51 protein-coding genes (2 of these 51 only partly in view) are annotated in these 56,157 nt (G+C 70.1%); 37 read left to right on the top strand and 14 right to left on the bottom strand.

From position 1 onward, the window contains the following. Positions 1-824, top strand: the 3' portion of a protein-coding gene (locus tag IEY36_RS14090) for an NAD/NADP-dependent octopine/nopaline dehydrogenase family protein (protein WP_188967708.1). The gene continues 208 nt to the left of window position 1, outside the view; only the last 824 of its 1,032 coding nucleotides appear in the window; the start codon falls outside the window, past its left edge; its stop codon occupies positions 822-824. Between the two features lie 123 nt (positions 825-947). Here the strand turns inward: IEY36_RS14090 and IEY36_RS14095 are convergent, their stop codons facing one another. Next, positions 948-1,913, bottom strand: coding sequence for a Bug family tripartite tricarboxylate transporter substrate binding protein (locus tag IEY36_RS14095; protein WP_188967709.1), 966 nt, complete (start codon positions 1,911-1,913; stop codon positions 948-950). Between the two features lie 230 nt (positions 1,914-2,143). Between IEY36_RS14095 and IEY36_RS14100 the strand changes: the two genes are divergently transcribed. The 7 genes from IEY36_RS14100 to IEY36_RS14130 all read left to right on the top strand — a co-directional run bounded on the left by IEY36_RS14100 (position 2,144) and on the right by IEY36_RS14130 (position 9,867). After that, positions 2,144-3,022 (top strand): lysophospholipid acyltransferase family protein, encoded by an 879-nt coding sequence (locus IEY36_RS14100; RefSeq protein ID WP_229681312.1) that lies wholly within the window; start codon positions 2,144-2,146, stop codon positions 3,020-3,022. Positions 3,023-3,467: 445 nt separating this feature from the next. After that, positions 3,468-4,847 carry a tRNA (N6-isopentenyl adenosine(37)-C2)-methylthiotransferase MiaB gene (gene miaB, locus IEY36_RS14105; RefSeq protein WP_188967710.1) on the top strand — a complete coding sequence of 460 codons (1,380 nt, stop codon included), beginning with the start codon at positions 3,468-3,470 and terminating at the stop codon, positions 4,845-4,847. After that, complete coding sequence (locus IEY36_RS14110) at positions 4,844-5,893, top strand: PhoH family protein (RefSeq protein ID WP_188967711.1); 1,050 nt, start codon at positions 4,844-4,846, stop codon at positions 5,891-5,893. Before miaB ends, IEY36_RS14110 begins: the two co-directional genes overlap by 4 nt. Positions 5,894-5,954: 61 nt before the next feature. Continuing rightward, complete coding sequence (gene ybeY, locus IEY36_RS14115; protein ID WP_188967712.1) at positions 5,955-6,404, top strand: rRNA maturation RNase YbeY; 450 nt, start codon at positions 5,955-5,957, stop codon at positions 6,402-6,404. Beyond that, complete coding sequence (locus IEY36_RS14120) at positions 6,401-7,294, top strand: hemolysin family protein (RefSeq protein WP_188967713.1); 894 nt, start codon at positions 6,401-6,403, stop codon at positions 7,292-7,294. The genes ybeY and IEY36_RS14120 overlap by 4 nt, the downstream gene beginning before the upstream one ends. 415 nt (positions 7,295-7,709) lie before the next feature. Beyond that, positions 7,710-9,233 (top strand): apolipoprotein N-acyltransferase, encoded by a 1,524-nt coding sequence (gene lnt, locus IEY36_RS14125; protein ID WP_188967714.1) that lies wholly within the window; start codon positions 7,710-7,712, stop codon positions 9,231-9,233. A gap of 178 nt (positions 9,234-9,411) precedes the next feature. Then, positions 9,412-9,867 carry a helix-turn-helix domain-containing protein gene (locus IEY36_RS14130; protein ID WP_188967788.1) on the top strand — a complete coding sequence of 152 codons (456 nt, stop codon included), beginning with the start codon at positions 9,412-9,414 and terminating at the stop codon, positions 9,865-9,867. A 188-nt stretch (positions 9,868-10,055) separates the two neighbouring features. On the opposite strand, the gene IEY36_RS14135 is transcribed toward IEY36_RS14130, so the two are convergent. Then, the gene (locus tag IEY36_RS14135; RefSeq protein WP_188967715.1) at positions 10,056-10,961 is read right to left on the bottom strand and encodes a PfkB family carbohydrate kinase; all 906 of its coding nucleotides are present in this window, start codon (positions 10,959-10,961) and stop codon (positions 10,056-10,058) included. Between IEY36_RS14135 and IEY36_RS14140 the strand changes: the two genes are divergently transcribed. Next, the gene (locus tag IEY36_RS14140; protein WP_229681313.1) at positions 10,960-11,679 is read left to right on the top strand and encodes an RluA family pseudouridine synthase; all 720 of its coding nucleotides are present in this window, start codon (positions 10,960-10,962) and stop codon (positions 11,677-11,679) included. The two genes, IEY36_RS14135 and IEY36_RS14140, sit on opposite strands and share 2 nt — an antisense overlap. Here IEY36_RS14140 and IEY36_RS14145 read toward each other — a convergent pair. Then, a complete protein-coding gene (locus IEY36_RS14145; protein WP_188967716.1) occupies positions 11,666-12,568 on the bottom strand; it encodes a LysR family transcriptional regulator in 903 nt (300 codons plus the stop codon). The genes IEY36_RS14140 and IEY36_RS14145 overlap by 14 nt on opposite strands. 115 nt (positions 12,569-12,683) lie before the next feature. On the opposite strand from IEY36_RS14145, the gene IEY36_RS14150 reads away from it, so the two are divergent. Next, positions 12,684-13,229, top strand: coding sequence for a carboxymuconolactone decarboxylase family protein (locus IEY36_RS14150; protein WP_188967717.1), 546 nt, complete (start codon positions 12,684-12,686; stop codon positions 13,227-13,229). A 141-nt stretch (positions 13,230-13,370) separates the two neighbouring features. Further along, positions 13,371-13,979 carry a pyridoxamine 5'-phosphate oxidase family protein gene (locus IEY36_RS14155; protein ID WP_188967718.1) on the top strand — a complete coding sequence of 203 codons (609 nt, stop codon included), beginning with the start codon at positions 13,371-13,373 and terminating at the stop codon, positions 13,977-13,979. 494 nt (positions 13,980-14,473) lie between these two features. On the opposite strand, the gene IEY36_RS14160 is transcribed toward IEY36_RS14155, so the two are convergent. Next, positions 14,474-16,927 (bottom strand): mechanosensitive ion channel family protein, encoded by a 2,454-nt coding sequence (locus IEY36_RS14160; RefSeq protein WP_188967719.1) that lies wholly within the window; start codon positions 16,925-16,927, stop codon positions 14,474-14,476. A 102-nt stretch (positions 16,928-17,029) separates the two neighbouring features. On the opposite strand from IEY36_RS14160, the gene IEY36_RS14165 reads away from it, so the two are divergent. From IEY36_RS14165 to IEY36_RS14185, 5 genes are all read left to right on the top strand, one after another. Then, positions 17,030-18,238, top strand: coding sequence for an MFS transporter (locus IEY36_RS14165; RefSeq protein ID WP_188967720.1), 1,209 nt, complete (start codon positions 17,030-17,032; stop codon positions 18,236-18,238). Positions 18,239-18,259: 21 nt separating this feature from the next. Continuing rightward, positions 18,260-18,454, top strand: a complete 195-nt coding sequence (locus IEY36_RS14170; protein WP_188967721.1) for a twin transmembrane helix small protein — start codon at positions 18,260-18,262, stop codon at positions 18,452-18,454. 98 nt (positions 18,455-18,552) lie between these two features. Beyond that, entirely contained in the window at positions 18,553-19,302 is a 750-nt protein-coding gene (locus IEY36_RS14175) for an electron transfer flavoprotein subunit beta/FixA family protein (RefSeq protein WP_188967722.1), read from the top strand. A 2-nt stretch (positions 19,303-19,304) separates the two neighbouring features. Further along, positions 19,305-20,237, top strand: coding sequence for an electron transfer flavoprotein subunit alpha/FixB family protein (locus IEY36_RS14180; protein ID WP_188967723.1), 933 nt, complete (start codon positions 19,305-19,307; stop codon positions 20,235-20,237). A gap of 431 nt (positions 20,238-20,668) precedes the next feature. Beyond that, on the top strand, positions 20,669-21,547 hold the full coding sequence (locus IEY36_RS14185; protein WP_188967724.1) for a 3-hydroxybutyryl-CoA dehydrogenase: 879 nt from the start codon (positions 20,669-20,671) through the stop codon (positions 21,545-21,547). 229 nt (positions 21,548-21,776) lie between these two features. Here IEY36_RS14185 and IEY36_RS14190 read toward each other — a convergent pair whose 3' ends face one another. Beyond that, on the bottom strand, positions 21,777-22,283 hold the full coding sequence (locus IEY36_RS14190) for a DUF992 domain-containing protein (protein WP_188967725.1): 507 nt from the start codon (positions 22,281-22,283) through the stop codon (positions 21,777-21,779). Positions 22,284-22,385: 102 nt separating this feature from the next. Between IEY36_RS14190 and IEY36_RS14195 the strand changes: the two genes are divergently transcribed. Then, positions 22,386-23,285, top strand: coding sequence for an NAD(P)-dependent oxidoreductase (locus IEY36_RS14195; RefSeq protein WP_188967726.1), 900 nt, complete (start codon positions 22,386-22,388; stop codon positions 23,283-23,285). Further along, complete coding sequence (locus IEY36_RS14200) at positions 23,286-24,068, top strand: potassium channel family protein (RefSeq protein ID WP_188967727.1); 783 nt, start codon at positions 23,286-23,288, stop codon at positions 24,066-24,068. On the opposite strand, the gene IEY36_RS14205 is transcribed toward IEY36_RS14200, so the two are convergent. Next, positions 24,069-24,854 carry a helix-turn-helix domain-containing protein gene (locus IEY36_RS14205; protein WP_229681314.1) on the bottom strand — a complete coding sequence of 262 codons (786 nt, stop codon included), beginning with the start codon at positions 24,852-24,854 and terminating at the stop codon, positions 24,069-24,071. A gap of 109 nt (positions 24,855-24,963) precedes the next feature. Here IEY36_RS14205 and IEY36_RS14210 point away from each other — a divergent pair, with 109 nt between their 5' ends. Then, the gene (locus IEY36_RS14210; protein WP_188967729.1) at positions 24,964-25,362 is read left to right on the top strand and encodes a hypothetical protein; all 399 of its coding nucleotides are present in this window, start codon (positions 24,964-24,966) and stop codon (positions 25,360-25,362) included. A gap of 71 nt (positions 25,363-25,433) precedes the next feature. Here the strand turns inward: IEY36_RS14210 and IEY36_RS14215 are convergent, their stop codons facing one another. Beyond that, positions 25,434-26,198, bottom strand: coding sequence for a 3-ketoacyl-ACP reductase (locus IEY36_RS14215; protein ID WP_188967730.1), 765 nt, complete (start codon positions 26,196-26,198; stop codon positions 25,434-25,436). A gap of 208 nt (positions 26,199-26,406) precedes the next feature. Between IEY36_RS14215 and IEY36_RS14220 the strand changes: the two genes are divergently transcribed. The 6 genes from IEY36_RS14220 to IEY36_RS14245 all read left to right on the top strand — a co-directional run bounded on the left by IEY36_RS14220 (position 26,407) and on the right by IEY36_RS14245 (position 33,317). Beyond that, the gene (locus tag IEY36_RS14220) at positions 26,407-27,135 is read left to right on the top strand and encodes an aspartate/glutamate racemase family protein (RefSeq protein WP_188967731.1); all 729 of its coding nucleotides are present in this window, start codon (positions 26,407-26,409) and stop codon (positions 27,133-27,135) included. Between the two features lie 399 nt (positions 27,136-27,534). Beyond that, entirely contained in the window at positions 27,535-27,783 is a 249-nt protein-coding gene (locus tag IEY36_RS14225) for a DUF6111 family protein (protein ID WP_188967732.1), read from the top strand. Next, the gene (locus tag IEY36_RS14230; protein ID WP_229681315.1) at positions 27,780-29,096 is read left to right on the top strand and encodes a CCA tRNA nucleotidyltransferase; all 1,317 of its coding nucleotides are present in this window, start codon (positions 27,780-27,782) and stop codon (positions 29,094-29,096) included. The genes IEY36_RS14225 and IEY36_RS14230 overlap by 4 nt, the downstream gene beginning before the upstream one ends. Positions 29,097-29,429: 333 nt before the next feature. Further along, complete coding sequence (locus tag IEY36_RS14235; RefSeq protein ID WP_188967733.1) at positions 29,430-31,178, top strand: ABC transporter ATP-binding protein; 1,749 nt, start codon at positions 29,430-29,432, stop codon at positions 31,176-31,178. A 346-nt stretch (positions 31,179-31,524) separates the two neighbouring features. Continuing rightward, positions 31,525-32,676 (top strand): MFS transporter, encoded by a 1,152-nt coding sequence (locus IEY36_RS14240; RefSeq protein WP_188967734.1) that lies wholly within the window; start codon positions 31,525-31,527, stop codon positions 32,674-32,676. Then, a complete protein-coding gene (locus IEY36_RS14245) occupies positions 32,673-33,317 on the top strand; it encodes a CatB-related O-acetyltransferase (RefSeq protein WP_188967735.1) in 645 nt (214 codons plus the stop codon). Before IEY36_RS14240 ends, IEY36_RS14245 begins: the two co-directional genes overlap by 4 nt. Here IEY36_RS14245 and IEY36_RS14250 read toward each other — a convergent pair. From IEY36_RS14250 to IEY36_RS14270, 5 genes are all read right to left on the bottom strand, one after another. Further along, complete coding sequence (locus IEY36_RS14250; protein ID WP_188967736.1) at positions 33,304-33,975, bottom strand: tyrosine-protein phosphatase; 672 nt, start codon at positions 33,973-33,975, stop codon at positions 33,304-33,306. The two genes, IEY36_RS14245 and IEY36_RS14250, sit on opposite strands and share 14 nt — an antisense overlap. A 437-nt stretch (positions 33,976-34,412) precedes the next feature. Continuing rightward, a complete protein-coding gene (locus tag IEY36_RS14255; RefSeq protein WP_188967737.1) occupies positions 34,413-35,387 on the bottom strand; it encodes a Bug family tripartite tricarboxylate transporter substrate binding protein in 975 nt (324 codons plus the stop codon). A 223-nt stretch (positions 35,388-35,610) separates the two neighbouring features. After that, a complete protein-coding gene (locus IEY36_RS14260; RefSeq protein WP_188967738.1) occupies positions 35,611-36,117 on the bottom strand; it encodes a hypothetical protein in 507 nt (168 codons plus the stop codon). Positions 36,118-36,675: 558 nt separating this feature from the next. Continuing rightward, the gene (locus IEY36_RS14265) at positions 36,676-37,296 is read right to left on the bottom strand and encodes a CoA pyrophosphatase (RefSeq protein ID WP_229681316.1); all 621 of its coding nucleotides are present in this window, start codon (positions 37,294-37,296) and stop codon (positions 36,676-36,678) included. Between the two features lie 76 nt (positions 37,297-37,372). Then, positions 37,373-37,948 (bottom strand): DUF1285 domain-containing protein, encoded by a 576-nt coding sequence (locus IEY36_RS14270; protein WP_229681317.1) that lies wholly within the window; start codon positions 37,946-37,948, stop codon positions 37,373-37,375. A 194-nt stretch (positions 37,949-38,142) separates the two neighbouring features. Between IEY36_RS14270 and IEY36_RS14275 the strand changes: the two genes are divergently transcribed. The 6 genes from IEY36_RS14275 to IEY36_RS14300 all read left to right on the top strand — a co-directional run bounded on the left by IEY36_RS14275 (position 38,143) and on the right by IEY36_RS14300 (position 47,045). After that, positions 38,143-39,150, top strand: a complete 1,008-nt coding sequence (locus tag IEY36_RS14275; protein ID WP_188967740.1) for an AAA family ATPase — start codon at positions 38,143-38,145, stop codon at positions 39,148-39,150. 307 nt (positions 39,151-39,457) lie between these two features. After that, positions 39,458-40,306 (top strand): DUF58 domain-containing protein, encoded by an 849-nt coding sequence (locus tag IEY36_RS14280; RefSeq protein ID WP_188967741.1) that lies wholly within the window; start codon positions 39,458-39,460, stop codon positions 40,304-40,306. Then, positions 40,306-43,047: a DUF4159 domain-containing protein gene (locus IEY36_RS14285; protein ID WP_188967742.1), complete on the top strand. Its 2,742-nt coding sequence runs from the start codon at positions 40,306-40,308 to the stop codon at positions 43,045-43,047. Before IEY36_RS14280 ends, IEY36_RS14285 begins: the two co-directional genes overlap by 1 nt. An 8-nt stretch (positions 43,048-43,055) precedes the next feature. Next, entirely contained in the window at positions 43,056-44,225 is a 1,170-nt protein-coding gene (locus tag IEY36_RS14290) for a low temperature requirement protein A (RefSeq protein ID WP_188967743.1), read from the top strand. Beyond that, a complete protein-coding gene (locus IEY36_RS14295) occupies positions 44,222-46,306 on the top strand; it encodes a hypothetical protein (protein ID WP_188967744.1) in 2,085 nt (694 codons plus the stop codon). Before IEY36_RS14290 ends, IEY36_RS14295 begins: the two co-directional genes overlap by 4 nt. A 79-nt stretch (positions 46,307-46,385) precedes the next feature. Next, positions 46,386-47,045 carry an ankyrin repeat domain-containing protein gene (locus IEY36_RS14300; protein ID WP_188967745.1) on the top strand — a complete coding sequence of 220 codons (660 nt, stop codon included), beginning with the start codon at positions 46,386-46,388 and terminating at the stop codon, positions 47,043-47,045. A gap of 56 nt (positions 47,046-47,101) precedes the next feature. Here the strand turns inward: IEY36_RS14300 and IEY36_RS14305 are convergent, their stop codons facing one another. Further along, positions 47,102-47,959 carry a prephenate dehydratase gene (locus IEY36_RS14305; protein WP_188967746.1) on the bottom strand — a complete coding sequence of 286 codons (858 nt, stop codon included), beginning with the start codon at positions 47,957-47,959 and terminating at the stop codon, positions 47,102-47,104. 108 nt (positions 47,960-48,067) lie between these two features. Continuing rightward, positions 48,068-48,811, bottom strand: a complete 744-nt coding sequence (locus IEY36_RS14310; protein ID WP_188967747.1) for a 3-deoxy-manno-octulosonate cytidylyltransferase — start codon at positions 48,809-48,811, stop codon at positions 48,068-48,070. Between the two features lie 137 nt (positions 48,812-48,948). Between IEY36_RS14310 and IEY36_RS14315 the strand changes: the two genes are divergently transcribed. The 6 genes from IEY36_RS14315 to IEY36_RS14340 all read left to right on the top strand — a co-directional run. Beyond that, positions 48,949-49,488 (top strand): c-type cytochrome, encoded by a 540-nt coding sequence (locus IEY36_RS14315; protein ID WP_188967748.1) that lies wholly within the window; start codon positions 48,949-48,951, stop codon positions 49,486-49,488. A gap of 181 nt (positions 49,489-49,669) precedes the next feature. Beyond that, positions 49,670-50,452 (top strand): histidinol-phosphatase, encoded by a 783-nt coding sequence (gene hisN, locus IEY36_RS14320; RefSeq protein WP_188967749.1) that lies wholly within the window; start codon positions 49,670-49,672, stop codon positions 50,450-50,452. Between the two features lie 46 nt (positions 50,453-50,498). Further along, positions 50,499-52,355, top strand: a complete 1,857-nt coding sequence (locus tag IEY36_RS14325; protein ID WP_188967750.1) for an extracellular solute-binding protein — start codon at positions 50,499-50,501, stop codon at positions 52,353-52,355. Positions 52,356-52,362: 7 nt separating this feature from the next. Continuing rightward, complete coding sequence (locus tag IEY36_RS14330; protein ID WP_188967751.1) at positions 52,363-53,481, top strand: microcin C ABC transporter permease YejB; 1,119 nt, start codon at positions 52,363-52,365, stop codon at positions 53,479-53,481. A 316-nt stretch (positions 53,482-53,797) separates the two neighbouring features. Next, entirely contained in the window at positions 53,798-54,838 is a 1,041-nt protein-coding gene (locus IEY36_RS14335; RefSeq protein ID WP_188967752.1) for an ABC transporter permease, read from the top strand. Then, a protein-coding gene (locus IEY36_RS14340) for an ABC transporter ATP-binding protein (RefSeq protein WP_188967753.1) crosses the window boundary here: on the top strand, positions 54,835-56,157 show its 5' portion. It continues 312 nt past the right edge of the window; the window shows 1,323 of its 1,635 coding nt (coding positions 1-1,323); the start codon lies at positions 54,835-54,837; the stop codon falls past the right edge of the window. The genes IEY36_RS14335 and IEY36_RS14340 overlap by 4 nt, the downstream gene beginning before the upstream one ends.

Raw genomic sequence — 56,157 nt, forward strand, 5'->3', positions numbered from 1 at the left:
CGGCACTGCTGACAGTGCCGGCCTATGCGCTGCCGGACCTGCTGCCGCGCATCGCCGCCGAGATCCCGACGACGCTGCCGCTGCTGATCGCCCCGGCGGCCTCGCTCGCACCGCTCGCCTTCGCCAGGCTGCGTGGGCCGGGGGCCGCGGTCGGCGCCATGGCGACCACGCCGCTGACCGGCCGGCGGCTCGCCCCGGACCGAGTCCGCATCGCCGCCATCCGGGCCGAGGCCGAGATGGGCGCGCTGCCTGGCCCCGCCGCGCCCGAGATGGCCGCCCTGGCCGAATCCCTGTTCGGCAATCGCTGGCCGACCGTGCCCGACGCGCTGGCGGCCGCCTTCATCAACGGAAACCCGATCGCCCATGCGGCACTCGCCCTGGCCAATGTGACCCGCATCGAGAAGCAGGAATCCTGGGGCCAATACGGGCTGATGACCCCGGCAGTCTGCCGGCTGATCGAAACTCTCGGTGCCGAGCGCGACGCGCTGGCCGCCCGTTTCGGCCACCATCCGCCGAGCCTCGCGGAAGCCCTGCACCGCACCAACGGCGTCCCGCGCGGCCCGTTGCATGAGATGACCGCCGCGATCGAACGCGGCCGCGGCTTCATCGCCGGCCCGACCGAGATGGCCACGCGCTACGTGACGGAAGACGTGCCTTATGGCCTCGCCTTCTACCTCGCCATCGCCCAGGCGATTGGCCAGCCGATGCCAGTCACGGAAGGCACCGTCACGGTGATCGAGACGATGTGGGGGCAGGGGCTGCGCGACAATCCGCTGCTCGCCGGTCTCGACCTTACGGCGCTGCCCGCCGCACTCGGTGCGTGATGCCTGCCACGGCGAAAATCCAGAGCTGATCCCGATCAGGCGGTATCGCCCGAACGGATGAAGATGCTAGCGAAAACAATCACTTAGGGGCGTTGCCGTGAGCCGTGGCGAAGGGAAACGGCTCTAGTCGAGGCTGATGTTCAGCGGCGCGACCACCCGCCGCCAGCGCGCCAGGTCCTGCTGCATCATGGCGCCGAAGGCCACCGGGTCGCTGGCGGCCGATGTGACGCCCAGCCCGTCCAGCCTTTCGCGCAGGCTGGCCTCGGCCATCGCCTTGGTGAAGGCCTGCTGCCAATAGGCAACCGCCGCCGGCGGCGTGCCCGCCCGCACCGACAGCCCGGTCCAGATGCTGGCGGTGAAGCCGGGCACCGCGTCCTCCGTCAGCGTCGGCACATCCGGTAGGGAGGGGAAGCGATGCGCGCCTGTCGTCGCCACCACTTTCAACGCCCCGCCCGAGAACCCCAGCACCGACGGCACCGAGACGAACATCAGCGCGATCCGCCCGGCCAGCAGGTCGTTGAACGCGGCCGCCGCGCCGCGATAGGGCACGTGCTCGACATTCAGGTGCTCGCGCGCCTTGAGGTCCTCCATGATCAGATGCGTGTTGGTGCCGATCCCAGTCGAGGCATAGGGCAGCGGCGTCGGCGTGCTGCGGGCCAGGGCGATCAGCCCTGCGGCATCCGTCACCGGCACGTTCGGCCCGGCGAGCAGCGCCACCGGGCTGTCCAGCAACTGCATCACCGGGGCGAGGTCGGCCTCCGGGTCATAGGGCATGCGCCGGCCGATCGCCTTCGGGATGGTGGTTTGCCCGGCGGTGGCCAACAGCAGGGAGAGCCCGTCGGCCGGCCCGCGCGCCACCGCCTCGCCACCCAGGATGCCGCCGGCGCCGGCACGGTTCTCGACCACCATCTGCTGCCCGGTGCCGGCCTGGATCGCCTGGGCGAACAGCCGGCCCAGCACATCCTGCGACCCGCCCGGCGCGAAGGGGACGACGAGCCGCGCCGGCCGTTCCGGCGTCCAGCCGGCCTGGGCCTGCGCTACGGCGGGAAGGGCAAGGGCCCCGAGCAGCGTACGGCGGAGGATCGGCATGGTCGGAAACTCCTTTTGGCGCGGGAATGCTCTCGCGCCCCGGCGGGAAAGACAATCGCTCCGCGAGGCGAAGCGATATCCGCCTGGCGCCGCGATTTCCGCCTGGCGGAGCGAGATTCATGCCGTTGCCGCGAAGCCTTCATTGCCCCGCCATCATCGGCGCGCTACCTCGACCGCTTATGGAAGCAGTAGCCCGCGCACCGGAAGACGCCCTCAAGCCCCGCCGGCTCATGCGCGGGTCGCCGCTGAATTTCCAGCCGTGGATTCCGGGCGCCGCCTGGGGCGACGTGATGGAACCCCGTCCGCATGGCGGCCGCTTCCGCGCGGTGCGCCGCATCACCACCGCACTGCTCTGGACGCTGATCGCGGTGCCGATCCAGATGGTGCTGATCCGCGTCTCCACTCGGGCCGCCATGTCCTTCGCCCGCACCTATCACAGCGGGCTTTGCCGGGTGATCGGCCTGAAGATCCAGGTGGTCGGGCAGCCCTGCACCGCGCCCTCGGTGCTTTATGTGTCGAACCATTCTTCCTGGCTCGACATCCTGGTGCTCGGCGCCGTGCTGCAGGCTTCCTTCGTCTCCAAGGCCGAGGTCGGCCAATGGCCGGTCGCCGGTACCGTCGCCCGGCTCGGCCGCACCATCTTCGTCAGCCGCAAGCGCAATGGCACCGGCAAGGAAGCCCGCGAGATCCAGGACCGCCTGGCCGGCGGGGACAGCATCATCCTGTTCCCCGAAGGCACCTCGAATGACGGCACGCGGGTGCTGCCCTTCCGCTCCTCCTTTCTGACCGTGGCGCAGGACGCGAAGCAGCTGCAGCCGATCTCGCTGGTCTATGACCGGCTCGGCGGGCTGCCGGCCTGCCGGCGCGACCGGCCCTTCTTCGCCTGGTACGGTGACATGGACCTCGCCACCCATTTCTGGCGCATCGCCCGGCGCTCCGGGGCGCGAGCCACGGTGCTGCTGCATGAACCGGCCGACCCGGCTGCCTTCGCCGACCGCAAGGCCCTGACCGCGGCGGTCAGCGACGTCGTTGCCGACGGCGCCGCGCTGCTGCGGCAGAACCGGGCTGTGGTGCCGCTGCGGCTGCGGGTGCCGACGCCGCGCGGGTGAGAGAAGGTTGGAGGGGCGCTGCCCCCTCCAAGCCACCCCGACACGGGTCCCATTGACGTTTCACGGCAACGTCAATGGGTGCCCATCAGCTTAGGTCCTGTGAATATTTCGAATTGGTGTTGGGGAGGGGGGCAGCTATGGCCCGCGAAGCCCCAGTTGGGCGCGGAGACCGGCCTCTGCGCCGATCCTGGCAACGGCGCACGGCGCCAACAGATGGCATTCCAAAGGGCACAGCCCTTTGGTGGGGTGGTTCGGAGGGGCAAGGCCCCGTCAACCGTGCTGTCATCATCACGACGCTTGACCCGACGCGGACCCGCCGGCCACGCTTCCGTCATGACGATCCGCTTCAGGCTCCTGGTCGCTTGACCCGCGCCGCCGTGGTGCGCATCTCCCCCGCCTGCCTTCGCCGCGACCTGCGCGGCGAGGCCGGCGGAGCCTGACCCGAATGACCGACACGATGCCCCCGCGGAAGCGCCTTCTGATCCGCACCTGGGGCTGCCAGATGAATGTGTATGACAGCGCCCGCATGGCGGATGTGCTGGCCCCGCTCGGCTATGCGCCGACCGAGGTGGCGGAGGAGGCCGACATGGTCATCCTCAACACCTGCCACATCCGCGAGAAGGCGACGGAGAAGGTGTTCTCCGATCTCGGCCGGCTGCGCGAGGCCAAGCAGGCCCGTGGCGGCGACATGGTCATCGCGGTGGCCGGCTGCGTCGCCCAGGCCGAGGGCAAGGAGATCACCGCCCGCGCCCCCTGGGTGGACATCGTGCTCGGTCCGCAATCCTACCATCGCTTGCCGGAGATGGTCGCCCGCGCCTCGCGCGCCGCCGGCGCCGTGATCGAGACCGAGTTCCCGCCCGAGGACAAGTTCGACCACCTGCCCGAGACGACGGCACCGCAGGGCGTGACGGCCTTCCTCACCGTGCAGGAAGGCTGCGACAAATTCTGTTCCTTTTGCGTGGTGCCCTACACGCGCGGCTCGGAGTATTCCCGCCCGGCCGAGGCCGTCATCGCCGAGGCGCGCCGCCTGGTCGCGCTCGGCGCGCGGGAGATCACGCTGCTCGGCCAGAATGTGAATGCCTGGCATGGCGAGGGTCCCGATGGCCGCGCCTGGACGCTCGGCCGCCTGCTGCGCGCCCTGGCCGAAATCCCGGACCTCGCCCGGCTGCGCTACACGACCTCCCATCCGCGCGACATGGATGACGATCTGATCGCCGCCCATGCCGACACGCCGGCGATCATGCCCTTCCTGCATCTGCCGGTGCAGTCGGGCTCCGACCGCATGCTGCGGACGATGAACCGTGGCCATACGGCGGATGACTACCGCCGGCTGGTCGAGCGCCTGCGCGCCGCGCGGCCCGACCTTGCCCTGTCCACCGACATCATCGCCGGCCATCCCGGAGAGACCGATGCCGACCACGACGCCACCATGGCGCTGATCCGCGACACCGGCTTCGCCCAGGCCTTCTCCTTCAAATATTCGGCCCGCCCGGGCACGCCCGCCTCGACCATGGCCGGGCAGGTCGCGGAAAGCCTGAAGGACAGTCGCCTCGCCGAGATCCAGGCCCTGCTGCGCGACCAGCAGGCCGCCTTCAACCGCTCCCGCGCCGGGCTGCTCGTCGAGGTGCTGGTCACCGGCCCGGGGCGTCACCCCGGCCAGATGGCCGGCCGCACCCCGTGGCTCAACCCGGTGCATTTCGATGGCCCCGCCGCCCTCGCGGGGCAGGTGGTCCCGGTGCGAATCCTCGCCGGACACCCCAATTCCCTTACCGGGGCGCTCGAGGCGTCCCACCATGCCGCAACCAGGGAGAGACCAGCCGCTTGACCACAACACCCAGCCTCGACCTCCGCGCCTCGGACCCCCGCAGCCCGATCGACCGACGCTCGATCACGCTGCAATTCGACGACAACGTCCTGCTGCCGCTCCTGCATGGGGAGCATGACCGGCATCTGGCGCGGATCGAGCAGGTGCTCGGCGTGCGCCTGGCGTCACGCGGCAACCGCATCGCCATCTCGGGCGGGTCGGAACGGACGGAAATGGCGGAGGCGGCGCTGCTGGCGCTGTGGAAACGATTGGAACAGGGACATCCCGTGGGCACGGGTGAAGTCGAGGCCGCCCTGCGCCTGGCCGAGGGCGGCGCCGAACAGGGCGAACCCCGCCTGCCGCTGCGCGACCTGCCGGCAATCCGCACCCGCAAGGGCGCCATCGCGCCGCGCTCGCCCGCCCAGGCCGAGTACATCGACCTGCTGGCCAAGCGCGAGATGGTATTCGGCGTCGGCCCGGCCGGCACCGGCAAGACCTACCTCGCCGTGGCGCAGGGGGTGGCGCTGCTGCAGACCGGGCGCGTGGATCGCCTGGTGCTGTCGCGCCCGGCGGTCGAGGCCGGCGAGCGCCTCGGCTTCCTGCCCGGTGACATGAAGGAGAAGGTCGACCCCTATCTCCGCCCGCTCTACGACGCCCTTCACGATATGTTGCCCGGCGAGCAGGTCGCCCGCCGGATCACCGCCGGGGAGATCGAGATCGCCCCGCTCGCCTTCATGCGCGGCCGCACCCTTGCGCATGCCTACTGCATCCTCGACGAGGCGCAGAACACCACGCCTGCGCAGATCAAGATGTTCCTCACCCGTATGGGGGAGGGCTCGCGCATGGTCATCACCGGCGACCCGACGCAGGTGGACCTGCCCGCCGGCCAACCCTCGGGCCTGGCCGAGGCGCTGAAGATCGTCGAGGGGGTGGAGGGCATCGGTGTGGCGAGATTCGCCGAGCGGGATGTGGTAAGGCATCCGCTGGTGGCCCGGATCGTCGCCGCCTATGGGCGGGCCGACGATCAGTCACGGGCAAAGAAGGAGAGATATGGAACCGGGAAGTAGCCGTCCCGGCCGCGGTCACGTTTCAAGTGATCAGGCTGGGCTTCGGAACGGGTCGCAGGAGATGTCCGACATCTCGGTGATTCTGGCGGCGCCGGGCTGGCGCGCCGCCGTCAAACGGCCGGAAGCGCTTGCGCGCCGCGCCGTCGAGGCCGCCTTGCGCGAGGCCGGCGCCCATGGCGCCATCACCGTCCTGCTGACCGACGATACCGCGGTCAAGCGGCTGAACGGGCGGCACCGCGCCAAGGTCAAGCCGACCAACGTCCTTTCCTTCCCGACCGGCATCCCGGGGCAGCTCGGCGATGTTGCGCTCGCGCTCGGCGTGGTGCGGCGGGAAGCGCGCGAGGCCGGGCGCAAGACCTCGGCGCACCTCGCTCATCTGGTCGCCCATGGGGCGCTGCACCTGGCCGGGCATGACCACCTCGAAGCCGGCGAGGCGCGCCGCATGGAACGCGCCGAGGCGCGGGTGATGCGCCGGCTCGGCCTGCCCAACCCCTGGCGGGGCGTGTCATGAGCGACCTGTCAGGCAAACCGGGCCTGTTCTGGAAGCTGCAGGGCCTGCTCCGCCGCAAGGCCGCCGAATCGGTCCGCGACCGGGTCGAGGAACTGATCGAGCGCGGCGAGGACCATCGCGACACCACCGAGCTGGACGAGAGCGACCTCGACACCCACGAGCGCGCCCTGCTGTCCAATGTGCTGCGCCTGCAGGGCACCGCCGCCTGTGACGTGATGGTGCCGCGCGCCGACATCATGGCGATGTCCGAGGACCTCACGCTGGAGGAGGCGATCGGCCTGATCCAGAAGGATGGCCACAGCCGCTATCCGGTCTATCGCGAGAGCCTCGACGACATCGCTGGCATGGTCCACATCAAGGATGTCTTTGCCTCGGTGGGCAGTGACAAGCCCTTCGACATCAAGGCCATCCTGCGCAAGCCGCTGTTTGTCGTGCCCTCGATCCCAGTGCTCGACCTGCTGCTGCAGATGCGCGTCGCGCGCATCCACATGGCGCTGGTGGTCGACGAATATGGCGGCATCGACGGTCTGGTCACCATCGAGGATCTGGTCGAGACCATCGTCGGCGACATCTCAGACGAACATGACGAGGACGTGGCGCCGCAGATCACCGAGCGTCCGGACGGCACGATCGACCTCGACGCCCGAACGCCGATCAAGGTCTTCGAGGCACGGCTCGGCCAGATCCTGACCGAGGAGGAGCGCGCCGCCGACATCGACACGGTGGGCGGGCTGATCTTCACCCTGGCCGGGCGCGTGCCGGCCAAGGGGGAACTCATCTCTCACCCCTCGGGGCTCGAATTCCGGGTCCTCGATGCCGACCCCCGACGCATCAGGCGGCTGCGCGTGCGGCTGCCCGGGGCCGAACCGCAACGCGCGGCGGCCGAATAGGCCTGGTGTCCCGCCAGATGCGTTCGCCGGATCACCGGTGAACGCAGGGGACAAGCTGGTCACTGAGAACAAGGGCTGGTGTCCTGATTCAGAAATGCCGAGGACTTCGGAAGCAGGATACGAGAGCGTGATTGCTTCACCTTCGTTCACCTATCACGCCCTAAATTATTGTTTAATCATGTGATTCCGACATCCGTGCAGTCGCGCCGGCGGCCATCGCGCTCAAGGGGCGCCCTGGTGGCGCGGGGGTCCGGCCGCGGCGGGCGGATGCTGCCCGCTGCCGGACGCACCGGGCCGGTCCGGGGGGCTGCGTCCCATCATTGTCTCGGGCCATCCTGCCCATGCTGAGGCAAAACCCGCCTGCGTCGCAGCGTCGACCATCATTGCCACCCCTCGCCGACTAGGACCGCTTCGCATGTGGGATCGTTTTCTGGGTCATCTCGCGTCGCGGCGGGGGTGGCGGTTCTGGGTCACGGCGATCGGTCTGGGCGCCTTGGCCGCCCTGGCCCTACCGCCGGTGCATGCGGTGCCGGTCCTGCTGGTGGCGATCCCCGGCCTCTTGGCCATGCTGAACGGCGCCGTGAGCTGGAAGCGCGCCTTCTGGGTGGGCTTCGCCTGGGGCTGGGGCTTCTTCGTCGCGGGCCTGTACTGGATCACCGAGGCGATCCTCACCGATGTCGCGCATTTCTGGTGGCTGGTGCCGATCGCGGTGCCGGCGCTAGCCTTGCCGCTCGCGGTCTTCGTGGCCGGGCCGGCCGTGCTGGCCTGGAAGGTGCGGGCCGGCTGTCCGCGCGTGCTGGTCTTCGCTGGCGCCTGGGTGTTGTTCGAGATGCTGCGCGGCTGGGCCTTCACCGGCTTCCCATGGAACCTGCTTGGCACGGTCTGGGCCTTCGGCGCCTTGCCGATCCAGGCGGCGGCCTGGGTCGGCGTGCATGGGCTGTCGCTCGCCACGCTGATCATCGCGGCCACGCCGCTGCTCGGGCGGCGGGCGATGCTGGGGGGCGCGGCGGCACTGGCCGGCTTCGCGCTGTTCGGGCTGGTGCGGCTGTGGCCGGCCGAACCGCCGCCGCAGCCGGTCGGGCTGCTGATCGTGCAGGGCAACATCGCGCAGGAGGTGAAGTGGCGCGAGGACCAGCGCGTCCCGATCCTGCGCCGCTACATCGAGGCAACGCGCGAAGCCGCCCTGGCCGCGCTGCGCGAGCTGCCCGAGGACCAGACGCTGGTGGTGATCTGGCCGGAGACGGCCGTGCCTTTTCTCGTCGCCGATGATCCTGATGTGCGCCAGCTCATAGCGGGCGCCCTGCCTCAGCGTGCCATTCTGCTGACCGGCACGGTACGGGCCGAATACGGACCGGACCGGCGCTTGCGACGCGTGTTCAACAGCCTTGTGGCAATCGACCCGGCCGGTGCGGTGCGGGGGGTCGCCGACAAGGTCCATTTGGTGCCCTTCGGCGAATACATGCCGCTGTCGGGGTTGCTGCCGATCCGGTTGGTGCAGGGCGGAATGGATTTCACGCCCGGTAACGAGTTGCAACCTATGAGGGTAGATGGTGTGCCGCCTTTCGGCACGTTGATTTGTTACGAAGTCATATTTCCCGCTGCGGTTGTTCCGCGTGAGCGGCCGGCATGGCTGGTCAATGTGACCAACGATGCCTGGTTCGGCATCTCGGCCGGCCCCTGGCAGCATTTGGCGGCGGCCCGGATGCGGGCGGTCGAGGAGGGCCTGCCTCTCGCGCGCGCCGCGCAGACCGGCATTTCAGCCGTGTTCGACGCGCGAGGACGTGAGGTGGCCCGCACCGGTCTGGGTGAGACGGGGGTTCTAATGGCGCCGTTACCCGCACCGCGGGAACCGACGCCCTTCGCCCGGCTCGGCCTCCTGGTGGCGGCGATTCTTTCGGCTGGCGCACTCGCGTTCGGGTGGTGGAAGAGACATGGATAGATCAGCAGCGCGATCACAGCGCGTGAGCTGTGCTGCCTTTTGTCGTCTCAATTATTGAGAATAAGAAAAAGAGTTGACGGAAAATGAATCAAGGCCTACTGCTGCGACGGGGCGTGGCTGCATTCACCGCAATCGCGGCGGGAGGAATTTCATGACTGGCGCAGCAGCGGAGGTGTTGATGTCGAGCAATGAGACCGTAGAACGGGTGGAACGCGAACATCGCGCGAGCCCGATCGATGTCCATGTCGGCACTCGCGTACGGTTGCGTCGCACGCTTCTTGGCATGAGCCAGGAAAAGCTCGGCGAGGCCCTTGGTCTGACATTTCAGCAAATCCAGAAATATGAACGCGGTGTGAACCGGATCGGCGCCAGCCGCCTGTTCGACTTGGCCCGCGTGCTGGATGTGCCGATCGGCTTCTTCTTCGACGACATGTCCCCGGAATTGGGGGGCAATGCCGCCAATCGCTCGCGCGGCGGCGCCTTCGGCTTCGCCGAGGGGCAGGAAGGCTTCGAGGACGACACGCTGCATCGCCGCGAGACGCTGGAACTGGTGCGTGCCTATTACCGCATCACCGACCCGTCGATCCGCAAGCGCGTCTTCGACCTGATCAAGACGCTCTCGCCCGGCGAGTAAGGCAGGGGCCGGCACCAGCTGGCCTCTTCCTGCGTTTCAGCTGCCCCGGCGCATGGACCGTCCACGCCGGCTGCCGTCATGTCAGCGGCACGAGGCTCCGACTCGTGCCGAGGCTGCGGCCCGCCGGCAATCCGGCGAAAGCCAAGCAAACCAGAGCCTTGCGCCCGGCGTTCGAGGGTTTGAGAAGGTCATGCCAGCAGCGCCTCCACCATGGCGCGATCCGGTGTCGCGCCATCGCGTGCGCGCAGCGCTCCGGCAGCAGCGGCGAATCGCATCGCCTGGTCCACCGGCATCCTTTCGGCCATCGCCAGCGCATAGGCGCCGTGGAACACATCCCCCGCGCCGGTGGTGTTGGTCGCCTCGACCGGAAAGGCGGGAATGCGCTCAGCTTTGGCGGCGCCGGGCACCAGCCACAACACGCCCTTCTCCCCCTGCGTCACCGCCGCGACCTTCACCGGCCCCGAGGCGATCGCCCGCCGCAGCCCCTCCTCGGGCGAACAGCCCGGCGCGAAATTGGCGAGGCCGGTGACCGAAAAGATCGCGTGATCCACCCGTGGCACCAAGTCGACCAGGATGCGCGTCTCGCTGCGTTCGCCGTCCAGCACCACCGGCACTCCGGCGGCCCGCGCGGCGGCGGCGGCGGCGGCGACGCCCTCCGGCCAGCGCGGGTCGCAGCACAGCGCCCCGGCACCTTTCAATTTATCGAGAGGAAGCCAGCCCGGATCCGTCCCGAGCCCAGACCCGCGGAAGGAAATGATCGTCCGTTCGCCGCGCGGGTCCACCAGTACCGCGCCGACCGGCGTGCGCCCGCCAGGCACGCGCCGCAGGCCGGTGACATCCACCCCCTCGGCGGCCAGCGCCGCGGCCAGCGGCTCGCCATTCAGGTCATCGCCGACCCGCCCCCAGAAGGCGGCCCTGCCGCCCAGCCGCAACGCCGCGATCGCCGCATTGGCGGCCATGCCGCCGGGGCCGATGCTGTAGGACCGGGCGGCGATCTTCGCCGGCGGCTGGGGTATGTCCTCGACCCGAAAGGTGTGGTCGGCCACCACGTTGCCGAGGCAGATGACGAGAGGCTTGCCAAGTGATCCAGTCATGATGCGCGGCAGGCTCCCACGCCCGGCCGCGCCGCGCCAAGCGCCGCCGGCCCCGATCGCCGCGCGCATCATCCTGCTGCGCGACGATGCGATGGTGCTCGACAAGCCCGCCGGGCTGCCGGTGCATCGCGGCCCGCGCGGCGGCGCCTCCATGGAGGATTGGCTGGAACAGCTGCGCATGGGCAGGCGCCACCTGCCGCAGCCGGCCCACCGCCTCGACACCGACACCGCCGGCTGCCTGGTGCTCGGCCGCACCAAACCCGCGCTTGGCGCGCTGGGGCGGATCTTCGCGGCAGGCCAGGCCGACAAGACCTATTGGGCCGTGCTGCGCGGCGGGCCGGCCGAGGATGACGGCGCGATCGACGCCCCGCTGCGCAAGACCAGCAGCGCCGCGCGTGGCTGGCGCATGGAGGTTCACCCCGAGGGCCAGCCTGCCGTCACGCGCTGGCGCGTGCTCGGCCGCGGCACCGGCCTGACTTGGGTGGAATTCCGCCCCGAGACCGGCCGCACCCACCAGCTGCGCGTGCATGCCGCGGCCCAAGGATGGCCTATCCTCGGCGACCCGCTCTATGGCGAGGCCGCCCCGGGCGGGCTGCACCTGTTGGCGCGGGCCATCGCCCTCCCCCTCGACCCGCCGCTGGCCGCCACGGCGCCGGTGCCGCCGCACATGCAGGCGGCGCTGCGGGCCTGCGGATGGGACGCCGCTACAGCGCCGTGAACCGCCAATCCCGCGTGGCGCGCGCCAATTCCACCAGCGCCCGCACCTTGGCCGAGAGCAGCCGGGCGGAGGGATAGACGAACTGGATCGGCTGCGGCGGCGGCTCGAATGCCTCCATCACCGTCACCAGCCGCCCGGCCCGCACCGCCTCCTGTGCCTGGTAGGACAGCGCCATCGTCACCCCGCCGCCCTGCGCCGCGTGCCACAGCGCCGCATCGACACTGTTGGTGACGTAGCGCGGGGTGATGGCCTGCGTCCGCACCGCGCCCTCGCGATGAAAGCGCCACACCCGTTCCACCCCCAGCGCGCTGCAATGAATGACGCGATGTCTGGCGAGGTCCTCCGGCCCCTGCGGCACGCCGGCCTTGGCGAGATACTCCGGTGCGGCGACCCAGACCCGCCGCGTTTCCCCCACCCGCCGCGCCACCAGCGTGCTGTCCTGCAATTCGCCGATGCGCAGCGCGACATCGACGCCATCCTCCAGCAGGTCGACATAGCGGTCCGACAAGGTGAGCTCGCCGGTCACGTCGAGATGCAGGGAGAGGAATTCGCAGACCAGCGGCCCGACATGCAGCCGCCCGAACATCACCGGCGCGGCGACCACGAGATGCCCCGACGGCGCGCTGCGTTCGGCCGCCGCGCTGTCCTCGGCCTCGCGCAGATCGGCCAGGATGCGGCGCGCCCGCACCAGGAACCGCCTGCCCGCATCGGTCAGCGCCACCCGCCTGGTGGTTCGTTGCAACAGCCGCAGCCCGAGCCGTTCCTCCAGCGCCGCGACCGAGCGGGTCACGGCCGAGGGCGACAGCCCCAGCCGCCGTGCCGCCGGGGCGAAGCCCTCGGCATCGGCCACCGCGACGAAGGCCGCCATGGCATCGAAGCGATCGGTCATTGTTGCGTTCTCCGCAGTGATCCTGTTCAGAATGACATGATTATCCCAAACGACGACCGGATGCATCTTCCCGGCACAGGACGGATCACCCGCCCCGTCATTCGGAGAGCACCCCATGTCCCGCATCCCCACCCCGGCGACCATCGACGCCGCCCCCGAAGCCGCCCGCCCGCTGCTGAACGGCGTGAAGGCGCAGCTCGGCTCGGTGCCGAACCTGTTCCGCGTGCTGGCCAACAGCCCCGCCGCGCTCGGCGGCTATCTCGGCCTGAACGGCGCGCTGGCGAAGGGCGCGCTCGACCCGCGCACCCGTGAACGCATCGCGCTCGCCGTCGCCGAGGTGAATGGCTGCGGCTATTGCCTGGCCGCGCATACCTATCTCGGCACCAACCTCGCCAAGCTCGACGCCGCCGAGATCGCCGCCAACCGCGCCGGCCGATCGAACGACGCCAAGGCGGATGCGGCGGTGCGCTTCGCCGTCGCAGTGACCCAGTCGCGCGGTCATGTCGGCGACGAGGCGATCGCCACCATCCGTGCCGCCGGCTGGAGCGATGCCGAGATCCTCGAGATCACCGTGCATGTCGCGCTGAACACACTGACCAACTACGTCAACGAGGTTGCCGGCACCGAGGTGGATTTCCCCGCCGTGGCCCGTGCCGCCTGACCCGGTCGCGGCTGGCGCGCGCCAGCCGCACCCCTCTGCCTTGCCCCGCGGCATGGCCGAGCCTGGTGATTCCCCCGCCCGGCACGGCCATGATCCGCCGGGCATGGCGGCCCCCACCATCCCCGCCCCTGGAGACCGACCATGGACCCGACCCCTTCGAGTGACGTCGCCTTCTCCCCCGCCGTGAAGGCGATCCAGGCCGAGCGCGGTTCGCGTGAGCATTACGCGCGGATGGAACGCCGCGGCGGCTGGCAGGCCGAGATCACCCCGGACCTCGCCGCCTTCATCGCCGCCCAGCGCAGTTTCTACCTCGCGACCGCCAGTGCGGATGGGCAGCCCTATATCCAGCATCGCGGCGGGCCGCCCGGCTTCCTGCGGGTGCTGGACGCGGAAACCCTGGCCTTCGCCGACCTGGCCGGAAACCGGCAATATGTCAGCCTCGGCAACCTCTCCGAGAATCCGCGCGTGCAGCTTTTCCTGATGGACTACACGCAGCGGCGGCGCATCAAGATCTGGGGCACGGCGCGCGTCGTCACCGACGACCCGGCCCTCTTGCAGATGCTGGTGCCCGAAGGCGGCCAGGGGCGCGCCGAACAGGCGATCGTCATCCACGTCACCGCCTGGGACGCGAATTGCCCGCAGCACATCCCGCAACGTTTCGAGGCGGCCGACGTGGCGCGCGCGATCGCCGAGCGGGACGAACGCATCGCGGCGCTGGAGGCGGAGGTGGCGCGGTTGCGGGGGGCGTGAAGGTGCCCAGTTCGTGTTGACCGAGGGTGGAATCGGAGAGGGCTTCGCCCCCTCCGGACCTCCCCCACCAAAGGCCTAAGGGCCTCTGGACACCATTTTTTGGTGTTGGGTTGTGGGGGTTTTTCGGGAACCAAGGTCGCGTTGGGCACCAGAAGGATCTCGGCATCCATCCGTGTCGCGATGCCAAGCGCCAAGGATGATGCCCAAAGGAAATTCTGATTTTGGGAACCGTCTTCTAAACGGCGCGCCAGGGTGGGCGGGCGATCCAGTCCTGTTTCGTTCCAGCATCATCGGCGCTGCCACGCGCAACACTCGGCGAAGCCGATGGAATCCTGAAGCAACAATGCCCGCGGCGCCCCGGTATGGTTGTGCCTTCCTGCGCGGCCCGGCGCCAGATCGAGGTGTCCAGAGGGCCTTAGGCCTTTGGCGGGGAGGTCTGGAGGGGCAGAGCCCCTCCAACGCGCCCTTTTACCCGCCGGCGACCGCCGCTGCCCTCACGCGGTCTCCGGCCCCGCTACCACCTCCGCCGGGTGCCGTTCCTGCGGTCGTTCCATCACCAGCTTCTGGTGCGGGTACGGTATCTCGATGCCGAGTTCGTCGAACCGCCGCTTGATGCGTCGGTTCATCTCGCGCGCCACCGCCCAGCGTTGGGACGGGTCGGTCTTCAGCCGGATGCGCATCACCACGCCGGAATCGCCGAGCCGTTCGACGCCGAGGATGTCGAGGTCGTCGCGGATCACCGGGCGCCACTTCACGTCCTCGCGGATTTCGGCGGCGACGCTGCGCAGCACGTCGGTGACGCGGTCGGTGTCCTCGCCGTAGCCGATCGAGATATCGAGCACGGCGAAGGCGAAGTCGCGCGTCATGTTGGTCACCGTCGTCACTGCGCTGAACGGGATGATATGCAGGCTGCCATCCTGCGCGCGCAGCTTGATCGAGCGGATCGACAATTGCTCGACCACGCCGGACAGGCCGCCGACCTGCACCACGTCGCCCACCGCCACCGCATCCTCGAACAGCAGGAAGATGCCGGTGATGACGTCGCGCACCAGCGTCTGCGAGCCGAAGCCGATGGCGATGCCGACGACACCGGCACCAGCGATCAGCGGTGCGACGTTCACGCCGATCTCGGTGAGGAAGATGAAGGCGACGACGATCAGGATGGTGATCATCAGCGCCGTGCGCAGCATCGGCAGCAGGGTGCGCACGCGGGCGCTGCGCGCCGCCTTGGCGTCGCGCGACAGATGCGCGAGGTGACGCTCGATGGCGGCGTTGGTGGCTTCCCACGCGGCCATGGCGACCAGGATGGTGAAGCTCATCGAGGCGATCGAGCCGATCAGCCGGCTGCCCAGCGACCCCTGGCCGAACCAGGAGAAGGCGTCGAGCCCCCAGACCTCGAGCAGCAGCAACAGGCTGATTCCGCCGATGAAGAAGGAGAAGATGCCCTTCAGCACCGGCAGATAGCGGTTCGCGCGCGCTTCCAGCCCCTGGTAGCGGCGCGCCAGGTCGGGCGTGATGCGGAAGGCGCGGTCGATGGCGCGGCGGATGGCGATGTCCATCAGCCGTGCTCCACCCAGCACCAGCAGGGTCAGCAGCGAGACGCGAATGAGCCGCCAGAAGCCACCCTGGATCTCCAGCGCCCACACGCCCCAGGCCGCGATCAGCCAGGCGATGGCGATGAAGTGCCAGACCTCCGCGGCGCGGTCGCGCGCCACCCGCAGCAGCCGGCGCGTGGCGTCCGGCGTGGCCCCTTCGGGCAGTTCCGGCGCGCGCAGCACATCCGAGACCGCCGTGCGGTTCTGCAGGATGACGATGACGAGGAACATCGTCACCAGCAACGCGCAGACGCGCAGGATCGAATCATAGGCGGTCCAGGGCAGGCCGAATTGCAGCCCGGCCTCGGCCACCGCGTAGCCGACCACCATCACCACGGTGATGCGGCGCAGCCAGATGGTGATGTAGGCCGCCGTCTCGTCGCCCACCGGCAGCAGCCGCAGCATGGGCGAGGCCGGCGACAGCGCCATGCGCGACGCCACCATGACCGCGCGGGAGGCCATGTAGGCGTTGTTGACCGTCAGCAACACGAGTTCGGTGGTGGGCAGTGGCTGCACCGCGCCGATCAGGCCGTAGGAGACCACCGCGAAGGCGGCGATCGGCAGCAAGTCGAGCCCGAGCCGGCCGACCACCAGCGGAATGCGGCGCAGCCGGGAATAGGCGACGCCCTCCTCCGGGGCGCGTGAATCGAGCCTGTCGCGTGCCCGCGCCAGGGCTCGCGCCGCGAACCATTCCGCGAGAAGGCCAAGGCTGAGCACCAGCAGCAGTTTCCAGGCCGCATCGACGACGCGGTACTGCGTCACCGGGTCGCGCGCCATGGAGGACAGCCAGGCGAACAGGGAGGGCAGGTCGGCGATCGTCCGGACGGTCGCGACCAGCTGTTCCGACAGCGCCGTCAGCCGTTGCGAAGCCCCCTGCAGCAACTGGGCGCCGAGCGTGTTGGGGGCGAGCAGCGCCTCGCTGACGGGCGGCGTGGCGGCGGGGGCCTCGGGCGTCGCGGCCGGCGCCGGGGTTGCGGCCGGTACCGGCGCGGTGGCCGGCACGGTCGCGGGCGCGGCGGCCGGCATAGGCGCCGCGGCACCGCCGGTGGCCGCGGAGAGCCCCTGCAGGGTGCGGATCAGCTCTGCCCGGCGGGTGTCGTCCTGCAACAGCCGGAGCAGGCGTTCCGCCTCGCTGCCGGTCGGCACGGCGGTCGCGGCCGTCGCGGGCTGGGCCGCCGGCGCCGGGGTGGCGTTGCGTGGCGCCGTCGGCTGGCGCGGCGGGCGGGGCGCACTGGGGGCTGCGGGGGCTTCGACGGCGGGCAGCGGCTCGGGCGCATCCACCGGCGACTGCGCGGCGAGCCGCCCCGCCGAGGCCAGCAGCAGGAGACACAGGAATGCCAGGAGGGGTCGCATGAGGCCGTTCATGCCGGCAGGGACCCCATACCGGCGCCCAAGGTCAAGTCGGGCCGCCCCCGTTGCGGCATCGTCGCGCTCGGTCCAGCATTGCGGCGCAGCATGAAACACTCCCCATCCGTCTGGACCGTGATGCTTGCCCTGCTTGGCGTGCATCTCGCCGGCATGGGCGTTTTCCTCGCCGTCCCGGTCCTGGCCACGGCCATAGCCGCGGAAGCGGGCATTCCTGCGGCACTGGCCGGCATCCATACCGGGCTGGTCTATGGCGGGGCGCTGGTGTCGGGGCCGCTCGCCGGGGCCTTCATCCATCGCTACGGGGGCATCCGGGTGCTGCAGGCGGGGCTGACCTTCTGCGGCCTGGCGCTGGCCGTCTCGGTGCTGGCGCATCCGGTCGCCCTGGCGGTCTCGGCCTTCGCCTGTGGCGTCGGCCATGGGCCGGTCACGCCGGCGGGCAGCCATCTGCTGGCGCAACGCACGCCGGCCAACCGCCGATCGCTGATCTTCAGCCTCAAGCAATGCGGCGTGCCGGCGGGGTCTATGCTGGTTGCCGCGGTCACGCCGGTGATCGCCGCGGCCTTTGGTTGGCGGGCCGGCATCCTGGCCGTCTCGGCCTTGCTGGTGACGGCGGCGGTCGTGCTGCAGCCCTTGCGCAAGCCACTCGATGCCGAGCGCGACCGCGCCGCGCGGCTGGGCAACCTGCGGTCGATCTGGACCGCGGCGCTCGGCAGCCTGGCGATCCTGCGGCACCTGCCGCTGTTGCGGCGGCTCACGATGATGTCAGCGCTCTATGGCGTTTCGCAGTTCTGCTTCTCCTCCTTCTTCGTCGTCTTCCAGGTCGAGGCGCTCGGCGTGCCGCTCACCGAGGCCGGCTTCCGTCTGGCCCTGGCGCAGGGTGCGGGCGTGGCCGGGCGGGTATGCTGGGGGATCGCGGCGGACCGGGCGGGCGCGCGGCCGGTGCTGGTGGGCCTTGGCCTGGCGACCGCCGCCTCGGGGCTGGCGCTGCTGCTGGCCGGGCCGGCCTGGCCGGGGGTGCTGGTGACGCTGGCGGGCATGGCCATGGGGGCGACGGCGATCGGCTGGAACGGCGTGTTCCTGGCCGAGACCGCCCGACTCGCCCCGCATGGCAAGGTCGGGGCGACCACGGCGGCGGCGGGGTTCGTGTTCGGCGCCTGCATGCTGGTGGGCCCGCCGGCCTTCTCGGCGCTGGTGCAGGCCTCGGGCGGCTATGGGCTCGGCTTCGGCCTGTGCGCGGCCACGGCGCTGCTGGGCGCGGGGCTGATGCTTGGCGGAAGGGCTGTTGCGAAGCCGTGAAACGGGTCTAGGTAGGAAGCCATGATCACGTTCCTCACCATCCTGCTCGGCCTCGCGATGCTGGGCACGCTCGGGGTGCTGCTTGCCGGCGTGCTGGGCATGGCCGGCGGGCGGGGTAATTCCCGCCGTTCCAACCTGCTGATGCGCTGGCGCATCGGGTTGCAGTTCCTGGCGCTCGTCATCTTCGGCATTCTGTTGCTCGCCATGCGGCACTAGCGCCCCGAACCTTGCCCTGACGGGGTCCGCCCCGTATTTTCCGGCCCCTGCGCGCGGCCAGCATGCGCGCCCAATCCAAGAAGGCACACGGTCCAGCGATGAAGGTTCTCGTCCCCGTCAAGCGGGTGGTCGACTACAACGTGAAGGTTCGCGTCAAGGCGGACGGCACGGGCGTCGAGACCGCGAACGTCAAGATGTCCATGAACCCCTTTGATGAGATCGCGGTGGAGGAAGCCGTCCGTCTCAAGGAAAAGGGCGTCGCCAGTGAGATCATCGCGGTCTCCGCCGGCCCGACCGCGGCGCAGGAGCAGATCCGCACCGCGCTCGCCATGGGCGCCGACCGCGGCATCCTGGTCGAACATGACGGCGTGCTGGAGCCTCTCGCGGTAGCCAAGCTGCTCAAGGCGATCGTCGACAAGGAAGGCCCGACGTTGGTCATTCTCGGCAAGCAGGCGATCGACGACGACATGAGCGCGACGGGCCAGATGCTGGCCGCTTTGCTCGGCTGGGGCCAGGGCACCTTCGCCTCCAAGATCGAGAAGGATGGCGAGACGCTGAAGGTCACGCGCGAGGTCGATGGCGGGCTTGAGACCGTCTCGCTCAAGCTGCCGGCGATCATCACCACCGACCTGCGCCTGAACGAGCCCCGCTACGCCTCGCTGCCGAACATCATGAAGGCGCGCAAGAAGCCGATCGAGACGGTGAAGCCGGCCGATCTCGGCGTCGATGTCACGCCGCGCCTGACCGTGCTGAAGGTCGAGGAACCGCCGAAGCGCCAGGCGGGCAAGAAGGTGGCCTCGGTCGCCGAACTCGTCGACAAGCTGCGCACCGAAGCGAAGGTGATCTGACCATGGCCGTGCTCGTTCTCGCCGACCACAAGGATGGCGGCATCACCCAGCCCACGCGCAGCACCGTCGCCGCCGCCGCGACGCTTGGTGAGGTGCATCTGCTGCTCGCCGGTGAAGGCGCCGGGGCTGCCGCCGCGGCCGCAGCGAAGCTGCCGGGCGTCGCCAAGGTGCTGACCGCCGAGGGTGGCGCTGTTGCCCATGGCCTCGCCGAACCGGTCGCCGCGCTGCTGGTGGCAATGGCGCCGGGTTACACGCATCTGCTGGCGCCGGCCTCGGCCGCTGGCAAGAACGTGATGCCGCGCGCCGCCGCCCTGCTCGACGTGCAGATCCTGTCCGACATCTCGGGCGTCATCGATGCCGACACCTTCGTGCGGCCGATCTATGCCGGCAATGCGATGGCGACGGTGAAGTCATCGGACGCGAAGAAGGTGATCACGGTGCGTGCCGCCTCCTTCGACCCGGTGCCGGCCGAGGGCGGGTCCGCCCCGATCGAGGCCGCGCCGGCCGCCGAGGACCCGGGCCTGTCCACCTTCCTGGGCGCGGAGATCGTGAAGTCGGAGCGGCCGGAACTGACCGCCGCGCGGATCGTGATCTCCGGTGGCCGGGCGATGGCCTCGGCCGAGAACTTCGCCATCATCGAGAAGGTGGCGGATTTGCTCGGCGCCGCCGTCGGTGCCTCACGCGCCGCGGTCGATGCCGGCTATGCGCCGAACGACATGCAGGTCGGCCAGACCGGCAAGATCGTCGCCCCCGAGCTGTATATCGCCGTCGGCATCTCGGGTGCCATCCAGCACCTGGCCGGCATGAAGGACAGCAAGGTCATCGTCGCCATCAACAAGGACGAGGAGGCGCCGATCTTCCAGGTCGCCGACTACGGCCTGGTGGCGGATCTGTTCAAGGCCGTTCCGGAACTTGAGGCCGAACTGTCCAAGTGATGTCGGGGGGCGCCCCAGCGGGCGCCTCTCATTTTTTGCTTTTGATCGGTTCGATTTCAGAGGCATCATGATCATTGCGGCGACCACTTTATTGGGCTCGAACGATGGCAAATGCGCCGGAGCATGCTCCATCGGCCGAGGCAATACTTGAGGCTGTTGCACACCAAATTCGACAGCTACTCTTCCTCGAACGTGCGAAGGGTAATCCACTTAAACTTGCATTTCACACAGTCGGGCGGCGTCTCGGAATAAGCGCTCGACGGGTGCGTGCCTACTTTCATGGCGAGGTGGATGCGACAAAAGTTACGGCCATTGAGTTCCTGGCCATCGATAACAGGTCTCAAGACGCATCTTATTCTGGATGGCATCGACGCAGTTCCGCCGGCGAGCTAAGTCGCCAGGGTCACACTGATGCATTGGCGGAGCATGACATGGCTGAAATCGTGAAACTGGGCGTGATCGGCGCCGGCCTGATGGGCAACGGCATCGCGCATGTCGCCGCACTCTCGGGCCTGTCGGTCGTGCTGATGGATGTCAGCCAGGCCGCGCTCGACAAGGCGCTGGCGACGATGGGCGGCAACATGGACCGCCAGGTGAAGAAGGCGATCATCACCGCCGATGACAAGACCGCCGCGCTCGGCCGCATCACCACCGCCACGGGCAACGACGCCTTCGCCGATTGCGACATCGTCATCGAGGCCGCGACCGAGAATGAGGAGATCAAGAAGAAGATCTTCGCCGGCCTGCCTGCGGTGCTGAAGCCGGACGCGATCCTCGCCTCCAACACCTCCTCCATTCCCATCACGCGGCTGGCCGCCGCGACCGACCGGCCGGGCCGTTTCATCGGCATGCATTTCTTCAACCCGGTGCCGATGATGGCGCTGGTCGAGATCATCCGCGGCCTCGCCACCGAGGATGCGACCTATGAGACCGTGAAGGCGCTGGCCGAACGCATGGGCAAGACCCCGGTGCTCGCGCAGGACTGGCCCGGCTTCGTGGTGAACCGCGTGCTCTGCCCGATGATCAACGAGGCGATCCAGGCGCTGATGGAAGGTGTGGGCACCGTCCAGGCGATCGATGAAGGGCTGAAACTCGGCGCCAATCACCCGATGGGGCCGCTGGAACTGGCGGATTTCGTGGGGCTCGACACGCTGCTGAGCGTGATGAAGGTGCTGCATGAAGGTCTCGGCGACCCGAAGTACCGGCCCTCGCCGCTGCTCGCGAAATATGTGGAAGCGGGCTGGCTGGGGCGGAAGTCGGGGCGCGGATTCTACGACTACTCGACGAAGCCGCCGACGCCGACGCGCTGAGACGTAAGGCTGGAGGGGCTTTGCCCCTCCGGACCACCCCACCAAATGACAGTGTCATTTGGAAAGCCATCTGTCGGGATTGGGCAGGGAGGGGCGCCCGCCACCTCTACACGCCTGTTGCGCGCAACGGCGGCTCCCGGCGTCCAGCGCCAAGTATTGGTGTCCAGAGGCCGTTAGGCCTTTGGCGGGGTGAGGTTTGGAGAGGGGCAGAGCCCCTCTCCAAGGAGCCTCAGCGAGCCGCGACCAGCTTCAACTCGCCAACCCCGAGCGCGATGTTCAGCCCGGTATTGCCTTCGACGCTGACCGGCTGCAGCGCGATGCCGCGGTTGCTGCCGCCCACGAGGATATTCGCCGACCCGCCCACGCCGGCCGTCGCCGCCGCCGTCACGCCGGCGAAGGTGCCGGCCAGCGAGCCGGGCCGGATGTCACCCGTGCTCGCCAGCACGCCCCACAGCATCACGCCGGCGCCGGTGAAGCCGATATCGACGCCATAGCGGCTGATCTCGCCAGTGTAGCGTTCGGTCATGCCGCCGCCCGCCGAGGTGTAAACGCACTGCACGTCACGCGTCGAACCGAAGATGAAGCTGGTGCCGGCGGCGACGTCGCAGCGCAGCGTGCCGGTGCGGACGTGGCCCGTCAGGCTGGGGGGCTGGGTGGTGGACTGTGCGAAGGCCGGCGTGGCCGCCAGCAGGCCGAGACCGAGCATGGCGCCGAGCCGTTTGCCGATGTGACGCATGATGTGGTTGCCTCTCTTTGATGCGGGCGAATGCCCTGCCTTGGCGTAACGCCGGTGGCGCGCCAAGGTTTACCCAAGCATAGCCCGGAAGCACCGAGACCCATGACTCCTATCGCACCGCCCACGAGAATTTCATTCATCGGCATGGGCGTGATGGGTGCCGCCATGGCGGCGAACATCATGAAGGCCGGCTTCGCGCTGACCGTCAGCAGCCGCAGCAAGGCCAAGGCGGAAACGCTGCTCGCGGCCGGCGCCGAATGGGCGCCGACAGCGCAGGATGCCGCCGACGGTGCCGCCTGCGTCTGCCTCTGCGTGCCCGATACGCCCGATGTGGAGGCGGTGCTGTTCGGCGAGGACGGGGTGCTGCATGGCGCGGCGCCCGGGACGGTGGTGATCGATTTCTCGACCATCGCCGCTTCCGCTTCCGCCGCCTTCGCCGCACGCATGGCGGAGGCCGGCATCATTCTGCTCGACAGCCCCGTCTCCGGTGGCCCGCAGGGTGCCATCGACGGCACGCTGACCTGCATGGTGGGTGGCGCGGAGGCCGGTTTCGCCGCCGCGCGGGCGGTGTTCGACGCGGTCGGCAAGACCGTCACCCTGCTCGGCCCGGCGGGGTCGGGGCAGATATGCAAATCGGGCAACCAGCTGATCATCGTCGCCGCCATGCAGGCGGTGGCCGAGGCGCTGACCATGGGCCGCAAGGCTGGGCTCGACCCGGCGCTGATGCGCCAGGCGCTGCTGGGCGGCTCGGCACGGTCCTTCGTGCTGGAAAACCATGCCAAGCGCATGCTTGACCGCAACTTCAAGCCGGGCTTCCGGGCCGAGCTGATGCGCAAGGATCTCCGCCTCGCGCTTGGCGCGGTGCGCGACAATGGCGTCTTCGCGCCCTCCACCGCCCTTGCGGCGCAGATGATGGAGGCGGTGGTCAATTCGGGTCGCGGCGGGGATGATTGCGCGTCGCTCGGCGCGCTTGTCGCCGAATTGTCGGGGCTGAAGGACTGAATGCGCCTGCCGGCATCCCCGCTGCGGGCGCGGCTGCACCACCTGTACAACGGTACCACGTCGGAATGCCGGCGCTTCCGTTACGGCGTGCTGGCGCTCGACCTCGCGACCATCGCCTTCGTCATCGTGACCTCCTTCGTTCAACGCAACCTGGCGATTGTCGTGATCGACGTGTTGATCGGAATTGTGCTGGCGGTGGAATTCGCCGCGCGCCTGGCCGCCAGCCGCCGCCCGTGGCGCGAGGCATTGCGGCTCGCCTCGCTCGCGGATGTGGCCGCCATCATTTCCTTCCTCGCGCCGCTGACCGGTGAGGGGTTCGGCTTCCTGCGGGTGATGCGCACGCTGCGGCTGCTGCATTCCTACCGGATGCTCGGCATGCTGCGGGAGGATTTCGCCTTCTTCCGCCGCAACGAGGAAGCGATGCTGGCGGCGACACATTTGGGTGTCTTCATCTTCATCATGACCGCCGTGGTCTATGAGACGCAGCACGCCCACAACCCGCACATCGCGCACTACGCCGATGCGCTGTACTTCACTGTCACGGCGCTGACGACGACCGGCTTCGGCGACATCACCCTGCCGGGCACGGCGGGGCGGCTGATCTCGGTGGTGATCATGCTGGCCGGCGTCACGCTGTTCCTGCGCCTGGCGCAGGCGCTGTTCCGCCCGGCCAAGGTGCGTTTCACCTGCGCCTCATGCGGGCTGCAGCGGCACGAACCCGATGCGGTTCACTGCAAGGCCTGCGGGGCGCTGCTCAACATCCCGGATGCGGGGCTGGACTGATCAAGCCGCCGCCATGGCGCGCAGGGCGGCCGCGGTGTCGACATCGGCGGGGAAGAAGGTCTCAAGGGTCAATTCGGCCAGCGTCACATCGGTGGCCGTGCCGAACACTGTCGTCGTGCTGATGAAGGCGAGTTCCCCAGCAGGCATGCGCAGCCGCAGCGGCGTCGCGATCAGGCCGCGTTCGCGTTCCGCGGCACTCGGCACCGCTTCCGGGCCGCCGGGATAGCGCGCGATCTCGGCCAGCAGCGCCTCGAGGCCAGGATCGGCGGAGGCATCGGCATCGCGTTTCAGCCGGTCCATCAGATGCGTCTTCCAGGCGCGCAGATTGGCGATGCGCGGCGCCAGGCCGCCCGGATGCAGGCTGAGCCGCAGCACATTGACCGGCGGGGTCAGCAAGGTTGCATCGACGCCGTCCATCAGCCGCATGGCGGTGCGGTTGCCCGCCAGCAGGTTCCAGTGCCGGTCGACCGCCAGCGCCGGCCAGGGCTCATGCCCGGAGAGGATCATGCGCACCGCCTCCATCGCCGGCGCGAGGGCGGGGTCCTCGATGCCGCGTTCGGCGTATTCGGGGGCATGGCCGGCAGCGACCAGCAGCGCATTGCGCGCGCGCAGCGGCACGGTCAGCCGTTCGGCGATGCGCAGCACCATCTCGCGGCTCGGCCGCGCCCGTCCCGATTCCACGAAGGAAAGGTGGCGCTGGGAGATCTCGGCCTCCAGCGCGAGGTCGAGCTGGCTGAGGCGCCGGCGCTGGCGCCATTCCTTGAGCAGGGGTCCGATCGTCGTCATGCGCGGCATCCTATCGCGGTGCGGCGCGCATTCGATGACCTGCGAGGTAATCGCTTCGCCGTCGCGCTTCGGCGATCAACCCGGCATCGGACATGAAGGAGACAGACCGATGTCGATGCTTCCCCAGACCCCCTTCCTGCGCCTGGCCCTGTCCGCCGATGCGGCGGCAAGCGGGCTGATGGGCCTCGCCTTCGCCGCCGCGCCGGCGGCGATCGGCGCGCTGACGGCGTTGCCGCCCGGGCTGTTGCGGGCGGCGGGGTTGTTCCTGTTGGCCTATGCGGCGGTGATTGCTTGGCTCGCGATGCGCAGCGCCGTGCCGCGGGCGATGCTGTGGCTGCTGGTCGTGGGCAACCTCGTCTGGGCGGTGGAATGTGCCGCGCTGCCGCTGCTCGGCTTCGTCGCGCCGAATGGCTGGGGCATTGCCCTGCTGGCGGTGCAGGCGGTGGCCGTGGCGGTGTTCGCGGAACTGTACGTCATCGCGTTGCGGCGGGTCGCGCGGGCGGCGTGAGAGGTGGGATTGGAGAGGGGCAGAGCCCCTCTCCACGCCCCGGAGCTGCCGCCCGCGTCCTGCCGCGCCCGTCAGAAGCGCGGCATCAGCATCCCGCCATCGATCGGGAAGGAATGCCCGGTCGAATACGGCATCGCCCCGGCCGCCAGCGTCGCCACCGCGCCGCCGATATCCTCGGCTTCGCCCCAGCGGCGGATTGGTGCCAGCCCGGCCTCGATCTGCGCGCCATACTTGTCCCACACGCCGCGCGTCATGTCGGTGCGAATCACGCCGGGCTGAATATCGTAGGTGTTGATGCCGTGTTCGGCGAGCCGCATGGCGAATAGCTTCGCGACCATCGAGACCCCTGCCTTGGACACGCAGTATTCCGCGCGGTTCAGCGAGGCCATCACCGCATTCACCGAGGAGATGAACACCAGCGAGCGATGCCCGCGCACCGGCGCGCCCTCGGCGAGCATCCGCCTGGCCATCGCCTGGCTGAGGAAGAACACCCCGCGCGTATTGATGTCGAGCAGCCGGTCCCATGACTCGGGCGTCGTCTCCAGCATGTCCTGGCGCGTCTGCACCTGCACGCCGGCGACATTGGCCAGGCACTCCAGCCCGCCATAGGCGCCCCAGGCGGCGTCGAGCAGCGCGGCATGCGCCGCGACATTGCCGACATCGGCCAGGATGAAGGTGAAGCGGCCGCCGGCGGCCTCGACCGCGGCGCGGGTCTCCTCGGCGCCCTCGGGTGAGATGTCGGCACCGACCAGGTCGAACCCCTTCTGCGCCAGGGCGACGCAACTCGCGCGGCCGATCCCGCGCCGCGCGCCGGTGACGAGTGCGGCAGGCTTCATTGCTACGTTTTCCCTTTGATGCGGCGGCATGGGGCGATGCGCACCCCGCTCAACACAAGGCCCGCTCCACCATCTGGCGGAGCGGGCCTGCAACCGTTGACCGGTGCCGTTTCCTGGACGTTGCCCCGAACTGAGCGCAGTCATGACACAGTCCGAACACCCTTCCCGTCAACCAGGTAGGTGTGCGGTGCAACAAGGCGGAGCGTCGATGCGGATCCTCGTCGTCAACTCGAATACCACCCCCTCGGTGACCGAACGCATCGGCGCGGCGGCCCGTGCGATGGCCTCGCCGGGCACGGAAATCCTCGCCGTCAGCGCGCCCTTCGGCCTGCCGCTAATCGTGACGCGGGCGGATTGGCTGGTCGCGGGGCCGGCGACGCTCGCCGCGCTGGCGGACCATCGCGGCAGCTATGACGCAGCTGTGATTGCCTGCTTCGGCGATCCGGGGCTCGACGCGGCAAAGGAGCTGCTCGAGGTGCCGGTGCTTGGCATCAGCGAGGCCGCCTTCCACGCCGCCTGCATGCTGGGCCGGCGCTTCGGCGTGGTCTCCTTCACGGCGGCGCTGCGGCCGATGTTCGAGGAATGCCTGGCCCATCACGGCCTCACCGCGCGTTGCGCCGGCTTCCGCATGGGCCCGGCCTTCAGCGGCGACCCCGGCACAGTGGCGGAGGAACGGCTGGAACTGCTCGCTGGCCTCTGCGCCGACAGCGTCGAGCAGGATGGGGCGGAGGCGATCATCCTCGCCGGCGGGCCGTTGGCGGGTCTCGCGCCGCTGTTGCAGCCCCATGTTGCGGTGCCGCTGATCGACGGCACCCAGGCAGCGGTGCGTCTGGCGGAGGCGATGGCCGGTCTCGTGCCGCGCAGCCCGCGCTCGCATCGCGTCCGCGCACTGACCGGCTTCGGCCCGGCGGTCACCAGCCTGTATGCGGCGCGCTGAGCGACCGTTCGGAACGTGCTTGGCCGGTGGAACCGAAAGGGGCTCTGCCCCTCTCGGACTCACCCCACCAAAGGCCTAAGGGCCATTGGAAACCGATACTTGGCGCCTTGCGCCACGGTCAGGATGGGCGCCGGGATCCGTCCTCGCGCACCAGGCGCGCTCAGGATGCGCTCCACGCACGGTGCCAGAATGCGGCATTCCAAATGCCCCGGGCATTTGGCGGGGTGGCTTGGAGGGGCGGCGCCTCTCCAGCCTTCGCCACCGCCTGTCACCGCGACGGTACCGGCATCGGCTGCCGGGTGGGGCTGGCGCCGGGCGTCTCGAACGCGCGCTGATGCGTCATCCGCGCTATCCTCACAATCCCGGCACGAAAGCCCCGGGGCTGCGCCACGGAGTTACATGCCCTATCTGGTCGAGACCCTGCTGTTCCTGTTGCCCTTCGCCGCCTATGGGCTGTGGCGACGGATGAACCCGCGGACGGAACCGAGCACCATCCTGCTCATCCTCGCGGCGGTGGGCGCCGCGCTGACGATCGGTGGCGGGCTCTGGTACGGCGAATTGCGCAGCCTGCCGCCCGGCGCGACCTATGTGCCCGCGCAACTCGAGGGCGGTCACATCGAGCCCGGCCATGCGGAACGTCCCCGGTGAATGACGCGCCGGGAGTGCCGATCCGCCGCCCCGCCTTCCTGGACGAGCCGGCCGTCGCCGCGGTGCTTGCGGCGCTGCCCGGCGCGCGCGCGGTCGGCGGCTGCGTGCGCGATGCGTTGGCGGCACGGACCTCGGCCGATGTCGATGTCGCCGCACCCTTCACGCCTGAGGAGATCTCCGCCCGTCTGCGCGCCGCCGGGCTCAAGGTGTTCGAGACCGGCCTTGCTCATGGCACCGTGACCGCGGTGAAGGCCCACCAGCCTGTCGAGGTCACCGCACTGCGCCGCGACGTGTTGACCGATGGCCGCCACGCCGTGGTCGAATGGACGACGGATTGGCATGAGGACGCGGCGCGGCGCGATTTCACCATCAACGCCATGTCGCTCACGCCCGAGGGCATGCTGTTCGATTATTTCGGTGGCCGGGCTGACCTCGCGGCGGGGCTCGTGCGCTTCGTCGGCGATGCCGATACGCGCCTGGCCGAGGATTACCTGCGCGCCCTACGATTTTTCCGCTTCCAGGCGCGCTACGGCCGGGGCGCGCCGGATGCGGCGGCGGTGGCGGCGATCGGCCGGGCGGTGCCGGGCCTCGCGCGGCTTTCGGCCGAACGGGTCTGGATGGAGCTGAAGCGTATCCTCGCCGTGCCCGACCCGGTGGCGACGCTGGCGCTGATGGCCGCGACAGGCGTGCTTGGCGCGATGCTGCCGGAGGCGCGGCCGCCGGGGCTGGTGCCGCGTCTTGTGGCGATCGGTGCGCCGGCCGAGGCGATGTTGCGCCTATCCGGGTTGCTGGCGGGCAGCGGCGCGGCGACCGGCCGCCTGTCCCGCCGGCTGCGCTTCTCGGGCAGCGAGGCCGCCCTGCTGGACGCCCTGCTCGGCGGCACCGAGGGCGAGGGATCGAACCTGTTTCGCCTCGCCCCCACCCTGGCGGGCGCAGATCTGCGCCGCGTGCTGACACAGGCCGACCAGCGTTGGCGCGGCGTCGATGCCACGGCGCTGTTGCTGGCGCGGTCCTGGCTGGCGCAGGCCTTGCCGCGCGAGGATTGGGCCATGCCCGGGACCTGGTCCGGTGAGGCTGCCGCGTGGGATGCCCTGCGCGCGCGCATCGCCGCAGAGCCCGTGCCGATGTTCCCGCTGGCGGGGCGGGATGCCTTGGCGCTGGGCCTTGCGGCCGGCCCGGCGATCGGGATTGCGCTCGATGCGGTGCGGCAGTGGTGGGTAGCGCGTGGCTGCGGCGATGACCTCGAGGCCTGCCGCGCAGAGCTGCGCCGGCGCCTGTCGGCGGATGGCGGCGGGGCCGCACTCGGGGGATGAGTGGGGGATCCGGCCCCGCCGCGTTTACCGGAACGAAACAAGAACTAGCATGACGCCACGACAGGTTTCAAGAGGGATGATGTGACAGTTGATGCGATGCCGGTCTGGCGGCGCCCGCTGGTCGGCCATGCGGCGCGCAGGCCGAATACGCCTCCGTGAACCCGGGCGCAGGGTGCAAGGCGTTGCACTTTATGGCGGTCAAGCAAGGCATTCGACACTTCTGCGGAGCGGACATCCTCGCGCGACCGGGTGATTCCCCGCAGGCGCCATTGCTCGGCCCGTCCAGCCAGACCCCGGATACCGTCGCCGCCCATTCCGGGCTATCCCGCGACCATGGCCAAAGCCCTCGACACCTCCGCCCGCGCCTTGCTGCTCCGCCTATGGCACGACCATCTGGCGGGGCATCGGCGCGGCATCCTCATCGCGCTGGCCTGCACGCTTGGCGTGGCGGCCAGCACGGCGCTGTATCCGGTGGTCATCCAGCAATCCTTCGACCGCTACACCGAGGGCCGGCATGACTGGCTGTGGCTGGTGCCGGTCGTCATCATCGCGGTCACCTCGCTGAAGGCGGCGGCGCAGTTCGGCCAGGCGGTAGCGATTCAATCCGTCGTGCTGCGGGTCATCGAAGGGCTGCAGAACGACCTGTTCCGGGCGTTGACGCGCGCCGACCTCGCCGCCGTGGCGCGCGAGGCGCCGGCCCGCCACGCCGCCCGCTTCACCACCGATGCGGCGCTGATCCGCGAGGCGCTCACCAAGTCGATCAACGCCGTCGCCGATGCGCTGACGCTGGTCGGGCTGGTCGCCTCGATGGTGTGGCTCGACTGGCAGATGTCGCTGGTGGGTGGGCTGCTCTACCCGATCGCGGTGCTGCCGATCCTGAAGTTGGGCAAGCGCATCCGGCGCGCCTCGGGCGGCATGCAGGAACGCGTGGGCGAGGCGGCGGCGGCGTTGACGGAATCCTTCGGTGCCGCCCGCGTGGTGCGCGCCTATCGGCTGGAGGCGGCCGAGGAGGCCCGTGCCGCCGGCCTCTTCGCCCGCCTGCGGGAGAGCCTGTATCACATCGCCCGTACCCGCGCTTCGCTCGACCCGATGCTGGAGGCGCTGGGCGGCTTCGCCGTCGCGGCGGTGCTCGTGTTCGTCGGCTGGCGCGTCGCCTCCGGGGCGGGGACGGTCGGTGAATTCACCGGCTTCGTCGCGGCGCTGCTGATTGCCTCGCGCCCGGCGCGCGCGCTGGGCTCGCTCAATTCGGCGCTGCAGGAAGGCCTGGCCGGGCTGTCGCGCGTCTATGGCGTGGTGGATGTGCCGCGGCGGATCACCGACGCGCCGGACGCTGCGCCGCTGCCGCCTGGCCATGGTCGCGTCGAATTCGCCGGCGTCGGCTTCACTTATGAGGGCGTGCCGGATGCGGCGCTGGCGGGGCTGAGTTTCACTGCCGAACCGGGGCAGACCATCGCGCTGGTCGGGCCGTCGGGTGCCGGCAAATCCACCGCCATCGCCCTGGTGCCGCGGCTGTATGACGCGACGGCAGGCGCCGTGCTGGTCGATGGGGCCGACATCCGTGCGGTGACCATCGCCTCGCTGCGCGACGCCATCGCCTATGTCGGCCAGGACGCGACGATCTTCGACGACACCGCGCTGGCCAACATCGCCTGCGGCCGGCCCGACGCGACCCGCGCCGAGGTCGAGGAAGCCGCCCGCGCCGCTGCCGCGCATGACTTCATCGCCGCCCTGGCCAATGGGTATGACACGCCGCTGGGGTCGGGCGGGTCGCGGCTGTCGGGTGGGCAGCGACAGCGCATCGCGCTCGCCCGCGCCCTGCTGCGCAATCCGCGCATCCTGTTGCTGGACGAGGCGACCAGCGCGCTCGATGCCGAGAACGAGGCGCTGGTGCAGCAGGCGTTGGCCCGGCTGCGCGCCGGGCGCACCACGCTGGTGATCGCCCACCGGCTGGCGACGGTGCGGGACGCCGACCGGATCGTCGTGATGGAACAGGGGCGCGCCGTCGAGCAGGGGGACCATGCGGCGCTGATGGCGCAGGACGGGCTCTATGCCCGGCTGGTGCGGACGCAGGCATTTGGGTGAGGGGCAGCCTCAGTCGGGACGAGCCGGAGAGGGGCTTTGCTCCTCTCCGGACCACACCCCACCAAGGGCCTAAGGGCCTTTGGAAACCTCCATCTGGCGCCGGGCGGCAAGGTCAATCCCGGCCCGCATCGGGCAGTTCGGGCGCAGGAGCGGCTTTGGGCACCCATCCCGGTAATGGGGCACGAAGCCAACAGATGGCATTCCAAAGCGCACTGCCCGATGGGTCACCATTGGCGTCGCGTCGCAACGTCAATGGGTTTCACGGCGGGGTGGCTTGGAAGGGCGGCGCCCCACCAATCTCCGCCCCACACCATCGGGCGTCGCCCAACGGAACCCGAACTGACCGATGACCAACCGCTGGGCCGAACTCGCCATCCTCGCCGCCGCGCGCGTCGCCATGGGCGCGCAGTTTCAGGTGGTCGGCGCGCTGGGACCCTTGCTGATCGGCTCCCTCGCGGCGGATTGGGCACAGCTTGGCACGCTGATCGGCGCCTATTCCGCCTCGGGTGTGCTGGTCGCGCTGCCGGCGGGGCTGGTGATGGCGCGCCTTGGCGACCGGGCGGTGCTGCTGCTCGGCGTCGGGCTGATGGCGTTGGGCGGCATCGTGCTGGCCTTGGCCGGCGGCTTCGGGATGGCCATGGCCGGGCGGCTGGTCTCGGGCATCGGCGGAGCGCTGCTGGCGATCGCTTGTGCCAAGATGGTGCTGGACCGTTTCTCCGGCCCCGCGCTGTCGCCCGCGCTGGGGATGATGCTGGTGGCCTGGCCCAGCGGGATCGGCCTTTCGCTGATCATCCTGCCGTTGCTTGGGGCGGATTGGCGCGGCGGGCTGTGGCTCTCGGCAGCGGTCTGTGCAGGCTCCTTCGTGCCGCTGTGGTTCGCCTTACCGAAGGGGGCGGGTGCCGGCGCGGCGCCGGCGCGGCGGGGCGGGCTGTTGCGCAGCGAGTGGGGGCCGCTGCTCTCGGCCGGTGCGATCTGGGGCTTCTACAACGCGGCCTTCGTCGTCGCGCTGGGCTTCACCCCGGCGGTGCTGGTCTCGCGCGGCTGGACCAGCGAGGCGGCCGGTGGCGTCACCTCGCTGATCAGCTTCGGCATCCTGCCCCTGTTGCCGATGGGTGGTGCGCTCGCCGAACGGATGGGGCGGCCCATCCTGGTCACCGTCGGCTGCATGCTGGCGATGGCGGGCTGCCTGGTCGCGGTGGTGGCGGGGCTCGCGCCGTGGCCGTGGCTGCTGGCCTTTGGCGTGCTGGCAGCACCGCCGGCCTCGCTGGTCATGGCCATGGTCGGGCGCGCGCTCTCGGCGCCGAGCCGCGCCTTCGGCATGGGGGTGCATTACACGCTGTTTTATGGCGCGCTCGCCGCGCTGCCGCCGCTGGCGGGGCTGGCGCGCGACGTCACTGGCGCGCCTGCGGCACCGCTATGGGCGGCGGTGGTGTTTCTCGCCATCGCGCTCGCCGCCGTGCCGGTCTATCTGAGGCTGGCATCGAGGAAACCCGCATGAGCGCCCCGCCCGATCCCGACGCGCTGTATCCGGTGCCGGGCGATACCGGGACGGTGCTGCTCAAGCCCCTGCTGGCGCTGTACCCGGATGTCAGAAACGTCACCGCCGGGGACTATTCCTACTATCACGATCATGAGGACCCGCTGCGCTTCCTCGAACGCTGCGTACGGTACAATTTCGGCTTCGGGTCGCTCTCGATCGGGCGGTATTGCGCCATCGCCCATCGCGCGACCTTCCTGATGCCCGGGGCGAACCACGCCATCGCGGGGCCTTCGACCTTTCCCTTCGGTATTCTCGGCGGGTCCTTCGCCGAGGCGCTGCCGCTGGATGACTATCCCTGGCGGGGCGGCGGGCCGACCACGGTCGGGCATGATGTCTGGCTGGGCACGGAATGCATGGTGCTGCCGGGCGTCACCATCGGCCATGGCGCCATCATCGGCGCGCGGGCGGTCGTCACGCGCGACGTGCCGCCCTATGCCGTCGTCGCGGGCAATCCGGCGCAGGTGATGAAGATGCGTTTCTCGGCGTTGGAGATCGACCGCCTGCTCGAGGTCGCCTGGTGGGACTGGCCGGCCGAGCGGGTCGCCCGCGCCATCCCGGCGCTGGCCACCGGGAGCGTCGCCGCGCTCATTCGCGCCTGAGCACGCCATCCACCAGGCGGTCGGCCCAGGGGGTGCTCCGGAAGGAAGCCCGAAGGGCGTCTTCCGAATAATCCTCGCGCAGCCAGTCGAGGAAGGGCTTCGGGCCGTGCGTCGCCTCGAATTCGGCAAAGCTGCGGAAGAAGGCGTCGAGGATGCCGGTCCTGGCCGCCGCTACGTGGCCGTGGCGGAGCGAGAGCTGCGCCATCGCCTGTTCCACCGGCCGGCCCTGGCACAGCAGCCAGATGCCGGCGGCAAGCCCGGTGCGGTCGGCGCCGGATTTGCAGTGCATCAACGCCGGCTCGTCCATGCGGGCAAAGATGCCGGCCAGGCGCAGCACGCGGTCCTTGTGCGGGGCGCCGCGGGATTCCAGCGGTGCGTCGATGTGTTCGAGGCCGAGTTCCGCCGCTGCCTCCCGGCCCAGTACGTCCGAGCCGCAATCCGCCCGATGGCCGCGCAGGTTGATGAGGGTGCGGATGCCGTGGCGGCGCACCGCCTGCTTCAATTGCCACGGCGTCGGGTGGTTCGAGCGGTACAGCCGGCCGCTTTCGACCACGCCCCAGTTGCGCCAGCCCAGGCGCAGCAGCGCATGGTCGACGAACAGGGAATTGAGCCAGGCGGCGCGTCGGCCGTTCGGCGCGGTCAGGTCGGGGGCGGACATCGCGACGGTGTATGGGGCTTCCGATGGCGTTTGTTGAGGGCCGGACTGGCCGATTGGCAGGCGACTGTTACTTTAGGATTTTAAGATTCTAGGACTCTAACGCCCGCGGGCGGCGCATCGGCGCGGGAGTGACGCTGATGCTTGGAACATATCAGGAACGATGGATTCAGTCCAGTGTTGCCTGCAGGCGCGACCTTCGAGAGAGGGTTTGCCCCAGAGGTGTGAACCTGACCGGCGCTTGCGGCCTTGGAGAAGGGCTCTGCCCCATAGGTACGAACCTAGGTGGCGTTTGCGACCGTGGAGAGGGGCGAAGCTCCTCTCCAGTGCAACCTTCGCGCCGATGGCGAAGGCCCTTCCGTTGGCGGCCATCGCCCTCCGGAACGGACCTCCGGCAGGGTAGCGGAACGGCGCAACGCTCCCGCTCCGCCAATTGCCGGCTACTCGACGCGGGCGCCGGAGATGCGCACCGCTTCAACCCAGGCGGGCCGGTCCTGGTCGGCGCGTTCGACCATCTGTTGCGGCGTCGTCCACATTGCCAGGGCGCCGACGCGCAGGAAGCGGTCCTTCACTTCTTGCTGCGCGACGATCTGGCGGAGCGCGCCGCTGATCCGCTCGATCACCGCCGGCGGCGTGCCGGTGGGGAAGACGAAGCCCTGCCAGGAGGTCAGCACGAAGTTCGGCAGCCCAGCCTCGGCCATGGTCGGGATGTCGGTCATGGTCGGCCAGCGTTCGGGCGTGGTCACGCCGAGGGCGCGCATCTGCCCGCCCGTGATGGTCGGCACGTAGGAGGCGAGGTTGTCGAGCGCGAAATCCACATCGCCCGACAGGATGGCCGGCACGGTCTGCGCCGCGCCGCGGAACGGGACATGGGTGCCCTCGATGCCGGTGCGCGCGCAGAACAGCGCGCCCGACAGATGCGGCGTGGTGCCCACCCCCGGCGAGCCATAGGTGATGCCGTTCGGCCGGGCCTTCGCCCAGGTGATGAATCCGGCAAGCGTCTTCGCCGGGTTCTTTTCAGCGGCGACCACCGCGACGTTCGGCAGGTCCCATGCGACGCCGACCGGCATCAGGTCCTTCACCGGGTCGTAGGCGAGGCGGGCGTAGAGCACGGGGTTGATGCACAGGTGCCCGACCGAGGCGATGCCCATGGTGTAGCCGTCGGCGGGCGACTTCGCGACGGCGTCGAGGCCTATATTGCCGCCCGCACCGGCGCGGTTTTCCACCACGAAGGGCTGGCCGAGGATGGGCGCGAGCTGCTCGGCGTACAGGCGCACCAGCACGTCGGTCGAGCCGCCCGGCGGCCAGGGCACGATGACGCGGACGGGACGGTTCGGCCAGGCGCCCTGGGCATGGACGGCCGGGGCGGCGAGCAGGCCGGCGCCAGCAGCCAGAAGGGTACGGCGAGTGGTCATTGGATGATCTTCTCCCGGGAATGGTTGCCCTCCGGATATCGCGCATTGACCCTCAAGGCCAGATGAAGCCCGGCTGTTGCGCGGCCGGTTCCGTCAGCGGCAGAGCATTTTCCGATCGGACGGCACGGCCCGCACCCCCGCCCGGCCACCCATACGGGATACTGTCGTTGGGTGGCCGGGCGGGGGTGCGGGCCGTGCCGCTCCAGCGTCAGCGGAACATGATCTAGCGGTCGCGCTTCGCCTGGGCGTTGCGCACGAATTGCGACACGCGGCCGATCTCGCGCGGGTCGGTGCGCAGGATGCGCTTGCGGCTTGGCTTGGCGTGCATGCCGGTGCCAGGCGTATCGCCGCCGCCCGGGTGCGGCGCGGCAGCGGCGCGCTTGCGGGCCAGGACCTCGCGCAGCGCGGCGGTGTGCCAGGCGCGGCGGGCCTGGCCGTGGAGCACGTCGAGCCGGTGGTTCACCCGCTTGAGCGCGGCGGCGAAGACCTGCTTGCGGCGCGCCAGCGCGACATCGTTGCCGGCGGCGGCGCGAGGTTCGCCCTTGCCGCGGCGGGCACGGCGATTGGCGTGCACCATGCCGCGCAGCCGGTCGCGTTGCTCGCGCAGCGTGCGCGCCAGGGTGAGCACTTCCTCGGCCGGCAATTCGCCCAGGGCAGGGTAGTGGCTCGGCGCGACGGTGGCGAAGTCATCGCGCAGAAGGCGACGCTCGGCGGCGATGCTGGTGGCCATCGGTTCCTCCGGTTTTCTGTTTGTCATGATCTGGTGGCGCGAGATGACGATGCTAGGGCGGTGGGCCGGCCTTGGGACGCCGGGCGCGACGGGGGCACCCGCGGACAATGCCGGTCCGGCGTCGTTCCTATGCCGGTTGCTGAAGGATCGTTGGCGAAGACGGATGGACGGGGCCGCCCCATAGGCGCGAACCTACCGGCACCTGCGGCCTTGGAGTGGGGCTCGGCCTCTCTCCAAACCTCATACCGCCCATGGGAGCCGATCGGCCGAAGGGCCCATGGACACCTCGAATTGGTGCCGGGCGCGGCTGCCTGGCCAGCAAGAAGAAGTCGCAGCGGGCACAACGCCCGGCAAGTCGCTGGGTACCGGGCACGGTCCGCGCTCAGGTCTGAGCAACCTCCGCCTCGCCCGGCGCCAGGTATCGGTTTCCAAAGGCCCCGGGCCTTTGGTGGGGTGAGCACGAGAGGCGCAAGGCCCCTCTCAGTTCCACAGCCCAAGTTTCGGTCCCGCTGGCATGAGGACGCTTTCCGCGTCACGTCCGACAGGCCGGAACGGGCTCTAATCCTGCGCTCGCAGCACCGCCGAGAGCGTCACGAGCATCGAGGCGGTGGCGCCCCAGATGTAATGCCGCTCATGCGGCCAGACCCAGAATTCGCGCATCCGGCCGCGGAATTCCTGGCGGCGCAGCTCGGGGGCCGCGGGGTCGAGCAATTGCGCCAGCGGGTATTCAAAGGCCTCGTCGACCTCCTCGGGCTGGTTGCTCAGCGTGAAGGGCGGGCGCAGCAGCGCCACCACGGGCGTGACCAGGTACCCGGTGCCGGTCAGCAGCGTCGGCAGGCGGCCGAGGATCTCCGGCACGGCGGGGTCGAGGCCGACTTCCTCCTGCGCCTCGCGCAGGGCGGCCTGTTCGGGGCTCTCGCCGGGTTCGGTACGGCCGCCGGGGAAGGAGACCTGGCCGGCATGCGAATTAAGTCTGGCCGAGCGCAAGGTCAGCAGCACGGTCGGGTCGTCATGCATCACCAGCGGCACCAGCACAGCGGCCTCGACGTTGCGGCCGCCGCTGCGCGCGGCGCGGGCGAGGTCCTCCTCCGGGGAGGGGCGGTCGCGCGGGATGCTCGCGGGGTCGGCCAGCCGCGCCCGCAGCAGCGCGGGGTTGAGCCGCAAGGTGGTGGCGCTCACGTCATGGCCCCCGCATCGGTGTGTCGCGCGCCGGATCGCCCGCGGCGGTGCGGGCGATGCACGAAGCGGGCCGCATTCAATCCGCCGCCATGTCGAGCGTCGGCATCTCATCGATCGGGAAGAACGTGCCTTCGCTCCAGACGCCAAGCACCTCGCGCCCTTCCAGCATCTCGGATTCGGCGAGCGCCACCAGCTCGTAGAATACCGGGCGGCTGATGCGGGCCTCGAGGCCGGGGCGGACCGTGATGTAGGGGCGCGGTTCGCGCGTTTTCGGGCAGAGCTGCACGCGGATCGGGTGCCGCGCATCGGCGGTGACCATCTCGTCGAGGTTGGTGCGGAAGGTCAGGCATTGCTGCGGCACGCCGCCGCCGCAGTCGCAATCGCGCCAGAACAGTTCGACGGCGACGAAGGGGGCGTCCTCCACCTCGATCCGGCCGCGTTCGACCGGGGTCTCCAGCCAATAGGCGCCGTCATTGCCTCGCTTGAGGATGGAGGCGAACAGGCAGACCATCGGCTTTCGCTGAATCGCGCTGCCCTTGTAGTACCAGGTGCCGTCGCGGCCGATTCGGATGGCGTAGTCGCCGCATTCCTGCCGCGCCCGGGCGAGCACGGTGCCGGCGGGCGGCACGCAGCCGGCCGGCTGTCGTGGCACGCATCCTGCTCCCATCTCGCCAGCGATCTTCGGGGGGTTGTTCGGTTCCATGCTCTGGACGGTGTTTTCCATGCCGTGGACGGTCATTGCGTTTCGTCGCCCTTGCACTCAGCGTGGCCGATGCGAGCTAATTCCATTCGGGATCGCGTCGGCCGACGCGCCTCCGCCTCTGTCATATAGGGAGCCCAGCCCGCATGAGTGAAGTGGCCGAGACGACACAGGACCCATCCGTCCTCGTGGCGGAGGTTGAAGCGCTCGGGGACCGCCTGGCGCGGGTGCGCGAAGCGATCGGCCGGGTCATCTTCGGCCAGGAGCTGGTGGTCGAGCGCGTGCTGATCACCCTGCTCTCGGGCGGGCACGTGCTGCTGGTGGGCGTGCCGGGGCTGGGCAAGACCAAGCTGGTCGATACGCTCGGCACCGTGCTGGGGCTCGACCCGCGCCGCGTGCAGTTCACGCCCGACCTGATGCCGGCCGACATATTGGGCTCGGAAGTGCTGGAGGAGGGCGCCGACGGCAAGCGTGCCTTCCGCTTCATCAAGGGGCCGATCTTCTGCCAGCTGCTGATGGCCGACGAGATCAACCGCGCCTCGCCGCGCACCCAATCCGCGCTGCTGCAGGCGATGCAGGAACATCGCGTCGCGATCGGCGGCGAGATCCACACCCTGCCGACGCCGTTCCATGTGCTCGCGACGCAGAACCCGATCGAGCAGGAAGGCACCTATCCGCTGCCCGAGGCTCAGCTCGACCGCTTCCTGCTGGAAGTGGAGGTCGGCTACCCGGACGAGGCGGCCGAGCGCGCCATGCTGCTGGCCACCACGGGGGCGCGCGAGGCGCGGCCGGTGCAGGCGATGTCGGGCGCCGAACTGCTTGCCGCGCAGGCACTGATCCGCCGCATTCCGGTCGGCGAGCAGGTGCTCGAGGCCATCCTGAAGCTGGTGCGTGGGGCGCGGCCGGAGACATCGGGGCTCGATACGGTGCGCAAGCATCTCGCCTGGGGGCCCGGGCCGCGCGCGGCGCAGGCGCTGATGCTCGCGACGCGCGCGCGGGCGCTGCTGGACGGGCGGCTGGCGCCGAGCGTGGACGACGTGATCGCGCTCGCCGAGCCGGTGCTGCGGCACCGCATGGCGCTGACCTTCGCGGCGCGGGCGGATGGCGTGCGGATCAGCGACGTGATCGAGGCGCTGAAGGACAGCCTGGGGTGATGGGGGTGGTGGTACCGGGCGCGTTGGAGAGGGGCGCTGCCCCTCTCCAAACCTCACCCCGCCAAAGGCCTAAGGGCCTCTGGACACCATTGTCGGGAGTTGGGCGCGGTGGGTCCGACGGGAATGGAAGGTTGCGTTGCGCCCAGTGCCAGGATCCATGCCTGGTGTCGGGCACATCGTGTGTTCCGCCGCTGCGAAACCCACCTGGCCGCCCAACACCAGGTATTGGTGTCCAGAGGCCTTTAGGCCTTTGGTTGGGGTGGTCCGGAGGGGGCAAAGCCCTCTCCGATCCTACCGGCGCCGACTCATGACCGTCATCCCCATCCCCTGGGCTGAGGCCCTCGGCGCCACGCTCCCGCCGCTCGTCGTGCAGGCCGAGCGCGTGGCCTCGACCGTGATGCAGGGTGTCCATGGCCGGCGCCGGCCGGGGCAGGGCGATGCTTTCTGGCAATTCCGTCCGTATCTGCCTGGAGATTCGGCATCGCAGGTCGATTGGCGGCAATCGGCGAAGTCCGACCGGTTGTTCGTGCGCGAGACGGAATGGGAAGCGGCGCAGACGGTGGCCGTATGGTGCCAAGCCGATGCCGCCATGGATTGGCGCAGCGACGCCATGTTGCCGACCAAGCAGGTGCGGGCGGAATTGCTGGTGCTGGCGCTCTCGGCGTTGCTGTTTCGGGGCGGCGAGCGGGTTCGATTGTTCGGCCTGCCGCGCGCCTTTGCCGGGCGCGGGGCGCTGGCGAGCCTGGCGCAATCGCTCCCGCGACAGGCGGCGCTGGCGGAGGATGCGCGGATTCCGCGCCATGCACGGGCGGTGCTGATCGGGGATTTCCTCGCGCCGCTGGAGGAGACGCGGCGTGTCGTCGCGCAACTGGCGGCGGGCGCGGTGCGGGGCCATCTGTTGCAGGTGCTCGACCCTGCCGAGGAAACCTTGCCCTTTACCGGGCGCGTCCGCTTCCACGCCCTCGATGCGGCCGAGGAGGCGCTGGTGCCGCGCGTCGAGGGCGTGCGCGCGCTGTATGAGGAACGCCTGGCGCGGCATCGGGAAGGGCTGGCGGCGCTGGCCGCGGCCTCGGGCTGGTCCTTCGCCACGCATCGCACCGATCAGCCGCCGGAGACCGCCTTGCTGGCCCTGCATCGACGGTTGGCGCCCGGCTGATGTGGCAGCTTGGTCCCCTCGCTTTCGCGGTGCCTTGGCTGTTGCTGGCGCTGCCGGCGCTGCCGGTGTTGTGGTGGCTGCTGCGGGTCAGCCCGCCGGCGCCGAGGACGCAATCCTTCCCGGCCATCCGCCTGCTGCGCGACCTGCCACCGAATGAGGAGACGCCGCATCGCACGCCGTGGTGGCTGCTGCTGCTGCGCATGGTCGCCGCCGGTCTGCTGATCCTGGGGCTGGCGCGGCCGGTGTGGCAGCCGGGCGGCGGCGGGGGTGGCTCGGGGCCGCTGCTGGTGGTGGTCGACAATGGCTGGGCCGCCGCGCCGGATTGGCCGGCGCGCATGGCCGCGGCCGGGGCGGCGCTGGAGGCTGCGTCGCGCGAGGGGCGGCGCGTCGCGGTGTTGGCGACGGCGGCGCCGGATACCGGGGAGCCGGTCGCCGCGACCGGGCTGATGCCGGCCGAGGAGGCGCGGGCACGGCTCGCCGCGCTGCGGCCGCGCGCCTGGGCGCCGGACCGGGTCGCGGCGCTGGCCGCGCTGGGGGATTTCCGCCGGGCCCATCCGGGCGCCTTCGCCACGCTGTATGTCGCCGATGGGGTGGAGCATGCGGCGGAGGGCGATGCCTTCACCCCGCTGGTGGCAGCGCTGGCGGAGGCGGGGCCGCTGACCCTGGCGCGGGCCGAGGCGCAGCCGGCGCGCATGCTGCCGCCGCCGCGTGCCGAGGCCGACCGGCTGATGGTGCGCGTGTTGCAGGTGCCGGCGACGGTGGCGACCGAGGCGACCGTGTTGGCGCGCACCGGCGATGGGCGGGCGATCGCGTCCGCCACCATTCCGATCCTGGCGGGGGCGAGCAGCGCCGAGGCGGCGCTCGACCTGCCGATCGAGATCCGCAACCAGGTGGTGCGGCTGGATCTGGAGCCCGAGGCGGGGGCGGCCGGCACCGTGCTGCTCGATGAACGGTTCCGGCGCCGGCCGGTGGGGATTTCGGCGGCGGTGGAGACCTCGGCCGAGGCGCCGCTGACCGGGGATCTGTTCTATCTGGAACGCGCGCTGGGGCCCTATGCCGAGATACGGCGCGGGTCGCCGGAGCAGTTGCTGTCGCGACAGCTCGCGGTGCTGATCCTGGCCGATCGGGAGGTGCCCGAGGGGCGCGAGCGTGAGGCGCTGGCGCGCTGGGTCGAGCAGGGCGGCATGCTGATCCGCTTTGCCGGGCCGCGGCTCGCCGAGCGGCCGGACCCGCTGTTACCGGTGGCGCTGCGGGCGGGGGAACGGCAATTGGGTGGCGCGCTGTCGTGGGACCGGCCGCAGGTGCTGGCACCCTTCCCGGAGGGCTCGCCCTTTGCCGGGCTGGCGCCGCCGGCCGAGGTCACGGTGGAACGACAGGTGCTGGCGGAGCCCTCGCCGCAGTTGAGCGAACGGTCCTGGGCGCGGCTGGCCGATGGCACGCCGCTGGTGACCGAGGTGGCGCGCGGGCAGGGGCGCATCGTGCTGTTCCATGTCACCGCCAATGCGGAATGGTCGAACCTGCCGCTGTCGGGGCTGTTCGTGGACATGCTGCGGCGGCTGGTCGCGCTGTCGGCCGGGGTGCGGGGGGCGGAGAGCGACGCGCCGCTGGCGCCGCTCGAGATTCTCGATGGGTTTGGGCGGTTGGGGGCAGCGACGCCGGCCGCGGCGCCGATTCCGGCCAACCAGGTGGAAGCGACTACCGCCTCGCCGCGCCATCCGCCGGGCTGGTACGGCTCGGCCGGGCAGGCGGAGGAGGCCGCCTGGCGGCGCGCGCTGAACCTCTCGGCGCATCTGCCGCCGCCGCGCGCCGCCGCCGCGCCACCTGCCGGCGCGCGGGTCGAGGCGATCGGCGGGGTGCCGGCGGAACGTGACCTCGGGCCGTGGATGCTGGCGGCGGCGCTGTTGCTGCTGGCGGTCGACCTGCTGGTGTCGCTCGGGCAGCGGGGGCTGGTGGGCAGGCATTGGTCGCGCGGGGCGCGGGCGGCAGGGCTTGCTGCGCTGCTGCTGGCCGCTGCGCCGGCGCGGGCGGAGGAGAACGCCGTCGTCGCGTCCAATGCGACGCATCTCGCCTATGTCGTTACGGGCGATGCGCAGGTGGATGAGATTTCCCGCATGGGGTTGGCGGGGCTGTCGGATTTCATGAACCGCCGCACCGCGGCCGCGTTGGCCGAGCCCATCGCGGTGGTGCCGGGGCGCGACGACCTGTCCTTCTATCCGCTGCTGTACTGGCCGGTGCTCGCCGAGGCGCCGCAGCCCGATGCGGCGGCCGTCGCCGCGCTCAACACCTTCATGCGCAATGGCGGGATCATCCTGCTCGACACCCGCGACGAGGGCTCGGGGGAGGGCATGAACCCCGGCGCGCGGGCGGCGCTGCGGCGGGTGACGCGCGACCTCGCCATCCCGCCGCTGGCGCCGGTCGCCGAAGACCATGTGCTGCGGCGCGCCTTCTATCTGCTGCAGGAGCTGCCGGGGCGTTTCAGCGGCGGGCAGGTCTGGGCGGCGCGCGACCAGGACCGCGCCAATGACAGCGTCTCCCCGGTGATCATCGGCGGGCATGACTGGGCGGCGGGCTGGGCGATGGATGCGCGCGGGCAGAACCCCTTCGCCACCATCCCCGGCGGGGCGCGGCAGCGCGTGCTCGCCTATCGCTTCGGGACGAACCTCGTGATGTACGCGCTGACCGGCAACTACAAGGGCGACCAGGTGCATGTGCCGGCGATCCTGGAAAGGCTCGGCAATTGAACGACGCGATGCCTTCGATCTCCCTGCTGCGCGAGCGCCAGCCGCACGGGCATGCGCGCGTTACCTATGTCGAGCTGTTCTTCGACCTGGTCTTCGTCTTCGTCATCACCCAGCTGTCGCACGGGCTGGCGCATCACCTCGACCTGCATACGGCCGTGCAGATGCTGGTGCTGTTCGTCGCGCTGTGGTGCACCTGGATCAACACCAGCTGGGTGACCAACTGGTTCGATCCGGAGCGGCTGCGGACGCGGCTGATGCTGTTCGCGATGATGTTCGTGGGTCTCGTTGCGGCGAGCACCATTCCGGCAGCCTATGGTGCCACTGGCTTGGTCTTCGCCTGCGCCTATGTGGCGCTGGAAGCGGGGCGCTTCGGCTGGGCGCTGTGGATGACCCCCGCGGAGAATCTCGCGCTGCGCCGCAACTTCCAGCGCATCCTGGTGTGGGTGGGCATGGCCGCGCCCTTCTGGATCCTGGGCGGGCTGCTGCCTGGCGATGCGCGGCTGGCCTGCTGGGCCGTCGCGGTGGCGGTCTGGGTGGCCGGGCCGATACTGCGCTTTCCCGTGCCGGGCCTGGGCGCCTCCTCGACCCGGGATTGGGACATCGATGGTGCGCATTTCGCCGAACGTTGCGCGCTGTTCGTCATCATAGCGCTTGGCGAGAGCATCCTGGTCACCGGTGCGACCGCCGCCGAGTTGCCGACCAACCTCGCGAACCTGACCGCCTTCGCGGTCGCCTTCATCGGCAGCATCGCGATGTGGTGGGTGTATTTCCACATCGGCGAATCGCGCGGCACGCGGCTGATCACCCAGAATGACGACCCGGGGCGGATCGCACGCATCGGCTACACCTATCTCCACGCCCCGATCGTCGCGGGCATCGTGCTGACCGCCGTGGCTGACGACGTGCTGCTGAAGCATGCGGGCGACAGGGCGGGTGTGGCAGGGACGGCGGCGCTGCTCGGCGGGCCGGTGCTCTTTCTGCTCGGCCTCGCTCTGTTCAAGCGGCTCAACCTCGGGCACCTGCCGCTGTCGCATCTGGTTGGGCTCGGGCTGCTGGCGGTGCTGGCATTGGTCGGGCGCGAGATGTCGGTGCTCGCACTCGGCACGGCCGCGGCGGCAACGCTGGTGCTGGTCGCGGCGTGGGAGCATGTTTCGCTCGGCCGGGCGCGCGCCGTATGACCCACAGCGTCGCCGGTATCGATTTCGCGCCTGTCCTGCCGCTCTGGCTGCTGGGTGTCGCGCTGGCTTTGGCGTTGCTGGCGCTGGTCCCGGCGGTCTGGCGGCGGGCACGCGGCGTGGTCTGGCGCGCCGTCACCTTCGCGCTGATCCTGCTGGCGTTGGCCAATCCGCGCCTCGTCGAGGAAACGCGCGAATCCCGGCCCGACATCGCGCTGCTGGTGGTGGACCAGAGCGATTCCGCCCGCATCGGCAACCGCGCCGAGCAGATCGAGGCGGCGCGGCGCGAGATCGAGGCCCGGGCGGGCCGGCTGCCCGACCTCGAATTGCGGACGGTCGAGGTGCCGGAGGCCGGCAACCAGGGCACCCGGCTGTTCACCGCGACGGAGCGCGCCCTGGCGGAAATTCCGCGCGCGCGGCTGGCCGGCGTGATCGCGCTGACGGATGGGCAGGCGCATGACATCCCAGCCGCCTCGCCGATCGACGCGCCGTTCCACGCGCTGATGCCGGGCCGCGCCGGGGAGACCGACCGCCGGCTGCGCGTCATCGAGGCGCCGGGCTTCGGCATCGTCGGGCGGGAGGTCGAGATCCGCGTCGCGGTGGATGACCTCGGCGTGGCGAACCCGACCGGGGCGGCGCGGCTGACCATCCGCCGCGATGGCGAGGCGGCGCGTAGCGAATCCGTGCCGGTGGGGCGCGACCATCGCATCACCGTCCCGATCCAGCGCGGCGGGCCGACGGTGGTGGAGATCGAGGCGGAGGCACGGCCGGGCGAGGTGAGCACGCTCAACAATCGCCAGGTTGTGACCATCAACGGCGTGCGGGACCGGCTGCGGGTGCTGCTGGTCTCGGGCGAGCCGCATCCGGGGGAGCGCACTTGGCGGCGGCTGCTCAAGGCCGACCCGAATGTCGACCTGGTGCATTTCACCATCCTGCGGCCGCCGGAGAAGGACGATTTGACGCCGTTGAACGAGCTCGCGCTGATCGCCTTCCCGGTGCGCGAGCTGTTCCAGGTGAAGCTGCGCGACTTCGACCTGATCGTGTTCGACCGGTTCTCCAATCGCGGCATCCTGCCGGCGGCGTATCTGCGCAATATCGCCGATTACGTGCGCGGCGGCGGGGCGTTGCTGATGAGCACCGGGCCGGAATTCAGCGGGCCGACCTCGCTGGCGCTGACGCCGTTGGGCGGCGTGCTGCCCGCGCGGCCCTCGGGGCGGCAGAACATCGTCGGCGAGGGGGAATTCCGCCCGCGCGTCTCCGAGCTTGGCTTCCGCCACCCCGTCACCGAGGGGTTGGCCGGCGCCAATTCCGAGCAGGCGGCGGCGACATGGGGCCGCTGGTATCGCTGGCTGCGCGCCGACCAGCGCAGCGGCAGCACCATTATGGAAGGCCCGGACGGCGCGCCGCTGATGATCCTCGACCGGGTTGGCGAGGGGCGGGTGGCGCTGTTGCTGTCCGACCATATCTGGCTGTGGTCGCGCGGGCATGATGGCGGCGGGCCGCAGCAGGAAGTGCTGCGCCGTGTCGCGCATTGGCTGATGCGCGAGACGGAGCTGGAGGAGGAGGACCTCTCGGCGCGCATCGAGGCCGGGCGGCTGACCGTCACGCGGCGCAGCCTCGATACCGCGGCGCCGCCGGAGATCACGGTCACGGCGCCGGATGGCACGGTGACGCGGGCCATGCCGGAAGCCGCCGGCGGGGGGCGGGCGGTGCTGGGCATGCCGGCTGCCATGCCGGGCGTGTGGCATGCGAGCGACGGGCGGCGGACGGCCTTCGCCGCCTCGGCCGCGACCAATCCGCTGGAAGTGGCCGACCTGCGTTCGGACCCGGCCCGGCTGCGGCCGTTGCTGAGCGGGACGGGCGGGGTGGCGCGGTATATGGGTGATGGCGCGGTGCCGGCGGTGCCGGAATTGCGGCGGGTGGCGCCGGGCCGCGACGTGGCGGGAGCGGGGTGGATCGGCCTACGGCGCAATGGGGACCACACGGTCACCGGCATCAGCGCGATTCCCCTGTTGCCGGCCTGGCTGGCCCTGGCGCTGGTGCTTGGGGCGGCGCTGATGGCCTGGCGGCGGGAGGGGCGGTAGCCGTTCCGCGCCGGCGGGTTTGGCGGCGGCGCACCATCGCGTGATTTCACGCGGCGGCAAACTGTTCTACATGGGCAGCATGCGACGCATCCTTTTCCTGGCGCCCCTCATGGTAACGCTGTTGCCGGGACAGCCCTTCGGGCCGTCGCCGGCCCTCGCGCAATTCGCCGGCCCGGCGCTGGATACGCCACGGCCGGGGGGCGGTTCCCGGCCGCCGCCGGCGCTGCCGGGCCTGGCCGCGCGCCAGGCGCCTCAGCCGATCCCGGGCGACCCCAATGCCAATCTGTCGCCGACGGCGGCGTTGTTCGACGCGATCAACCGCGGCGACCTGCCGGCGGCGCGCGATGCGGTGAGCCGGGGCGCCAGCCTCGAGGAACGCAATGTGCTGGGCCTGACGGCGATCGATGCGGCGGTCGACCAGGGGCGCAACGAGATCATGTTCTTCCTGCTCTCGGCCCGTGGCGCGAACCGGCCGCAGCAGACACCGGACGCTTCGCTGTCCCCGGCGCAGCGTGCCGCGCGCGACCGTGCGGCGGCGGCGGAGGCGGAACGCTCGGCTCGGGCGGCGGCGGCGGCGCTGGGTGGCGGGCGCGGGGCGCCGCGCGGGCCGGCGCCGGTCACCAAGCCGCGACTGTTCGCCAATGATGGTGGCGCGCCTCGGCCGGAGATGGGCTTCCTCGGCTTCGATGCCGGGCGCGAGTCGGGGGCCGGGCAGGCGCGCGGCGGGCGCCGCGGGTAGCAGCGTCAGGGGCGGCGCCGGGAGCCGCCCTTGCGCACGACGCGTGCTCCGCGCCCTCAATCGCCTGAGGCGGCCTGTTCCAGCCGGTAGGGATGCGCCGGATAGGCGCCGAGGATGCGGAATTCCTTGGTGAAGAAGGCCAGTTCCTCGAAGGCGCGCTGCAGCGCGGGGCTGTCGGGGTGGCCGTCCACGTCGCAGAGAAACTGCGTCGCCGAGAAGCGCCCGCCGACCATGTAGGATTCGAGCTTCGTCATATTGACGCCATTCGTGGCGAAGCCGCCGAGCGCCTTGTAGAGCGCGGCGGGCACCGAGCGGACGCGGAAGACGAAAGTGGTGACCGTGTCGGGCGCGCTGATCGGCGGGTAGGTGCGCTCGCGCGACATGACGTAGAAGCGCGTGGTGTTGTGCTCCTCGTCCTCGACATTCCGGCGCAGGATCTCGAGGCCGTAGATCTCGGCGGCGAGTTCGGAGGCGATGGCGGCGTCCTCGATGCCGCCGCGTTCGGCGACCAGGTGGGCGGCGCCGGCGGTGTCGGCCTCGATCACCGCCTGGAGCTTCATGTCCTTGAGCAGGCGCAGCACCTGGCCGAGCGCGACCGGGTGGCTGTGGGCGCGCTTCAGCGTGGCCAGCGTGGCGCCCTTGGGGGCCAGCAGGCAGTGCTCGACGCGCTGGAAATGCTCGCCGACGACGAACAGGCCGGACTCTGGCAGCAGGCGGTGGATGTCGGGGACGCGGCCGGCCAGCGAGTTCTCGCAGGGCAGCATGGCGAGGTCGCAGCGGCCTTCGCGCAGCGCTACCATGGCGGCTTCGAAGGAGGGCGAGGGCAAGGTGGTCCAGCCGGGATAGGCAGCGCGGCAGGCGAGGTCGGAATAGGCGCCGGGCAGCCCCTGGAAGGCGATGGTGTGGGCGGTCATGAAACGTCCTTCAGCCGTGAACGGCGTCAACGAAGTCGGCCTGACGGCCGGGAGCGCAAAGGGCGATCGCGCCCGGACCGCCTGCCGCCCGGCGCATGAGGGGCACGGTCAAGCTTGACCGCGCGACGCCAGGAGACTCTTCGCGCGTTCGAGGTCGTGCGGGGTGTCGACGCCGAAGGGGCCGTGCTCGACGCGGGCGGCGGCGATGCGCATGCCGGCTTCGAGGGCGCGCAGTTGTTCGAGCTTCTCGCGCAGTTCGAGCGGGCTCGCCGGCAGCGCCACAAAGCGGTCGAGCGCGGCGCGGCGGTAGGCATAAACGCCGATATGGTGCCAGCGCGGGCCGTCCCCCCAGGGGATCGGCTGGCGGGAGAAATACAGCGCCGGGGCGACGCGGGCGTCACCCGCGAAGGCGCAGGCGCATTTGACGAAGGAGGCGGTGTTGGCTTCCTCCTCATCCGCGATCGGGCAGACCAGGGTGCCGATGTCGATGGACGGATCGGCCAGCGGTTCCAGCACGGCGCGCAGCGTCTCGGGCGCGATGGTCGGGAAGTCGCCTTGCAGGTTCACCACGATGTCGTAGCGGCCCTCGGGGTCGAGGCTGGCCATGGCGCGCTGGACGCGGTCGGTGCCGGAGGGGACGTCCTCTGTGACCATAACCGCTTCGGCGCCGGCGGCGCGGGCGGCCTCGGCGATCTCGGCCTCCCCGGCGGCGACGGCGACGGGGCCGATGCCGGCCTCGCGCGCGCGGTCGAGCACATGGGCGATCATCGGGCGGCCGAGAATGTCGGCCAGGGGCTTGCCAGGCAGGCGAGTCGCCGCCATGCGGGCCGGAATCACGACAATGGGGCGCAAGAAGGTGGCTCCGGCTGGCTTGTCGGGTGGAATGTCGGGCACTATGGTCCGGCGCGTTTTAGGCAAGGCTGGCGGGGGGCGCAAACGCGCTGCGGCGCGGGCGCTTGCCGGCAGTGACACAAAGGGCCCCGATCGGCATGGCGACCAACCTGGAAGGCAACAAGATCGTCGCGGCGGTGCTTACCGCCGGCATCACCTTTGCTGTTGCAGGGGTGATCGGCCGGCTGTTGGTCCATCCGACCATGCCGCACCATACCGCGATGACCATCCCGGGTCAGGCGACCGAAGGGCCGGCCACCCCGGCCGCGGCGCCGGCGCTCGACCCGATCACCCCGTTGCTGGCCAATGCGGATGTCGCGGCCGGGCAGCAGGTCGCGCAGCGCCAGTGCGCGTCGTGCCATTCCTTCAATGAAGGCGGCCGGGCCGGCGTCGGGCCGAACCTCTATGGCATCGTGGGCAACCACCATGCGCATATGGAAGGCTTCAACTATTCCACGGCAATGCGCGGCATGGCCGACAAGCCCTGGACCTATGAAGACCTGAACGCCTGGATCCACAATCCGCGGTCCTACCTGGCCGGCAACCGGATGTCCTTCGCGGGCCTGTCCAATACGCAGCAGCGCGCGAACCTGATCGCCTATTTGCGGTCGATCTCGCCGAGCGCGCCGGCGCCCTGAGTTTGCGGACCATGCATGGTCCGCCTGAGTCTTTTTTAACCCCAAGCGCCGGCGCCCGCATGCGCGGGCTTGGCTTTCGCGCCGGGCCCTGGCGTTCGGGCGGCGGCGGGTGGCTTGGGCGCGGTCGCGCTGTCCGCTCGCGGCCCGATGCAGGGCATCGGGCCACGGGGATGAGTTCGACGTGATCCGCTATCCCTTCATCACCGCCGCCGAGGATGCGGCGGATGCGGCCGGCGCCGTGATCCGGCCGCTGTTCCGCTCGGCTCTGCTCGTCGAGGCGAAGGGGGATGCCAGCCCGGTCACCCGCGCCGACAAGGAAGCCGAGGAAGTCATCCGCGCGCTGATCGCCGAGCGCTTCCCAGACCATGGCGTCATCGGCGAGGAGCATGGCGCCGACCGGCCGGATGCCGAATGGGTCTGGGTGGTGGACCCGATCGACGGGACGCGCGCCTTCGTCACCGGGCGGCCGCTGTTCGGCAGCCTGATCGGGCTGCTGCATCACGGCGTGCCGGTGCTGGGCATCATCGACCAGCCGGTCACCGGGGAGCGCTGGGTGGGCGTGCAGGGGCGCAGGACGCGCTTCCGCGCGCCGCTGGGCGGCGATGCGGGCTGCCGGCCCTGTGCGGTGGTGGCCGAGGCCGAACTCTCCTGTACCAGCCCTGACATGTTCACCCCTGCCGACCGACCGGGCTTCGAGCGCCTGCGCGGTGCGGCCCGGCGCGTGACCTGGGGCGGGGATTGCTATTCCTACGGGCTGATGGCGCTGGGCCTGGTCGATATCGTCGCCGAATGCACGATGAAGATCTGGGACTGGGCCGCGTTGGTGCCCATCGTCGAAGGCGCGGGCGGGCGCGTCACCGGCTGGAACGGCGAAACCCTGACTGCCGAGTCGGATGGGCGCATCCTGGCGGTGGGTGATCCGGCGCTGCTGGAGGAGGCGGTGCGCCTCCTCACCGATCGGTAAGCGCGGGGACGTTGCCGCGCGGGGGTGGAACCCGCATCCTGCGGGCATGAACCGTCGCAGCCTCCTGGCGCTTGGCGCCTGTGCCGCCCTTCCCGCCCTGCCGCGCGGGCTTCGTGCCGCCGTTCCCGCCGGGGGCGACCGACCGGGGGAGGTGGTGCGCACCCATGCGCTTTCGCTGCTGACGCCGCCGAGCCTGCCGGCCGATTTCCGGCATTGGCCCTGGGCCAATCCCGATGCGCCGAAGGGTGGGGAGGTCGTGCTGTCGCGGCTGGGGTCCTTCGACAGCCTCAACCCCTTCATCCTGCGCGGTACGGCGGATCTCGGCGTGCTGTCGATCTACGACACGCTGATGGCGGCCAACCCGGACGAAGCGACCGCCGAATACGGGCTGCTTGCCGAGACTGTGGAACTGCCGGCCGATCGCAAGGGGGTGTCCTTCGAACTGCGCGAGAGCGCGCGCTGGCATGACGGCAAGCCGGTCACCGCCGAGGATGTGGTCTTCACTTTCAACGCGCTGCGCACGAAGGGGCGGCCCTTTTACCGCGCCTATTGGGCGGATGTGACGGAGGTGGTGGCGGAGAGCCCGCGCCGCGTCACCTTCCGCTTCCGCGACGACGGTAACCGGGAACTGGCGCAGATCCTGGGTGACCTGCCGGTGTTGCCGAAGCATTGGTGGGAGGGGCGGGAATTCGACCGGCCGTCGCTCGATGTGCCGCTCGGGTCGGGGCCTTACCGGCTGGAGCGGTTCGAGCCGAGCCGCAGCGCCGTGTACCGTCGCGTCGCGGATTACTGGGCGCGCGACCTGGGCGTGCGGCGCGGGCTGAATAATTTCGACACCATCCGCTACGAGTATTTCCGCGACAGCACCGTGACCTTCGAGGCCTTCAAGGCCGCGCAGACCGATTTCCGCCAGGAGAACGTCGCCCGCGACTGGGCGACCGGCTACGACTTCCCCGCGGTGCGCCAGGGCCTCGTGAAGAAGGAGGAGATCCCCCACCAGATCCCGACCGGGATGCAGTGCTTCGCGGTCAATCTGCGCCGGCCGCTGTTCCAGGATGCTCGGGTGCGCCGCGCGCTGATCGAGGTCTTCGACTTCGAATGGATGAACGCGAACCTGTTCTACAACGCCTATACGCGGACGACGTCGTTCTTCTCCAACTCCGACTTCGCCTCGCGCGGGATGCCAGAAGGGCGCGAGCTCGCCATCCTGGAGAATTTCCGCGGCCGTGTGCCCGACAGCGTCTTCACCGAGGCATACGCGCTGCCGGTCACCGATGGGTCGGGCAACAACCGCGCCGGCGCGCGCCGGGCGCTGGCGCTGCTGCGCGAGGCAGGCTGGGTGGTGCGCGATCGTCGCCTGGTGAACGCGCAGGGGCAGCCCTTCGAATTCGAGATCCTGCTGAACGGCGCGACCTTCGAGCGCGTCGCGCTGCCCTATGTGCAGTGGCTGGAGCGGATCGGCGTCACGGCGCGGGTGCGCACGGTGGACCCGGCGCAGTACCAGGTGCGCATCGATGCCTTCGACTACGACATGACGATCGACGGGCAGGGCCAGGGCTTCTCGCCGGGCAATGAGCAGCGCGACTACTGGAGCTCGGCCAAGGCGCGCGAGCAGGGCAGCCAGAATGTCGCGGGCATTGCCGACCCGGCGATCGACGAGATCGTCGAGCTGGTGATCGCAGCGCCCGATTACGACGAGCTGGTGGCGCGCACCCGCGCGCTAGACCGCGTGCTGCTGCACCACAACTTCGTCATCCCGCATTGGCATAGCCGGACCTTCCGCATCGCCTTCTGGAACAAGTTTGGCCGGCCGGAACGCAACCCGCGCTACGGGCTCGGCTTCCCGACGGCCTGGTGGCTCGACCCGGCGCTCGACGCCGCGCTCACCGCCGCGCGCCGCTAGCACGGGCATGGGGGCCTATCTTCTTCGCCGGCTCTTGCTGGTGGTGCCGACGCTGCTCGGCATCATCATCATCAATTTCGGCGTGGTGCAGTTCGCCCCGGGCGGGCCGGTGGAACAGATGATCGCGGAGCTGCGCGGCCAGGGGCAAACGCTCGGGCGCATTACCGGCGAGGGCGGCGGCGAGGTGCGCACGCGCAACGCCGCCGAGGCGCGCGGCACCGCCGGTGGCGGCCAGGGGCCGGTGGGCAGCTATCGCGGCGCGCAGGGGCTCGACCCGGCGATCATCGCGGAAATCGAGCGCAGCTTTGGCTTCGACAAGCCGGCGAGCACGCGGTTCTTCGAGATGCTGTCGGGCTATCTGCGCTTCGATTTCGGGCGCTCGCTGTTCCGCGACCGGCCGGTGGTGGATTTGATTTTCGAGAAGATGCCTGTGTCCATCTCGCTCGGGCTGTGGTCGACGCTGATCATCTACCTGGTGTCGATTCCGCTCGGCATCCGCAAGGCGGTGCAGGACGGGTCGCGCTTCGATGTCGCGACATCGGGCGTCGTGCTGGTGGGCTACGCCATTCCCGGCTTCCTGTTCGCCATCCTGCTCGTGGTGTTCTTCGCCGGCGGGTCGTTCTTCCAGTGGTTTCCGCTGCGCGGGCTTTCGAGCCCGGGCGCGGACACGTTGCCCTTCGCGCAGCGCGCGCTGGACTACGCCTGGCACATGGTGTTGCCGACGCTGACGCTGGTGATCGGCGGCTTCGCCGGGCTGACGATGCTGACGAAGAACGCCTTTCTCGACGAGATCGGCAAGCAATACACCGTCACCGCGCGCGCCAAGGGGGCGGCGGAGAACCGCATCCTGTACGGGCACATCTTCCGCAACGCGATGCTGCTGATCATCGCTGGGTTTCCGGCCGCCTTCATCGGCATCCTGTTCACGGGCGCGCTGCTGACGGAGATCGTCTTCTCGCTGGATGGGCTCGGGTTGCTCGGGTTTGAAAGCGCGATCCGGCGGGATTACCCGGTGATGTTCGCGACGCTGTACATCTTCACGCTGCTGGGACTCGTGATGCAGATCGTGGGGGATTTCACCTACACGCTGGTCGATCCGCGGATTGATTTCGAGGCGCGGCGGTGATGGGGACGGCGGTCGTATGCATGGGGGCTTTGCCCCCCTGCACCCCCCACCAAAGGCCTAAGGGCCCTTGGAACCCGGTTTTTGGGCTGCCGGCGTTGGTGCGTGAGCACCTGCCTCGCCAGGGCAGTGCCCATGTGCATGTTGATTTTGGGCACCATGCGGTTCGGATGCACTCCATGCCGAGGCGCGCTTTGCTGCCCGTGGCCCATCACGACCGCCCTACGCGCCCGGCGCCAAATCGAGGGTTCCAAGGGCCCTTAGGCCTTTGGCGGGGTGAGGTTCGGAGAGGGGCAGAGCCCCTCTCTGAGGACGCCCCATGACCATTTCCCCCCTCAACCGCCGCCGCCTCGCGAATTTCCGCGCGAACCGCCGCGGCTATGTCTCACTGGTCGTCTTTGGATTCCTGTTCTTCGTGACCTTGTTCGCGGAGTTCATCGCCAATGACCGCCCGCTCGTCGCGCGCGTCGATGGGCGCTGGTACGTGCCGGTGCTGTCCGACTACGCCGAGAGCGATGTCATCGAGGACGGCCTGCCGACGCTGGCCGATTGGCATGATCGCGGCTTCCAGGAGGAGTTCGAGGCGAAGGGTGGCTGGATGATCTGGCCGTTGGTGCCTTACTCGTATCAGAGCGTGGTGCGGGATCTCGGCACGCCGGCGCCGTCGCCGCCTTCGGCGAAGAACTGGCTGGGGACGGATGACCAGGCGCGCGATGTGCTGGCGCGGGTGATCTATGGCTTCCGCATCTCGGTGCTGTTCGGGTTCTCGCTGACCATCGTCTCCTCGGTCGTCGGCATCGCCGCGGGGGCGGTGCAGGGGTTCTATGGCGGCTGGGTGGATTTGCTGTTCCAGCGATTCATCGAGATCTGGTCGGGCATGCCGCAGCTTTATCTGCTGATCATTCTCGCCAGCATCATCGCGCCGAGCTTCTGGGTGCTGCTGGTCTTCCTACTGCTGTTTTCCTGGATGGGGCTGACCGGGGTGGTGCGCGCGGAATTCCTGCGCGGGCGCAACTTCGACTACGTGCGTGCGGCGAAGGCGCTGGGCGTGAGCGATGCGGTGGTGATGGTGCGCCACATCCTGCCGAATGCGATGGTGGCGACGCTGACCTTCCTGCCCTTCATCCTGTCGGGTTCGGTGACGGTGCTGGCGAGCCTCGACTTCCTGGGCTTCGGGCTGCCGCCGGGGTCGCCATCGCTGGGCGAGCTGGTGAACCAGGGCAAGAACAACCTGACGGCGCCATGGCTGGCGATGACCGGCTTCGTGGTGCTGGGCGGCATGCTGACGCTGCTGATCTTCGTGGGGGAGGCGGTGCGTGACGCTTTCGACCCGCGCAAGCTGCCGGGGGGCGGGCGATGAGCGGCCGGATCGTTGAGAAACGCGAGCCATTGCTCGATGTGCAGGATTTGTCGGTCGCGTTTCGCGGCAAGCGGGTTGTGCAGGGGGTTTCCTTTAGCGTGCGGCGTGGCGAGACGGTTGCGCTGGTAGGGGAATCGGGGTCGGGGAAGTCGGTCACGGCGCTGTCCTGCCTGCGGCTGCTGCCGGTCGCGGGCGGCAATCCGGAAGGGCGCATCATGCTCGATGGGACGGATGTGCTGAACGCGCCGGTGGCCGATCTGCGGCGGCTGCGCGGCGGCGTGGCGGGGATGGTGTTCCAGGAACCGATGACCTCGCTGAACCCGCTGCATACGGTGGAACGCCAGGTGGGCGAGGCGATCATCCTGCATCAGCCGATGACGGGCGCGCCGCTGCGCGCGCGGGTCATCGAATTGCTGCGCCGGGCCGGGTTTCCGAATGCTGAGGACCGGCTCGGCGCCTATCCGCATCAGCTTTCGGGCGGGCAGCGGCAGCGGGTGATGATCGCGGCGGCGCTGGCCAATGACCCGAAGCTGCTGATCGCGGATGAACCGACGACGGCGCTGGACGTGACGATCCAGGCGCAGATCCTGGAATTGCTGGAACAGCTCAAGCGCGAGCTCGGCATGGCGCTGCTGCTGATCACCCACGACCTGAACATCGTGAAGAAGCATGCCGATAGCGTAGTGGTGATGAAAGACGGCCATGCGGTGGAGCAGGGCGAGGTGGCGACGGTCTTCGCCGCCCCGCGGCACGACTACACGCGCATGCTGCTGGCGACGGAACCGCGCGGCCAGCCGGCGCCGGTGGCCGATGATGCCGTCGAGATCATGCGCGGCGATGCGATCAAGGTGCGCTTCCCGATCCGTCGCGGGCTGATGCGGCGCGTCGTCGCCGAGGTGCGCGCGGTGGATGGCGTCACCTTCGCGGTGCGGGAGGGCGAGACGGTCGGGCTGGTGGGTGAGTCGGGGTCGGGCAAGACGACGCTCGGCCTGGCGATGCTGCGGCTGGAACAGAGCGAGGGTGCGATCCGCTTCGAGGGCGCGCAGATCCAGGGGCTGGACCGTGGCGCATTGCGGCCGCTGCGGCGGCGTATGCAGATCGTCTTCCAGGACCCCTATGGTGCGCTGTCGCCGCGCATGAGCGTGGGCGAGATCGTCGGCGAGGGCCTGGCGGTGCATGAGCCCGGCCTGACCAGTGCGCAGCGCGCGGCGACGGTGGCGACGGCGCTGGAGGAAGTCGGCCTGGAGCCGGGGATGGGCGAACGCTACCCGCATGAATTCTCCGGCGGGCAGCGCCAGCGCGTCGCCATTGCCCGCGCG

The organism is Neoroseomonas lacus (genome assembly GCF_014644535.1).
Lineage (GTDB): Bacteria > Pseudomonadota > Alphaproteobacteria > Acetobacterales > Acetobacteraceae > Neoroseomonas > Neoroseomonas lacus.

Excerpts from the sequence above, each read along its gene's own strand:
- IEY36_RS14330 (WP_188967751.1), top strand. The coding sequence starts at position 52,363 with ATGGGGGCCTATCTTCTTCGCCGGCTCTTGCTGGTGGTGCCGACGCTG.
- IEY36_RS14240 (WP_188967734.1), top strand. The coding sequence starts at position 31,525 with ATGACCAACCGCTGGGCCGAACTCGCCATCCTCGCCGCCGCGCGCGTC.
- IEY36_RS14295 (WP_188967744.1), top strand. The coding sequence starts at position 44,222 with ATGACCCACAGCGTCGCCGGTATCGATTTCGCGCCTGTCCTGCCGCTC.
- IEY36_RS14235 (WP_188967733.1), top strand. The coding sequence starts at position 29,430 with ATGGCCAAAGCCCTCGACACCTCCGCCCGCGCCTTGCTGCTCCGCCTA.
- IEY36_RS14335 (WP_188967752.1), top strand. The coding sequence starts at position 53,798 with ATGACCATTTCCCCCCTCAACCGCCGCCGCCTCGCGAATTTCCGCGCG.
- IEY36_RS14325 (WP_188967750.1), top strand. The coding sequence starts at position 50,499 with ATGAACCGTCGCAGCCTCCTGGCGCTTGGCGCCTGTGCCGCCCTTCCC.
- IEY36_RS14195 (WP_188967726.1), top strand. The coding sequence starts at position 22,386 with ATGACTCCTATCGCACCGCCCACGAGAATTTCATTCATCGGCATGGGC.
- IEY36_RS14275 (WP_188967740.1), top strand. The coding sequence starts at position 38,143 with ATGAGTGAAGTGGCCGAGACGACACAGGACCCATCCGTCCTCGTGGCG.
- IEY36_RS14315 (WP_188967748.1), top strand. The coding sequence starts at position 48,949 with ATGGCGACCAACCTGGAAGGCAACAAGATCGTCGCGGCGGTGCTTACC.
- IEY36_RS14250 (WP_188967736.1), bottom strand. The coding sequence starts at position 33,975 with ATGTCCGCCCCCGACCTGACCGCGCCGAACGGCCGACGCGCCGCCTGG.
- IEY36_RS14215 (WP_188967730.1), bottom strand. The coding sequence starts at position 26,198 with ATGAAGCCTGCCGCACTCGTCACCGGCGCGCGGCGCGGGATCGGCCGC.
- IEY36_RS14220 (WP_188967731.1), top strand. The coding sequence starts at position 26,407 with ATGCGGATCCTCGTCGTCAACTCGAATACCACCCCCTCGGTGACCGAA.
- ybeY (WP_188967712.1), top strand. The coding sequence starts at position 5,955 with ATGTCCGACATCTCGGTGATTCTGGCGGCGCCGGGCTGGCGCGCCGCC.
- IEY36_RS14120 (WP_188967713.1), top strand. The coding sequence starts at position 6,401 with ATGAGCGACCTGTCAGGCAAACCGGGCCTGTTCTGGAAGCTGCAGGGC.
- IEY36_RS14210 (WP_188967729.1), top strand. The coding sequence starts at position 24,964 with ATGTCGATGCTTCCCCAGACCCCCTTCCTGCGCCTGGCCCTGTCCGCC.
- IEY36_RS14285 (WP_188967742.1), top strand. The coding sequence starts at position 40,306 with ATGTGGCAGCTTGGTCCCCTCGCTTTCGCGGTGCCTTGGCTGTTGCTG.
- IEY36_RS14095 (WP_188967709.1), bottom strand. The coding sequence starts at position 1,913 with ATGCCGATCCTCCGCCGTACGCTGCTCGGGGCCCTTGCCCTTCCCGCC.
- IEY36_RS14290 (WP_188967743.1), top strand. The coding sequence starts at position 43,056 with ATGCCTTCGATCTCCCTGCTGCGCGAGCGCCAGCCGCACGGGCATGCG.
- IEY36_RS14150 (WP_188967717.1), top strand. The coding sequence starts at position 12,684 with ATGTCCCGCATCCCCACCCCGGCGACCATCGACGCCGCCCCCGAAGCC.
- IEY36_RS14260 (WP_188967738.1), bottom strand. The coding sequence starts at position 36,117 with ATGGCCACCAGCATCGCCGCCGAGCGTCGCCTTCTGCGCGATGACTTC.
- IEY36_RS14145 (WP_188967716.1), bottom strand. The coding sequence starts at position 12,568 with ATGACCGATCGCTTCGATGCCATGGCGGCCTTCGTCGCGGTGGCCGAT.
- IEY36_RS14200 (WP_188967727.1), top strand. The coding sequence starts at position 23,286 with ATGCGCCTGCCGGCATCCCCGCTGCGGGCGCGGCTGCACCACCTGTAC.
- IEY36_RS14280 (WP_188967741.1), top strand. The coding sequence starts at position 39,458 with ATGACCGTCATCCCCATCCCCTGGGCTGAGGCCCTCGGCGCCACGCTC.
- IEY36_RS14180 (WP_188967723.1), top strand. The coding sequence starts at position 19,305 with ATGGCCGTGCTCGTTCTCGCCGACCACAAGGATGGCGGCATCACCCAG.
- miaB (WP_188967710.1), top strand. The coding sequence starts at position 3,468 with ATGACCGACACGATGCCCCCGCGGAAGCGCCTTCTGATCCGCACCTGG.
- IEY36_RS14170 (WP_188967721.1), top strand. The coding sequence starts at position 18,260 with ATGATCACGTTCCTCACCATCCTGCTCGGCCTCGCGATGCTGGGCACG.
- IEY36_RS14140 (WP_229681313.1), top strand. The coding sequence starts at position 10,960 with ATGATGCGCGGCAGGCTCCCACGCCCGGCCGCGCCGCGCCAAGCGCCG.
- IEY36_RS14185 (WP_188967724.1), top strand. The coding sequence starts at position 20,669 with ATGGCTGAAATCGTGAAACTGGGCGTGATCGGCGCCGGCCTGATGGGC.
- IEY36_RS14300 (WP_188967745.1), top strand. The coding sequence starts at position 46,386 with ATGCGACGCATCCTTTTCCTGGCGCCCCTCATGGTAACGCTGTTGCCG.
- IEY36_RS14165 (WP_188967720.1), top strand. The coding sequence starts at position 17,030 with ATGAAACACTCCCCATCCGTCTGGACCGTGATGCTTGCCCTGCTTGGC.
- IEY36_RS14205 (WP_229681314.1), bottom strand. The coding sequence starts at position 24,854 with ATGACGACGATCGGACCCCTGCTCAAGGAATGGCGCCAGCGCCGGCGC.
- IEY36_RS14135 (WP_188967715.1), bottom strand. The coding sequence starts at position 10,961 with ATGACTGGATCACTTGGCAAGCCTCTCGTCATCTGCCTCGGCAACGTG.
- IEY36_RS14100 (WP_229681312.1), top strand. The coding sequence starts at position 2,144 with ATGCGCGGGTCGCCGCTGAATTTCCAGCCGTGGATTCCGGGCGCCGCC.
- IEY36_RS14305 (WP_188967746.1), bottom strand. The coding sequence starts at position 47,959 with ATGACCGCCCACACCATCGCCTTCCAGGGGCTGCCCGGCGCCTATTCC.
- IEY36_RS14155 (WP_188967718.1), top strand. The coding sequence starts at position 13,371 with ATGGACCCGACCCCTTCGAGTGACGTCGCCTTCTCCCCCGCCGTGAAG.
- IEY36_RS14130 (WP_188967788.1), top strand. The coding sequence starts at position 9,412 with ATGTCGAGCAATGAGACCGTAGAACGGGTGGAACGCGAACATCGCGCG.
- IEY36_RS14225 (WP_188967732.1), top strand. The coding sequence starts at position 27,535 with ATGCCCTATCTGGTCGAGACCCTGCTGTTCCTGTTGCCCTTCGCCGCC.
- lnt (WP_188967714.1), top strand. The coding sequence starts at position 7,710 with ATGTGGGATCGTTTTCTGGGTCATCTCGCGTCGCGGCGGGGGTGGCGG.
- IEY36_RS14160 (WP_188967719.1), bottom strand. The coding sequence starts at position 16,927 with ATGCGACCCCTCCTGGCATTCCTGTGTCTCCTGCTGCTGGCCTCGGCG.
- IEY36_RS14245 (WP_188967735.1), top strand. The coding sequence starts at position 32,673 with ATGAGCGCCCCGCCCGATCCCGACGCGCTGTATCCGGTGCCGGGCGAT.
- IEY36_RS14190 (WP_188967725.1), bottom strand. The coding sequence starts at position 22,283 with ATGCGTCACATCGGCAAACGGCTCGGCGCCATGCTCGGTCTCGGCCTG.
- IEY36_RS14255 (WP_188967737.1), bottom strand. The coding sequence starts at position 35,387 with ATGACCACTCGCCGTACCCTTCTGGCTGCTGGCGCCGGCCTGCTCGCC.
- IEY36_RS14175 (WP_188967722.1), top strand. The coding sequence starts at position 18,553 with ATGAAGGTTCTCGTCCCCGTCAAGCGGGTGGTCGACTACAACGTGAAG.